Annotated in this window: 57 protein-coding genes (2 of these 57 running past the window's edge); 32 read left to right on the top strand and 25 right to left on the bottom strand. The window is 57.2% G+C overall.

Going from position 1 to position 55,592, the window contains the following annotated elements:
* On the top strand, positions 1-822 hold the final stretch of the coding sequence (locus AAGD24_RS15670) for a DEAD/DEAH box helicase family protein (protein ID WP_379865618.1). 969 nt of this gene lie to the left of the window's left edge; 822 of the gene's 1,791 nt are visible here — the last part of the coding sequence; the start codon falls outside the window, past its left edge; it ends in the stop codon at positions 820-822.
* 106 nt (positions 823-928) lie between these two features.
* On the opposite strand, the gene AAGD24_RS15665 is transcribed toward AAGD24_RS15670, so the two are convergent.
* Positions 929-3,340 (bottom strand): response regulator, encoded by a 2,412-nt coding sequence (locus tag AAGD24_RS15665; RefSeq protein WP_379865616.1) that lies wholly within the window; start codon positions 3,338-3,340, stop codon positions 929-931.
* Between the two features lie 216 nt (positions 3,341-3,556).
* On the opposite strand from AAGD24_RS15665, the gene AAGD24_RS15660 reads away from it, so the two are divergent.
* On the top strand, positions 3,557-4,036 hold the full coding sequence (locus AAGD24_RS15660; RefSeq protein ID WP_085679461.1) for a peptidylprolyl isomerase: 480 nt from the start codon (positions 3,557-3,559) through the stop codon (positions 4,034-4,036).
* A gap of 90 nt (positions 4,037-4,126) precedes the next feature.
* Here the strand turns inward: AAGD24_RS15660 and AAGD24_RS15655 are convergent, their stop codons facing one another.
* The 4 genes from AAGD24_RS15655 to AAGD24_RS15640 all read right to left on the bottom strand — a co-directional run bounded on the left by AAGD24_RS15655 (position 4,127) and on the right by AAGD24_RS15640 (position 9,599).
* The gene (locus tag AAGD24_RS15655) at positions 4,127-5,605 is read right to left on the bottom strand and encodes a flavin-containing monooxygenase (protein ID WP_379865612.1); all 1,479 of its coding nucleotides are present in this window, start codon (positions 5,603-5,605) and stop codon (positions 4,127-4,129) included.
* Between the two features lie 4 nt (positions 5,606-5,609).
* Positions 5,610-6,536, bottom strand: coding sequence for a ferritin-like domain-containing protein (locus AAGD24_RS15650; protein WP_379865610.1), 927 nt, complete (start codon positions 6,534-6,536; stop codon positions 5,610-5,612).
* Entirely contained in the window at positions 6,529-7,401 is an 873-nt protein-coding gene (locus AAGD24_RS15645; protein WP_379865609.1) for an SDR family NAD(P)-dependent oxidoreductase, read from the bottom strand. The genes AAGD24_RS15650 and AAGD24_RS15645 overlap by 8 nt, the downstream gene beginning before the upstream one ends.
* A gap of 206 nt (positions 7,402-7,607) precedes the next feature.
* On the bottom strand, positions 7,608-9,599 hold the full coding sequence (locus AAGD24_RS15640; protein WP_379865607.1) for a hypothetical protein: 1,992 nt from the start codon (positions 9,597-9,599) through the stop codon (positions 7,608-7,610).
* Between the two features lie 221 nt (positions 9,600-9,820).
* Between AAGD24_RS15640 and AAGD24_RS15635 the strand changes: the two genes are divergently transcribed.
* The 12 genes from AAGD24_RS15635 (at position 9,821) to AAGD24_RS15580 (ending at position 17,883) form a co-directional block, all read left to right on the top strand.
* Entirely contained in the window at positions 9,821-10,969 is a 1,149-nt protein-coding gene (locus AAGD24_RS15635; protein WP_075196956.1) for a mechanosensitive ion channel family protein, read from the top strand.
* Positions 10,970-11,158: 189 nt separating this feature from the next.
* On the top strand, positions 11,159-11,443 hold the full coding sequence (locus AAGD24_RS15630) for a hypothetical protein (RefSeq protein WP_075197073.1): 285 nt from the start codon (positions 11,159-11,161) through the stop codon (positions 11,441-11,443).
* Positions 11,444-11,517: 74 nt separating this feature from the next.
* A complete protein-coding gene (locus tag AAGD24_RS15625) occupies positions 11,518-12,414 on the top strand; it encodes a DUF692 domain-containing protein (protein WP_379865605.1) in 897 nt (298 codons plus the stop codon).
* A complete protein-coding gene (locus tag AAGD24_RS15620) occupies positions 12,411-13,214 on the top strand; it encodes a putative DNA-binding domain-containing protein (protein ID WP_379865603.1) in 804 nt (267 codons plus the stop codon). The genes AAGD24_RS15625 and AAGD24_RS15620 overlap by 4 nt, the downstream gene beginning before the upstream one ends.
* 58 nt (positions 13,215-13,272) lie before the next feature.
* Complete coding sequence (locus tag AAGD24_RS15615) at positions 13,273-13,608, top strand: DUF2282 domain-containing protein (RefSeq protein ID WP_051947014.1); 336 nt, start codon at positions 13,273-13,275, stop codon at positions 13,606-13,608.
* A gap of 2 nt (positions 13,609-13,610) precedes the next feature.
* Complete coding sequence (locus AAGD24_RS15610) at positions 13,611-14,450, top strand: DUF692 domain-containing protein (RefSeq protein ID WP_036209222.1); 840 nt, start codon at positions 13,611-13,613, stop codon at positions 14,448-14,450.
* Complete coding sequence (locus tag AAGD24_RS15605; protein WP_379865601.1) at positions 14,443-15,228, top strand: DUF2063 domain-containing protein; 786 nt, start codon at positions 14,443-14,445, stop codon at positions 15,226-15,228. Before AAGD24_RS15610 ends, AAGD24_RS15605 begins: the two co-directional genes overlap by 8 nt.
* On the top strand, positions 15,212-15,739 hold the full coding sequence (locus tag AAGD24_RS15600; protein ID WP_379865599.1) for a DoxX family protein: 528 nt from the start codon (positions 15,212-15,214) through the stop codon (positions 15,737-15,739). The genes AAGD24_RS15605 and AAGD24_RS15600 overlap by 17 nt, the downstream gene beginning before the upstream one ends.
* Positions 15,740-15,823: 84 nt before the next feature.
* The gene (locus AAGD24_RS15595; protein ID WP_007152729.1) at positions 15,824-15,979 is read left to right on the top strand and encodes a hypothetical protein; all 156 of its coding nucleotides are present in this window, start codon (positions 15,824-15,826) and stop codon (positions 15,977-15,979) included.
* Between the two features lie 45 nt (positions 15,980-16,024).
* The gene (locus AAGD24_RS15590; protein WP_075196958.1) at positions 16,025-16,957 is read left to right on the top strand and encodes a DUF4124 domain-containing protein; all 933 of its coding nucleotides are present in this window, start codon (positions 16,025-16,027) and stop codon (positions 16,955-16,957) included.
* A gap of 51 nt (positions 16,958-17,008) precedes the next feature.
* On the top strand, positions 17,009-17,389 hold the full coding sequence (locus AAGD24_RS15585) for a DUF6152 family protein (RefSeq protein WP_007152727.1): 381 nt from the start codon (positions 17,009-17,011) through the stop codon (positions 17,387-17,389).
* A gap of 8 nt (positions 17,390-17,397) precedes the next feature.
* A complete protein-coding gene (locus AAGD24_RS15580; protein ID WP_036209231.1) occupies positions 17,398-17,883 on the top strand; it encodes a hypothetical protein in 486 nt (161 codons plus the stop codon).
* A 46-nt stretch (positions 17,884-17,929) separates the two neighbouring features.
* On the opposite strand, the gene AAGD24_RS15575 is transcribed toward AAGD24_RS15580, so the two are convergent.
* The gene (locus AAGD24_RS15575) at positions 17,930-18,337 is read right to left on the bottom strand and encodes a hypothetical protein (RefSeq protein WP_305936626.1); all 408 of its coding nucleotides are present in this window, start codon (positions 18,335-18,337) and stop codon (positions 17,930-17,932) included.
* A 151-nt stretch (positions 18,338-18,488) separates the two neighbouring features.
* Between AAGD24_RS15575 and AAGD24_RS15570 the strand changes: the two genes are divergently transcribed.
* Positions 18,489-19,271, top strand: coding sequence for a helix-turn-helix domain-containing protein (locus tag AAGD24_RS15570; RefSeq protein ID WP_199447098.1), 783 nt, complete (start codon positions 18,489-18,491; stop codon positions 19,269-19,271).
* A gap of 61 nt (positions 19,272-19,332) precedes the next feature.
* Here AAGD24_RS15570 and AAGD24_RS15565 read toward each other — a convergent pair whose 3' ends face one another.
* From AAGD24_RS15565 to phnD, 6 genes are read right to left on the bottom strand one after another with little or no spacing between them, the layout of a single operon-like run.
* Positions 19,333-20,115 carry a DeoR/GlpR family DNA-binding transcription regulator gene (locus tag AAGD24_RS15565; protein ID WP_228301504.1) on the bottom strand — a complete coding sequence of 261 codons (783 nt, stop codon included), beginning with the start codon at positions 20,113-20,115 and terminating at the stop codon, positions 19,333-19,335.
* Between the two features lie 14 nt (positions 20,116-20,129).
* Complete coding sequence (locus AAGD24_RS15560; RefSeq protein ID WP_305936628.1) at positions 20,130-20,939, bottom strand: HAD-IIB family hydrolase; 810 nt, start codon at positions 20,937-20,939, stop codon at positions 20,130-20,132.
* 17 nt (positions 20,940-20,956) lie between these two features.
* A complete protein-coding gene (gene phnE, locus AAGD24_RS15555; RefSeq protein WP_007152720.1) occupies positions 20,957-21,766 on the bottom strand; it encodes a phosphonate ABC transporter, permease protein PhnE in 810 nt (269 codons plus the stop codon).
* A complete protein-coding gene (gene phnE / locus AAGD24_RS15550; RefSeq protein WP_051947015.1) occupies positions 21,760-22,578 on the bottom strand; it encodes a phosphonate ABC transporter, permease protein PhnE in 819 nt (272 codons plus the stop codon). The genes phnE (AAGD24_RS15555) and phnE (AAGD24_RS15550) overlap by 7 nt, the downstream gene beginning before the upstream one ends.
* Positions 22,575-23,369, bottom strand: a complete 795-nt coding sequence (phnC, locus tag AAGD24_RS15545) for a phosphonate ABC transporter ATP-binding protein (RefSeq protein ID WP_040474321.1) — start codon at positions 23,367-23,369, stop codon at positions 22,575-22,577. Before phnC ends, phnE (AAGD24_RS15550) begins: the two co-directional genes overlap by 4 nt.
* A gap of 52 nt (positions 23,370-23,421) precedes the next feature.
* Positions 23,422-24,414 (bottom strand): phosphate/phosphite/phosphonate ABC transporter substrate-binding protein, encoded by a 993-nt coding sequence (gene phnD, locus AAGD24_RS15540; protein ID WP_007152717.1) that lies wholly within the window; start codon positions 24,412-24,414, stop codon positions 23,422-23,424.
* A gap of 223 nt (positions 24,415-24,637) precedes the next feature.
* Here phnD and AAGD24_RS15535 point away from each other — a divergent pair, with 223 nt between their 5' ends.
* The 7 genes from AAGD24_RS15535 (at position 24,638) to AAGD24_RS15505 (ending at position 32,206) form a co-directional block, all read left to right on the top strand.
* Positions 24,638-25,780 carry an iron-containing alcohol dehydrogenase gene (locus tag AAGD24_RS15535; protein WP_305936629.1) on the top strand — a complete coding sequence of 381 codons (1,143 nt, stop codon included), beginning with the start codon at positions 24,638-24,640 and terminating at the stop codon, positions 25,778-25,780.
* Positions 25,781-25,866: 86 nt separating this feature from the next.
* Positions 25,867-26,919, top strand: a complete 1,053-nt coding sequence (locus AAGD24_RS15530; protein WP_305936852.1) for an AraC family transcriptional regulator — start codon at positions 25,867-25,869, stop codon at positions 26,917-26,919.
* A 259-nt stretch (positions 26,920-27,178) separates the two neighbouring features.
* Positions 27,179-28,729, top strand: coding sequence for a parallel beta-helix domain-containing protein (locus AAGD24_RS15525; RefSeq protein ID WP_305936630.1), 1,551 nt, complete (start codon positions 27,179-27,181; stop codon positions 28,727-28,729).
* 13 nt (positions 28,730-28,742) lie between these two features.
* Complete coding sequence (locus AAGD24_RS15520; RefSeq protein ID WP_007152713.1) at positions 28,743-30,026, top strand: SO2930 family diheme c-type cytochrome; 1,284 nt, start codon at positions 28,743-28,745, stop codon at positions 30,024-30,026.
* Between the two features lie 106 nt (positions 30,027-30,132).
* The gene (locus AAGD24_RS15515; protein ID WP_305936631.1) at positions 30,133-30,588 is read left to right on the top strand and encodes a CopD family protein; all 456 of its coding nucleotides are present in this window, start codon (positions 30,133-30,135) and stop codon (positions 30,586-30,588) included.
* Between the two features lie 137 nt (positions 30,589-30,725).
* On the top strand, positions 30,726-31,679 hold the full coding sequence (locus tag AAGD24_RS15510) for an adenosine deaminase (protein ID WP_379865593.1): 954 nt from the start codon (positions 30,726-30,728) through the stop codon (positions 31,677-31,679).
* Positions 31,680-31,771: 92 nt separating this feature from the next.
* Positions 31,772-32,206, top strand: a complete 435-nt coding sequence (locus AAGD24_RS15505; protein WP_007152710.1) for a DUF4399 domain-containing protein — start codon at positions 31,772-31,774, stop codon at positions 32,204-32,206.
* A 14-nt stretch (positions 32,207-32,220) separates the two neighbouring features.
* On the opposite strand, the gene AAGD24_RS15500 is transcribed toward AAGD24_RS15505, so the two are convergent.
* From AAGD24_RS15500 to AAGD24_RS15490, 3 genes are all read right to left on the bottom strand, one after another.
* Positions 32,221-32,712 carry an MOSC domain-containing protein gene (locus AAGD24_RS15500; RefSeq protein ID WP_213480115.1) on the bottom strand — a complete coding sequence of 164 codons (492 nt, stop codon included), beginning with the start codon at positions 32,710-32,712 and terminating at the stop codon, positions 32,221-32,223.
* Positions 32,713-32,804: 92 nt separating this feature from the next.
* A complete protein-coding gene (locus tag AAGD24_RS15495) occupies positions 32,805-33,488 on the bottom strand; it encodes a DUF6635 family protein (RefSeq protein ID WP_379865591.1) in 684 nt (227 codons plus the stop codon).
* Between the two features lie 50 nt (positions 33,489-33,538).
* Positions 33,539-33,769 (bottom strand): DUF6635 family protein, encoded by a 231-nt coding sequence (locus AAGD24_RS15490; protein ID WP_379865589.1) that lies wholly within the window; start codon positions 33,767-33,769, stop codon positions 33,539-33,541.
* Between the two features lie 186 nt (positions 33,770-33,955).
* On the opposite strand from AAGD24_RS15490, the gene AAGD24_RS15485 reads away from it, so the two are divergent.
* Positions 33,956-35,092 carry a zinc-dependent alcohol dehydrogenase family protein gene (locus AAGD24_RS15485; RefSeq protein ID WP_007152707.1) on the top strand — a complete coding sequence of 379 codons (1,137 nt, stop codon included), beginning with the start codon at positions 33,956-33,958 and terminating at the stop codon, positions 35,090-35,092.
* 15 nt (positions 35,093-35,107) lie between these two features.
* Positions 35,108-35,524: a thioesterase family protein gene (locus AAGD24_RS15480; RefSeq protein ID WP_007152706.1), complete on the top strand. Its 417-nt coding sequence runs from the start codon at positions 35,108-35,110 to the stop codon at positions 35,522-35,524.
* 28 nt (positions 35,525-35,552) lie between these two features.
* Here AAGD24_RS15480 and AAGD24_RS15475 read toward each other — a convergent pair whose 3' ends face one another.
* Both AAGD24_RS15475 and AAGD24_RS15470 read right to left on the bottom strand, forming a co-directional pair.
* Positions 35,553-36,050 (bottom strand): DUF2780 domain-containing protein, encoded by a 498-nt coding sequence (locus tag AAGD24_RS15475; RefSeq protein WP_379865587.1) that lies wholly within the window; start codon positions 36,048-36,050, stop codon positions 35,553-35,555.
* A 160-nt stretch (positions 36,051-36,210) separates the two neighbouring features.
* On the bottom strand, positions 36,211-36,879 hold the full coding sequence (locus tag AAGD24_RS15470; protein WP_379865586.1) for a glutathione S-transferase family protein: 669 nt from the start codon (positions 36,877-36,879) through the stop codon (positions 36,211-36,213).
* A gap of 134 nt (positions 36,880-37,013) precedes the next feature.
* On the opposite strand from AAGD24_RS15470, the gene AAGD24_RS15465 reads away from it, so the two are divergent.
* From AAGD24_RS15465 to AAGD24_RS15455, 3 genes are read left to right on the top strand one after another with little or no spacing between them, the layout of a single operon-like run.
* On the top strand, positions 37,014-37,469 hold the full coding sequence (locus tag AAGD24_RS15465) for a GatB/YqeY domain-containing protein (RefSeq protein ID WP_085679515.1): 456 nt from the start codon (positions 37,014-37,016) through the stop codon (positions 37,467-37,469).
* 46 nt (positions 37,470-37,515) lie between these two features.
* The gene (locus AAGD24_RS15460) at positions 37,516-38,211 is read left to right on the top strand and encodes a hypothetical protein (RefSeq protein WP_085679518.1); all 696 of its coding nucleotides are present in this window, start codon (positions 37,516-37,518) and stop codon (positions 38,209-38,211) included.
* A gap of 58 nt (positions 38,212-38,269) precedes the next feature.
* Positions 38,270-38,992, top strand: coding sequence for a DnaJ domain-containing protein (locus AAGD24_RS15455; protein WP_379865584.1), 723 nt, complete (start codon positions 38,270-38,272; stop codon positions 38,990-38,992).
* Between the two features lie 23 nt (positions 38,993-39,015).
* Here the strand turns inward: AAGD24_RS15455 and AAGD24_RS15450 are convergent, their stop codons facing one another.
* The gene (locus AAGD24_RS15450; protein WP_007152700.1) at positions 39,016-39,339 is read right to left on the bottom strand and encodes a 2OG-Fe(II) oxygenase; all 324 of its coding nucleotides are present in this window, start codon (positions 39,337-39,339) and stop codon (positions 39,016-39,018) included.
* A 190-nt stretch (positions 39,340-39,529) separates the two neighbouring features.
* On the opposite strand from AAGD24_RS15450, the gene AAGD24_RS15445 reads away from it, so the two are divergent.
* Both AAGD24_RS15445 and AAGD24_RS15440 read left to right on the top strand, forming a co-directional pair.
* Positions 39,530-39,955 (top strand): GFA family protein, encoded by a 426-nt coding sequence (locus AAGD24_RS15445; protein WP_036209304.1) that lies wholly within the window; start codon positions 39,530-39,532, stop codon positions 39,953-39,955.
* A 143-nt stretch (positions 39,956-40,098) separates the two neighbouring features.
* Positions 40,099-40,443: a PBPRA1643 family SWIM/SEC-C metal-binding motif protein gene (locus AAGD24_RS15440; protein WP_007152697.1), complete on the top strand. Its 345-nt coding sequence runs from the start codon at positions 40,099-40,101 to the stop codon at positions 40,441-40,443.
* 11 nt (positions 40,444-40,454) lie between these two features.
* Here the strand turns inward: AAGD24_RS15440 and tenA are convergent, their stop codons facing one another.
* The 6 genes from tenA to AAGD24_RS15410 are packed head-to-tail and all read right to left on the bottom strand — an operon-like array spanning position 40,455 to position 49,936.
* A complete protein-coding gene (gene tenA / locus AAGD24_RS15435) occupies positions 40,455-41,123 on the bottom strand; it encodes a thiaminase II (RefSeq protein WP_007152696.1) in 669 nt (222 codons plus the stop codon).
* A gap of 15 nt (positions 41,124-41,138) precedes the next feature.
* Positions 41,139-42,119, bottom strand: coding sequence for a ribonuclease Z (locus AAGD24_RS15430; RefSeq protein ID WP_379865581.1), 981 nt, complete (start codon positions 42,117-42,119; stop codon positions 41,139-41,141).
* Positions 42,120-42,121: 2 nt separating this feature from the next.
* Positions 42,122-43,303: an AAA family ATPase gene (locus tag AAGD24_RS15425; RefSeq protein WP_305936635.1), complete on the bottom strand. Its 1,182-nt coding sequence runs from the start codon at positions 43,301-43,303 to the stop codon at positions 42,122-42,124.
* Positions 43,304-43,344: 41 nt separating this feature from the next.
* A complete protein-coding gene (locus AAGD24_RS15420; protein ID WP_379865579.1) occupies positions 43,345-48,399 on the bottom strand; it encodes a diguanylate cyclase in 5,055 nt (1,684 codons plus the stop codon).
* A 19-nt stretch (positions 48,400-48,418) separates the two neighbouring features.
* The gene (locus tag AAGD24_RS15415; protein ID WP_305936637.1) at positions 48,419-49,144 is read right to left on the bottom strand and encodes a hypothetical protein; all 726 of its coding nucleotides are present in this window, start codon (positions 49,142-49,144) and stop codon (positions 48,419-48,421) included.
* A gap of 9 nt (positions 49,145-49,153) precedes the next feature.
* Positions 49,154-49,936, bottom strand: coding sequence for a gamma-glutamylcyclotransferase family protein (locus tag AAGD24_RS15410; RefSeq protein ID WP_379865577.1), 783 nt, complete (start codon positions 49,934-49,936; stop codon positions 49,154-49,156).
* Positions 49,937-50,226: 290 nt separating this feature from the next.
* On the opposite strand from AAGD24_RS15410, the gene AAGD24_RS15405 reads away from it, so the two are divergent.
* The 3 genes from AAGD24_RS15405 (at position 50,227) to AAGD24_RS15395 (ending at position 53,892) form a co-directional block, all read left to right on the top strand.
* Complete coding sequence (locus AAGD24_RS15405) at positions 50,227-51,108, top strand: AEC family transporter (protein ID WP_007152690.1); 882 nt, start codon at positions 50,227-50,229, stop codon at positions 51,106-51,108.
* A gap of 186 nt (positions 51,109-51,294) precedes the next feature.
* Positions 51,295-52,152, top strand: coding sequence for a DMT family transporter (locus tag AAGD24_RS15400; RefSeq protein ID WP_075196981.1), 858 nt, complete (start codon positions 51,295-51,297; stop codon positions 52,150-52,152).
* A gap of 129 nt (positions 52,153-52,281) precedes the next feature.
* On the top strand, positions 52,282-53,892 hold the full coding sequence (locus AAGD24_RS15395; RefSeq protein ID WP_127401769.1) for a BCCT family transporter: 1,611 nt from the start codon (positions 52,282-52,284) through the stop codon (positions 53,890-53,892).
* Between the two features lie 60 nt (positions 53,893-53,952).
* Here AAGD24_RS15395 and AAGD24_RS15390 read toward each other — a convergent pair whose 3' ends face one another.
* Positions 53,953-55,592, bottom strand: the 3' portion of a protein-coding gene (locus tag AAGD24_RS15390; protein WP_305936639.1) for an NAD(P)/FAD-dependent oxidoreductase. Its footprint extends 163 nt past the window's final position; the window shows 1,640 of its 1,803 coding nt (coding positions 164-1,803); its start codon lies off the right edge, out of view; the stop codon is at positions 53,953-53,955.

Below are 55,592 nucleotides of genomic sequence, written 5' to 3'. Positions count from 1 at the left end.
GATGCGCCCCATGTGGACGTTATTGCCATTCTTCGGCCTACCCAGTCGGTCAGCCTGTATCAGCAGATCGTGGGCCGTGGTCTTCGCCTTGACGAGGGCAAGCAGGATTGCCTGGTGATTGATTACGCGGGCAACCACGTGAATCTGCATCATCCGGAGGTGGGCGAACCGAAACCGAACCCGGACAGTGAGCCGGTGCAGGTATTCTGCCCGGGCTGTGGCTTTGCCAATATCTTCTGGGGCAAAACAGACAGTGAAGGCCGTGTGATCGAGCACTACGGGCGCCGTTGTCAGGGGCTTCTGGAGCCTGTGGATGGAGACGAGCCTGCTTCGCAGAAAGGTCGCCTTGAGCAGTGTGATTACCGTTTTCGCTTCAAGGAGTGTCCCCACTGCGGTGGCGAGAACGATATTGCCGCCCGCAACTGTCACCGATGCCAGAAAGCCATTATCGACCCGGATGATCAGCTGAGAGATGCGCTGAAGCTCAAGGATGCCATGGTGATCCGTTGCGCTGGAATTGCACTCAGTGTTGATGGAAACAAGCTGAGAGTGACCTATCACGGCGAGGACGGGGAGGAACTCAGGGAGTCGTTTGATTTCAGCAAGCCTGGCCAGCGCACCGTTTTCAACAAGCTGTTCGGGCGGCGTTTCGCGAACGGCCGAGCGCCGAAAACATTCAGCAAGGCGGAGGAAGTACTTGAGAGCCAGGCCTTGTTGCCAGCGCCGGATTTTGTTGTTGCCCGCAAGCAGAAGCATTATTGGCAGGTGCAGGAGCGGATTTTTGATTATCGGGGTAGCTATCGTAAGGCGAATGAGGTGTAAAACCGATGGCCAGTAAAGCCCTGACCTTCTATATCGAATTGATTGAAGTGCACGCTGCCGAACCGGGGGGCGTTAGCGCCTGGTTGCGCGCACGAGGTCGTGATGCTCAGAGCTCGAAGGTCATGGCCACTTCCGGCGTCTGGATGAAGTGCCCCTGAAAATGGCGGATGCCACGGTCCCAGAACCACGTCAGAGCCTTGGCGTCTTCGACCCGGGTGGCTACGATTGGCTGGCTCGACCCGAAGACCCCGGTAAGCTGGCGAAGCATGTTTTCCAGTTCAGCCGTCTGCTCGGCGCTGGTGCCATACTTTGGAGCCAGCTTCACGAATTCCACGGTCGGCAACTCTTTCAGCAGTTCAATCGATGCCGGGCCGGTCTCAACGTGCTCGATGATAAGACCACAGTTCATGCCGTGCAGCACGTTTAATACCTGCTTGGCCTTTGCGACGTCTTTGATCACGGTTGGGCTGGACAATGCGAGGTAAATGCGGCGTTTGCCTTTGATGCTCGCGTTGCGCATACCGCTGCTGAGAAAGGGCATCATTCTGGCTACATCCGCCATGGGGGACGCGAGTTTGATCGCCACGGAGTAACCCGCTGCGGCTTTTCCCGAAAGCTCTGAGAGTCCCTCAAGCGCGTGCTCCACGACCCAACGATCGAGATCATGCAAGGTGCCATGATTTCCCTCTGTCAGTTGTGGCAAGAACTGGCCGGGCAGATACAAGGCATCGTCTTCATCCACTAGCCGTACCAGGGCTTCAAAGACAGTATCTCCGGAGTTCATATTCACGATCGGCTGGTAGTGCAGTTTGAAGGCCTGGGCATCTAGCAGTTCCCGAATGCGATCATCCAGTTTGCTATGATCGGAACGCTCCGGCGCCCGCCGCCAGACCACCCGAGCGTTGTCCGCCTGCATGGCCTCACAACAAGCCTGCTCGACTTCCATCAGGGCCTTGTCTTCATTCACCGCTTCTGTAAGAGGCAATACGCCCATACTGACGGTAACGGAATTCGGCGGTTCACCCAGGGACCATGCCGGGCTGTTCAGGCGTTGGTGAAACTGGTCCAGATAGGCACTTGCGTCCTCGGCTACAGGCGCGGTTATTTGAAACAGGAAGCTGCCGCCGCCCAGGCGACAGCCGGAATCCCTGGCACCCAATTGGTCCGCGAAGTGGTGCTCCATGCGGGCAGTTAAACTGGCCAGTGCGCGTGCGCCATGCTGTGCGCGCAGGTACTCCTCGCGGTCGATTCCCACCTGGACCAGAAACCGCGCCTGGTTGTTAGGCGAGGCCTCAAGATAAGCGAGGGAGGAGGCCAGTTCGGTCAGAAAAAAGTCATGGTTCTGCAAGCCCTGACGTTCTTTGCGTTGACTGACCAGGTTGATGCGCGCCGAGATGCGTTGAGCCTGTGCCAGGTGATGATGCAGCGCCGCCAAGAATCGTTGATTGTCGAGTGGTTTCTGGAAGAACTCATTGCCCGCCATGCTGTTCGTCTCGAGGTGTTCGGCTACTGCCTGCGACGCTGACACAAACAGGATGGGGATGGTGAGATATCTTGGGTCCTGGCGCAGCGCGCGGGCAAGTTCCAGACCTTGAACTCCCGGCATTTCGTGGTCCAGCACGATGGCGTCAGGTTGGAACTGTTCGATGCGCTCGAGAATTCTCGCGGGCTGGGAAAGGCCTTCTACTTCGTAACCTTGATTGAACAGTAAGTCTTGATAGTAGGCGAGCAGGTCGCTGTCGTCATCCACCCAAAGTACCCTTTGCCTGACACTGGTGCTGAGTAGCTGATCGATCCGCTCCTCCAGCGCGTCCATATCCAGGGGTTTGGTGATGTAGCCATCTGCGCCGGCCCGCATAGCCCGCATACGTGCGACGAGGTCATTTCGGGCTGACATCATGATCACCGGGCTACAGGCATCCACCTGATGCTTGAGGCGGTCAAGAAGCGTTATTCCCTCCAAAGCGCCGTCGGGGAAGCTGATGTCCAGAAGAATCAAGTGGTAGTAGTCGTTTGCTTGTTGGCTAAAGGCGTTTGGCGTGTCGAACGTGTCAACATCAAAGCCCCGTTGTTCCAACCAACCCTGCAGAAAAACCGCCTGGTTGCGATCATCCTCGATGACGGCGATTCGGTGATGGTTTATGACAGTCACAGCCGCCGGGGCCGTTTCGTTCGGGGTGGCGGTATTGATAGCCTGGTCAATGGCCCGCTCCAGAGCCTGGAGCGAGGCTTCAATCTGGTCACGTTCTATGGGAGTTGCTACCGGTTTATTCAGCACGTGCTGCAACTGGCTCTCGAGGACCTGTGCACTTTCGCTGATGGCAGAAAACTGGAACGTAGTTCCGCTGCCCGACAGCTTGTGGGCGCACCGGTCCATGAGCAATAGTGTTTTCTTGTCCCAATTGACATGTTGCAAATGGCTCCAGGAAGCTCTCAGTTCCTTTGCGCGGCTTGGAAGGTTTTGAGCATACTGCTGTCTGAGCTCCTGATACTTTACTCCCAAGTTGGCGCCTACCATTCATGAACCTCATCTGCTGTTGGAGGAAAATCAGAGTGTGGGTCAGATTTCGAATTAACGGAGAGTGTTGTTACCTGATCATAGCTTGCTGAAAAAAGTTCCGCGACCTGTTATCAGATGGAAGTGAACCGAGGCAGTTTTGATGTGCCTTCACTGAAGTCAAGGCCGCCACTGGGTATAATGGCGGACTTTGAACCGTCGAAGAGAACCTATCCTATGCCAATCGAAAAGAATCAGGTGGTCCTGTTTCACTACAGTGTCCGTGATGAACAGGGCAACGAAGTTGAGAATTCCCGTGGTGGCAAGCCGAACGCCTACCTGCATGGCCACGGCGGTGTTATCCAGGGCCTGGAAGAAGCCCTGGAAGGTCGTGAGGCTGGCGATACGTTCAGCGTTACCGTCACTCCGGAAAAAGCCTACGGTCCGCGCAAGGCCGATGCCGTTCAGCGCGTGCCGGTCAAGCATCTGATGGGGGCCAAACGCTGGAAGCGGGGCATGATCGCCCAGGTGCAAACGGAGCAGGGCCCGCGCCATGTGATCGTCGCCAAGGTCGGCCTCAAATTTGCCGATGTCGACACCAACCACCCGATGGCCGGTAAAACCCTGACCTTCGATATCGAAGTGATCGAAGTACGTGCCGCCGATGCGGAAGAGATAGCGCACGGCCACGCGCATGGGCCGGGTGGGCATCACTGAAGATAAAAGGGGGCGTAGATGCAAATTGGTGTGATCGCAGATACCCACAGTAAAATGCGCCCCGAAGCCCTGGAGATTTTGAAAGACTCTTCAGCTCTGCGGCAGAAGCCGATAGTCTTTCAGAACTACCTCTTTCATTTGCAGCGCATACTGTGTGGCAAATCCCGGATACATCGTCGCGTTAAACCCATCCTCGGTGAGATACCAGCTTTTGCAGCCGGAGTTCCAGTTGGTTCGTGACAGGCGCTTTTGTATCGCACGATTGTGACTTTCCTGTGCGCTCTGGCGCACGTCCAATCCTTTCAGGTCAAGGCTGGTGATGGTGCGCACGGCTTTAACAATATAGTTAATCTGCGACTCCATATACACTAGGGCGGAATTATGACCGGGGCCGGAGTTGGGGCCGAACGTCAGGAAAAGGTTGGGGTAGCCGGCAACATTGATGCTTTTGTAAGCCGATGCGCCCCGTTTCCATTCTTCGTTCAATTGCCGGCCATCCACACCGGTAATCGGAAACGGTGTGCCGGCGTTGCTGACGTTGAAACCGGTGGCAAAAATCAGGCAGTCGAACTGGTGCTCGATGCCCTCAACCGTGCGCACTCCGTTTTCATCGATCCGGGCAATGGGCCAGGTGATCAACTTGCAATTGGGTTGCTGTAGGGCCGGGTAATAGTCGCTGGATACCAATACCCGTTTGCAGCCCAGGCGGTAGTTCGGGGTTAGCTGGCGGCGAAGCCAGCGATCCTTCACTTGATTGCGCAGGTGCCACTTTCCCAGCCGCTCTGCCAGGCGAGTGAGGGGTGAGTTCCAGATCACCCCAAGAGCCATGGATTCGTGGGCGAGGTAGAGCGCCTTGCGCAATGCGTTCTGGCTCAGGGGCAGTTTTCGAAACGCCAGCTTCTGCCAGTCTGGTGTCTCGAAGTCGGGCCGTGGCATGACCCAGGGTGGTGTCCTCTGGAACACGGTCAGCTTATCGACCTTGCCCACGATGCTTGGCACGATCTGGATGGCGCTGGCACCGGTACCGATTACCCCGACACGCTTGCCTTCCAGGTTGTAGCTGTGGTCCCACTGGGCGCTATGGATTTTTTTGCCTTTGAAGTCTTCGATGCCTGCAATATTCGGAAAGCCCGGGTTCGATAACGGCCCCTGGGCCATCACCACGGTTTTTGCGTAGTAGGTTTCTCCGCCCTCGGTGGTGGCCTCCCATACGCCCCTGTCCTGATCCCAGTTCAGGCCGGTGACGTTGGTGCCAAAGCGAATGTATCGGGCCAGGTCAAACTGGTTCACCAGATGGTGGATGTAGCCCAGGATCTCGCGAGCACCGGAGAAGCTTCGGGACCAATCCGGGTTTGGCGCAAACGAATAGGAATACAGGTTTGAGGGGATGTCGCAGGCGGCACCGGGGTATTGGTTATCCCGCCAGGTTCCGCCTACCTGCTCGTCCCGCTCCAGTATGACCATGTCATCGATGCCTTCCTGCTGCAGGCGAATGGCGGAGCCGAGTCCGGCAAAGCCGGCCCCGATGATCAGGGTGGTAACCACAGGCGTCGTCTGTACGTCAGTCATGGTGTCAGGCCGTCGTCTGGTAGGTGATTTCGCGCACCCAGCTGGGTACAGCGGGAAAGGCGCGCCGGGGGATGGCGTCGGTCACTTTGACCAAGGCGTCGATCGGCTTGTGGTAGAACTGGTTACCCCGATCCACCACGAAACGCCCGTGGTATTTGATGATCTGGAACCAGGGGTTGCGCCGGCCGTCTTCTGAGCGGCCACCAATCTTTTCGAATTTCTGCATGGCGGCGTACAGTTTCTCTTCCGGCAGGCCCATTTCGATGATGTTGTCACGCATCTTGTTCAGCAACGGAAAGTAGGAGGCGATACCGAGGATCAGCCGGGGGTCCATCAACTGGGCCACCATACGCGCCAGTTCCCTGTAGGTTTTTCCATGGCCTTGCATTTCCATCACCGTGAAGCCAACGCCAAGGTGCCGGGACTCGTCGTTGTTGATCAGCTCAAAGGCCTGATGGCAGACGGGGTCGTCCACGGTTTCCAGCAGGAACTTGCAGAGGGCACCATCAAGCGCAATCTCCAGCATGGGGACCACGGTGCCCAGCACGTACACGGGCTGGTCGTCGGCAAAGCGGTCCAGCCACTCGATCACCAGGCGCAGGTTGTTGTTGGGCTCGGGCAGCTCGTTTTCTTCCAGCATGCCCCAGCGCTTCATCAGCGCCATTTCGGCGTTGGCGTGGCGCTGTTCTTCTGCGTGGAAATAGGTGTAGATTTCCCGCAGCGTGTCATCCGGTGCTTTCTTGGCCATGGCTGCGAAAGCGCGGGCACCTACATGTTCGATCCACATCAGGTCGGCCATGAAGGCTTTCAGTTTGGGCCACTGTTCGGCGGTTATCAGCTCGGCTCCCGGTGCGTCCCAATCCACGTCGGACAGTGACCACTGGGAGCTCTTGATCTTCTCCAACATCTTGTCCAGGTCGATTTTAGCCATGGAGTCTACCTCTCGTTGTCTCTTCTTCGGTTACGCTCCCGGTCCTACTGACAAAACGGTTCAGCAAGCCTGTGCCGACGGCGTAGCCGCTTGGCAGCAGTCGTTTCAGGCGCCAGATCAGTTTTGCGTCCAGTTGCGGCATCACATACAGCTGGCCCCGGTCCAGGCCATTGAGGGTGATTCTGGCCACCTGTTCGGCTGACATTCCGAAACGGTCCATCAACCGGTTGAACAGGGCACCGGAATCGCCAGTGATCCGGCCATTGGCGACAATGTTGGTTTTCACCAGGGTGGGGCAGAGCGCGGTGACCTGAACGTTGGTTTCGGAGAGCTCCGCGGCCAGTGTTTCCGAAACCGCCAGGGCGGCTGCTTTGGTGGCGTTATAGGGCCCCATCAACGGTGCCGCGGAGAAGGCCGCTGTGGAGGCAACATTGATAATGCCGGCGGCTGGCTGGCCCTTCAAAAGCGGCGTGAACACGTGGCAGCCGTGGATAACGCCCCACAGGTTGATGTTGATGGTCCAGGCCCAATCCGCGATTGGGACGTCGCCGATCTTCTGGCCGCCGATACCGATGCCGGCGTTGTTGATCACCAGGTTCAGGGGTTGCGGCAGTAGCTCCTGAGCTTGCTGGGCCAGTGCCTCAACCTGCGCCAGATCGCTAACGTCGCAGGCGACAGCCCAGGCCTCGCCGCCTTCTGCCCGAACCTCCCGGGCGGTCTGCTCAGCCGCTTGCAGGCTGATGTCCGAACAGACGATGAGCCCCTTGCGACGGGCCAGCTCCAATGCGAGGGCTTTGCCGATGCCGCTTCCAGAGCCTGTGATGACAGCCCGTGACTGATGGGTGAGTCTTTGCTTTTGAAACATTGCCGATTCCGCTTATCAAGTTTCAAACAGGGTCGCACGAGACGGCCGAGCTTTTTGGGCCGTATGTGATTCGAGAGAGGACGATTTACTTGCGGACTGTTACCAGATTGCGAACCTGGCCGGCGTTGGAGAGCGTGGTCCAGAGCCTTGGGAAAGCGTAGGCTGGCGCCTGATGCGGTTCTTGAAAGGTCAGCACATTGCGTTGTCTACCGCCCCGAAGCCCAACTGCCACGGGCCAGGTCCATGGCCCGGTTGACTTCATCGGCAGGGATGTCGCCCGGCTCGCCTTTTTCTATCGGGTCATAGTGGAACACGTACAGTCGGGAGACGAACTCGGCTACCGGTAAGGAGGCTTCGCCGAAGAGTTCACCGTGGCCATGGGTGGAGGTGATGACGCCCTGGCCCCAGTTCTGGCCGCTGTCGTTGTTGGGGTTGAAAAAGTAGACGCGCATGGTCTTGTCGGGGTCCATGGCGAGCCGTTGGATGGTGATGGCGTGCCAGCCGAGAAAGCGCGTGGCGCTGTCGGTCACCGCGATACCGGCCGGCTGTGGATTGATCACGGGAATGTTGCCGTTATAGAACGGGTGATAGGCGGCGTAGAAATCCCGGACAAACCCTTCGAAGTCTTTCAGGCCGCCGGTGAAAACGTCCACGGCGATGCGAAATCCGTGGCCAACGTGGTCGCCGTGAAACTCTGCATTAACCCATTTATGGGGATCCTCTTCGCGGCCAATACTGCGCCGCCCCATTTCAAAATAGATACGGTCCAGATGCGGCACGGTCAGCAGGGATACGGCATCGACATCCACGGGCGGTTCGGTTGCCAGTCCGGCGCCAAGCTCCTTTGAAGAAATGCTGTTGCCTTCGAAGCGCATAACGATCTCATCGTCCCGCGCTGCCCAGGCAAGGATGCGCAGCAGTTCTGCCGGCATGTTGTACGCCCACATGGACAGGGCGCGGGTGGACTGGCAGGTCGGGTAGTTGCCCTGGCCCACGCCCAGTGGCCGCCCCAGCACGTTGAGTACGTCGGCAAGCAAAAAACATTCGGGGGAGTGGCTGCTGCCGAAGACCGTCGCGATCTTCTCGGCTGCGGCGTCACAAAGCGTCATGCGTATCTGGCGCCACAGGGATGGCGCTACCGGTGGCGAGTAAAGAATGCCCCGCTCCAGCATCATGGCCAGGCCGTAAGTGCATTGACTGGTTTCCGGAAACACGGCGTCGTCGATCAGGCGGTGAATCAGTGCAGGGTAGCAGTGGAATGCATCGGCACCGGTGTAGCTCAACCCGAGGGCTGTGGGGATCAGGGCGTTCCAGCGCCCGCGCAGGTAGCGTATGAACACCGGCATGTAGGCCGACACCAGGCCGGTGTTGTGCATGGCCTGGGCAAAGGCGATGGCTTCCTGCATCAGGGCGGCATCGTCCATGTCCGCCAGTCGTTCGGAATAGACTTCAAAACCGGGGTCTTCACGGCAACCTTCAGTGGGGCTGAATACGGCGTTGATCAGTTGCAGGGCGTCGTCGCCGACTTCTCCGCCCAGGGCGTCGGGTTTTTCCAGGCAGACGGCAATCTGGGTCACCATGTGTTTGACGCCCTCAACCTGCACCGGGCGCTGCTCCAGAATCCGCCAGACTTCGGCCACCAGGTGCTCCAGCAGGTTATCGTATCCCAGATGCTGGAGCAGGTAGTGATACAGGTTCTGCACGGCATGGCCGAGCTGATCGGGCCGCAGCCGGTCGCTCTCCTGCAGGTCATCACTGACCACCAGGTCCAGGTTCATCGCCATCACCTGGGCGAGGAAATTATGGGCATGTTCCGCCGAGATAGAAGCGTGGACGTAGTCGCCTTTGGTGACCGCCAACAGGCGAACCTGACTCAGGCATTCGACCAGTGTTGCGGTGGGCTCCCCGTGGCGGACCGTACGCGCAGCCAGGGAAGGCACCAGTGTCTGGGGGTAGTCCCAATCGCTGCCACCAAAGAACCCGGCGGATTCAATGGCCGGAACGCGTTCGTAGATTGCGTCCAGCCCTTCGGGGCTGAGCACCAGGGGCCTTGCCGCATCAATTACTTCGAATACGGGCGAAACGCCCTCGATCGCGTTGATTGCAGCAAGGCGGCTAACGGCATCGTCAAATGCATTTACAAGTTCCGTTGGCGCGCGGCTGTTCTGGTTTTCGGTGTCTTTTTTTTGTCTGGCCATACAACCATCCTTGAGCCAACCTCGGACTGTGTCAACCTGGACTGTCGAAAACATCCGTGCCCACCGGTTGGCTGAAGCCAGGAACCTGTTGGTCCACCATTTCGGATAGGATCAATGGCTGATGATTGGTAAACAGGCTGACGTTAACCTACATATCATTATGAGCAAGAGATCCGATAAAGTGACGCCCGCCCCCACAACAAAAGAAGAGCAGACACCTGATGGCTGAATCCTTTGGTACCGAGCTGGTTGAACAGCTCCAGCGAAATATTGGCGATGCCTTCCTGGCCGTGTCAGGTGAGGATTTGGACTGGGGCGCGCTTGTCGTACAGATGCTTGGCCAGTTGTTGGTCTCTGTAATCTATCTTGGGGTGTTTTTCGGGATCTATCTGGTGGTGACAGGTGCTATCCGGCTGGTCTTGGGCAAGCAGCGGGCCAAAACACCTCTGTTCATTCAGGTGCGAAGCACTCTGCGTTATCTGGCCGGGTTAGGGGCGCTGGTCTTCATTCTTGCACAGTTCGGGACGTCTCCTGAGGTTCTCAAGGCGATGGCGAGGGCGGGCTTTATGGCCCTCGGTTTCTATGTGGCCTGGCTGGTTCTGGCACGCCTGATCAAGGACAGCATGGTGCGCTACAAAATGGATCCTTCGATTCGTCAGCTGGTCGAGAACCTGTTTTCGGTGGTCGTCTCAGCGCTGGCTGTGGTGACGGTGCTCGCCCAGTTCGGTTTCGATGTGATTTCGATTGTGGCGGGGTTGGGGATCGTCGGTATCGCCGTTGGCTTTGCGGCGCAATCAACCCTCTCCAATTTCATTGCCGGTATCACCCTGCTGATTGAGAGGCCGTTCCGCATTGGTGATTGGGTGACCATCAACGGGCAAGACGGCAAAGTGGTCAAGATTGCCTTGCGCACCACCTGGCTGCGCACCCGGGATAATATCTTCGCGATGATTCCAAACGACAGTGTGGCGTCATCCGACATCATCAATTACAGCGCAGAAGGGGTCACCCGCCTGAATATCCCGGTGGGCATTGCTTACAAAGAATCCGCGAAGGCCGCGAGGGATGTGCTGATGCCGGTTCTGCTGACGCACCCTGAAGTTTTACAGGGTGCTGGTATGGAGCCCCGTGTTCTGCTTAAAAGCCTGGGCGATTCTTCAGTGAACCTTGAAGCCAAGGTGTGGATTACTCCCGATAATCTGGATGTGCAGCCCAGAATCATGGCTGATGTTCTGGAACAGATGAAAGAGGCGCTGGATGCCGCCGGCATTGAGATTCCTTTCCCTCATTTGCAACTGTTTATAGATGATGCAAAAGGGCTCAAGCCGGTTCTGGAGCCCCTCTACAGCAAGCGGGAAGCTAACGGATAACTCCTTGCTCCCCCCCCCCTCCTCTCTCCCACGCCGGGTGACGTGAACCCTGTTATGACAATGGTGACACTCTCGTGATCATTCCGTGATGATCTGGTCGGCCCATGCAGCGCACTATTTGTTCAGGCGGGAAACACATGCTGAATGGTTGCCTGCCGCTCCGAACTCATAGATGAAAAGGAAACAGATATGAACACGATGCTAAACGGTGCCCGCATTGCAGCTCTCGCCGCCGCCTTCGCGACTTCAGGAATGGCCTATGCCGCTGAACCACCTGCCGGCTCCAGCGGTGCGGCGGTCTCCGGCAGCGATAAAGTGCATTGCTATGGGGTGAACTCCTGTAAGGGAACGGCCGACTGCAAAACCACCGAAAATGCCTGTAAAGGACAGAACGCGTGCAAGGCCCAAGGCTTCAAGGGGATGTCAGCAAGCGACTGCCTGTCGGAAGGTGGTGTGATTGGCGATCTGGGCTGAGTAGGCCAGATCAAATGTGTTTGTCCGGAGGCGCGTTCCGGCGCGCCCCGGGTTTTCAACGGGAGATTTAACGGATGATGAATCACTCTGCCAAAGCCAAACTGAATGGGCTGAAGAACAGTCTCCGTGAGCCGTTCCAGGGTTTTGGGCTGGGTTTGCGCCCGCGTCATTACAACAGCTTTCTTGCCCAGCCGCAGGCGGTGGATTGGCTCGAGGTCATCTCCGAAAATTACATGGTCCAGGGCGGAAAACCGCTTGCGATGCTCGACAGGATTCGCGCCGACTACCCAATCGCGATGCATGGTGTGTCGATGTCGATTGGTTCTGTTTCTCCCTTAGACCATGGCTATCTGCAGCGCCTGAAAGCGCTTGCGGACCGTATCCAACCGATGTGGGTTTCTGATCACTTATGTTGGACCGGTGTGCACGGCACGAACCTGCACGATCTTTTTCCATTACCTTATACCGAAGAAGCCTTGCGACACGTTGCCGCGCGCGTTCGCGAGGTGCAGGAAACGCTTGGGCGCCGTCTGGTGCTGGAAAACGTTTCAAGCTATATCGATTACGCCAGTTCAGAGATGAGCGAATGGGCGTTTCTGACCGCCCTTGCGGAGGAAGCCGACTGCTTGCTGCTACTTGATGTAAACAACATCTACGTAAGCGGTATGAACCACGGCTTCGACCCGCGTGACTTCATCGACGGCGTACCAGCGCACCGCATCCAGCAGATTCATGTGGCCGGGCACTCAAACCTGGGTGACGTCATCATCGATACCCACGATGCGCCGGTACCCGACGAAGTGTTTGATCTCTACGCCTATGCATGCCGTCGCTTCGGGCCGGTCAGCACGATGATCGAGCGCGACGATTCAATTCCGCCGCTGGAGGACCTGATCGTGGAACTCGACCGGGTGAGGGCCGTGGCAGCTCGTCACACCCCTGTGTGGGATCGAGAGGAGGCATACGCATGACTGATTACGCCCCTCGTTCGTTAGCCGATCTGCAAGCGGGACTGCAAAACTATGTTTTGGGCGATGGTGTTTCGGACGACATTCTTTCCGAGCTGACGGGCGGTGCTTCTGACCAGAGTAAGCGGCGCCTGCATATCTACCATTCTGGCTATCGCTCGCGGATGAACGAGGCGCTCCAGTCTGCTTTTGAGCAGACCTGGGCCTATCTCGGTGACGACGCATTCGACGCAATTTGCACTCGCTACACCGAGACGAGTCCATCGCACTCGCCGAATCTGGGCGACCATGGCCGCAACTTCCCACGCTTTTTGCAGCAAGCTTTGTCTTCCGATCCGGAAATCGCCGAGCTGGCAACCATGGACTGGAGGCTCCACAGCGCCTTCGATGCACCGAATGCCGCCATTCTCACCGGTGAGCAATTGGCAAATGTCGGCGAGGCGCAGTGGGCATCGCTGGGATTCGTCTTCCACCCGTCCGTTTCGCTCGCTCAGTTCGAGTGGAACGCACTGGAAATCTGGCATGCGCTGGATCAGAAACAAACACCGCCCGTCGCCGAAAAGCTGAACGAGCCGGTAGGGCACCTGTTCTGGCGCAGCGACCAGCGAAGCTACTTTCGCACACTTGAGTCGGATGAGTATGCCGCACTTAAGGGCCTGCTTGAGGGGCTCAGTTTTGCACAAGTGTGTGAGCAACTCGCAGAAGGCTATCCGAATACCAGTATTGACGCGTCGATTGGCACCTGGCTGGCGCGTTGGCTGGCGGATGGGCTGTTGTCGGAGGTCAAGCCGGGGCCTGTTTGAGTGACACCGTAACCCTTATCGGCGTGCTTTGGCCGACCGTAAAATTCAGGAGTCTGACATGTCCAAATCCAAAATCTCACAGTCCGAGATCACCGAAACCAACACCACCCGCACCATGACCGCTGCTGCCATGGCACTCGCCCTGGGTTCTGCGATCTCCATCGCTGCCGTTCCGGACGTTGCCCACGCGGAGGGCATGGAAAAGTGCTATGGAGTTTCGCTCGCCGGTAAGAACGACTGCGCCGCCGGGCCGGGCACTACCTGTGCGGGCACGTCCACTATCGATTATCAAGGGAATGCCTGGACGCTGGTTCCGAAAGGCACTTGCGAGGAGACCGCATCCCCGACTTCACCCACAGGCTTCGGACAACTCGAAGCCTTCGAGGAGAAGTAGCAATGCTGCCCTCACGGGCAGGCTTGGGCCTGAAACCAGAGCACTTTCGGAACATTCTGGAATCGGGCCCAGACATTGGTTTCTTTGAGGTTCATGCCGAGAACTACATGGTTTCGGGTGGCCCTATGCACCATTATCTGGGGAAAATTCGTGAGCACTACCCGTTGTCATTGCATGGGGTAGGGCTCTCGATCGGAGCCGACGCTCCCCTGGACAAAACACATCTTGATGCGCTGGCGGTGCTGATTGACCGTTATGCGCCGCAGGTTTTTTCTGAGCACCTGGCCTGGTCGAGTCATGGTGACTTCTTTCTCAATGATCTGTTGCCGCTGCCATACACGGCCACCACCCTGAACCGTGTGTGTGACCACATCGATCAGGTGCAGACGCATCTGGGTTGCCGCATGTTGCTGGAGAACCCGGCGACCTATCTGGAGTTCTCGACCTCGACCCTGTCGGAGACCGACTTCATCAGCGAAGTAATACGCCGCACGGGCTGTGGCCTGCTGCTCGACGTCAACAACGCCTATGTTTCGTGCATCAACCATCACCGCGAGCCCGGGGCTTATATCCGTGCATTACCGCTTGACCGGGCGGAGCAGATTCACCTTGGTGGTTTTGCCTCCCAGGCCGATGCCAACGGCGACCCGCTGCTTATAGACAGCCATAGCGCACCCGTTGCGCAAGACGTGTGGGCACTCTATACCGAAGTACTTGAGCAAATAGGGCCGACTGCCACGCTGATCGAACGCGATAACGACATTCCGCCATTTGACGTTTTGCTGGCCGAGGTCAATCTCGCCGACTCGTACCTTGTTGAAGCAGGAGGCCAACGTGAGTGAGCAGACAGTATTCGCCAGCGCATTGCTTGATCCGGCGCAACCCTGCCCGGACGGGTTACGGGCGTGGAACGGTTCCGATCCGAACCAGCGCTTTGCGGTGTATCGCAACAACATCGTGGTATCACTGATTGATGCACTCGCTGCCACGTTTCCTGTTTGCCAACAACTGGTTGGCGAAGCCTTCTTCCGCGCCATGGCCAGGGTGTTTGTGGTGGCGCAACCACCGCGTTCGCAAATCCTGACCTTCTACGGGCGCGAATTTCCGGCCTTTATCGACACCTTTAGCCCGGCATCATCAGTACCCTATCTGGCCGACGTGGCTCGGCTCGAAAGACTACGACTCGACGCATTCCATTCTGCCGATGTTGAGTCGCTTGGCACGGAGGACATAACCGGAGTGCTGTCTGCTCCCCATCGGCTACCCGGGCTTCGCATGGATATCCATCCCTCGGTGGCGGTGCTGCAATCACGGTTCGCCGTGCTTTCGCTATGGGCCGCGCACCAGCAGGCAACCCCTGAATTGGCCCGTGTCGAGCCCCTGCAACCAGAAACCGTATTGGTGCTGCGTTCCGGGCTGGAAGTCCAGTGCATCGATATCGCAGAGGCCACCGGCGTTTTTATGGATCGACTGATACAGAAGGAAACGTTGTCGCAGGCTGAACAGGACGCCAAGGCATGCGAGCCCGGTTTTGATCTTGTTGCAGCGCTGACCCTTTTGCTGCGCTGGCAGATCATTACCTCCCTTTACCCCGGAGATGAACATGGACAACTCGACTGAAACCGCTGCTCAAACCTCAACCGGCACGGGTGTCCTGCCAGGCCTGATCAAGCAGGCAAACACTCTTTTCGGACGCATTCCGGACACCCTGATCGCTATGATCGCCCGCTTTTCGATTGCCGGCGTGTTCTGGAAGTCAGGCCAGACCAAAATTGAAGGGCTGGCCATCGACATTGTCTCCGGTGAGTTCAGCCTGGGGGTACCACGGTTGTCGGACAGTGCGCTCTTTCTGTTCAAAGAGGAGTACAGTCTGCCGTTGATCGCCCCCGAGCTGGCGGCCTTGATGGCGGCGTTCGCCGAGCATCTGTTTCCGATTCTGCTCTTGTTGGGACTGGCTACGCGTTTCTCGGCGCTGGCCCTGCTGGTGATGACACTGACCATCCAGATATTCGTCTATCCCGGTGCCTGGCCAACGCATGGGGTATGGGCGGCGGTGCTGCTTTATCTGATGGCTTACGGGCCGGGTTGGTGTTCAATGGACCACTTCATCGCGGCACGTTACCGGCGCTGAAGTGCATCCAAACACTTTTTTCCTATTTCATATATCATGGGTGTTTAGTTGTTGGATAAGCCAACAGTTAACGTGGAGAACACCATGAGCAAGAAGCCCGAGAAAGTGACATTAACCTCTGCCACCATTGAAGAGCAGACGGCAGCTTTTTTAAAGGCTGGTGGGGCCGTTGAGTACGTAGGTAAGGGTAAGAGTGGCCAAGAAACCTCAGCGGGCCCGAAGCAGATTAGCGTGAAATAGTCACCGGGGCAGATCTGGTTCTGAAGCGCAGGGATTAAAGCGTTAATGAAAGTCGTAAACCCAGTCCTTGTTTTTCTACTCTCTATGATCTTTGCAGTCTCTGGTCATGCAAAGATTTATAAATGGGTGGATGAAGACGGGAAGATTCATTTCAGCGATCGGGAAGACCATCGCGTTGAGCAGGAAGTTGTCAACGTGAAGCCTGGCGCGTCGAAATGGTCGCGTTTTGATATCAAGATTAAAGCCGTCGATGTGGAGCTGAGTGAAGAGGAAAATCAGCAGATTGTTGATGGTGTGAACAATGTCTACGAGTTCTTTGACCGTGTGATGTCCTTTGATATGTACAGGACGGTTCCGGTCAATATATTGATGTTCAAGGATAAGGCTGAATACCGGAATTACCTTGTTCGCAGGAACAAAGGTCTGGCGGTTGCTTCATACGGCCTGTATATACCTTCCGAACACCAGATAGTCGTCTATGTGCAGGAAAACAGAAGCCGCACCTTTGAAACGATCAAGCATGAGGTGAGCCACGCGGTTGTCGATACCATCGTTCCTTATGCGCCGCTCTGGTTGAATGAGGGGCTTGCCGAGCAGATGGAAATGCTGGAACGTGATGAATCGGGCCTGTACTTTGAACGTCATCAGGAAAACAGTTGGGTGGTTGCTCAGGCCCGTGAACAGGGCCGTTTAACGGGCATTTCACAGTTTCTGAAATTATCCAGTTATAAGTGGCGCCATTCAGAGCTGTCGGGGCATGGGAGTTTGAGGGCTCAGTCCGGTCAATTCCTGAGTTTCCTGCTCTCCAAACCGACCCGCCGCAACTTCGTGGTGCGGCTGATGCACAACTTCAACCGGGGTGACCGCACTCTCGCATACTACCTGGTGGATGATAATTACATCGGCGGAGTCAGTATGTTGGATTTGGACTGGCGGCGTTGGCTGCACGAACAGGGTAACGACATCATCCGGTTTTAACCGTCGGTCGTTGCTCTTCATCTTTGAAAACCCGCAATGAGAGGACTCACTATGCCTCACGTTCGTTTTACCCACCTGCTCGGTTTTGCGTTTCTTGTTGCTGTTCTCGCTGCCTCTGCCGCTCATGCTCATCACGGTTGGGCCTGGGCCACGGACGAGGAATTTGAAATCACCGGTACCATTCAGTCGATGCGCCTTGGTAATCCCCATGGCGAGGTCACGATAGACGTTGATGGCGAGGCATGGGTTGTGGAAGTCGGCCAACCCTGGCGTAACGACCGTGTCGGGCTCAGTAAAGAGATTTTGAGCGTCGGCCGGGAAATGACCGTGCACGGTCACCGTTCCGCCAAAGAGGGCGAACGGTTGGTCAAGGCCGAGCGGATTGTCATCGATGGGACGAACTACGACTTGTATCCCGGTCGTGATTCCTGAGCCTGGGAATGATTGAGCCGGCGCTGGTCTTTGTTGAAAACCTGGCCTTTGTATCGGCGCTGCGCAATTCCACCCTCGCATACCCGCTGATCAACGCCGGGCATATTCTTGGTGTTGCCCTGCTGATTGGTGGAATTGTGCCGCTGGATCTGCGTTTGCTGGGGCTCTGGCGCCGCTACCCTGTGATGGTGTTTGTCGATGTGCTTCGAGTCACCTCCGCGTTTGGTTTGGGGTTAGCGGTGGTCTGTGGTTCGCTTCTATTCGCCACAGCGGCGGTGGACTACGCCGGGTCGATGTTGTTCCGGGTCAAGATGGTGGTTGTCCTGTTGGGAGTGTCGAACGCGTTGCTACTTGCTCGGGTGTTAAAGCGCCGGGATATACGGAGCCTCCCAATGGGTGCTTCCATGCCTTTGCCCTTGAGGGCAGGTGCCTTGATGTCTCTGGTGTTCTGGATGAGTGCGCTGACTCTTGGCAGGCTATTGGGCTACTTCTGAGTAGGCGGGTAGCGACAGGAGTTGCCGCTACCCGGTGTTTCGAAGGCTAGCTGAATGCAGGTTCAAGAGGTTTACTGCCAGCAACCCGTTTCATCCACGCCATGTCCAGTGGAACAAGAATGTTCACTGCGAACAGCACCCAGCCCAACGCCTGCAGGCTCTCCGCAAACCACAGCATCAGGGCGAAAGACAGCAGGGCCCAGCTGACATCCACAACCATCATCAGGTTGAAGTATTTCTCCAGCCACCGTGCGTTCATGGCCATAGCGGCCATATCCACGCACCAGAGCAACATCACTATGCCCACCACTAGATAGAAGGTTGCGCCGGGCCCTCCCGCTAACTGGGCGATCGGCTCTGCGGCCAGGATCAGTGCCAATGCCAGTGGCGTGGAGAGGAAAACATCGCTCAGGACGATCTGTTTTACGCTGAATTGACGGACGAAGCTTTTCATAGGATCACCTCAATCGGGTTTCACAATGTGTTGGACTACGCTACAAAGCATCTACCTGGGCGGTGATGGGCACAATTACCTGTGAGGTAATGGTGCAGCACACCCTTGAGGAAGATAATCGCTGAACACTCGAATATTCACAGGAACTACCATGAGCGCCTTCGGTACGCTTTTTAGAGAAATGCGGCAGGGTAAACGGTTGAGCCAGATGGATTTCGCCCTGGAATGCGAAGTATCGGCGAAGCACATCAGCTTTCTGGAAACGGGCCGAAGCCAGCCCAGTAAGGGCATGGTTCTGCATTTGGCGCAGATGCTTCAGACGGATCTGGCGGCGACCAACCGCCTGCTGTCTGCGGCGGGTTACAGCCAGGTTTACAGCGATCAGGATTTGAACGCGCCAGGCATGGCAATGATCAAAGAAGCGCTTGATCACCTCTTGCAGGCACACCTGCCGTACCCGGCGGTTGTCTTTGATCACGAGTACTATCTGGTGATGGCTAACACAGCCATGCAGGCGATGATGGTAAGAATGGTGGAACTGGGCGCTCACTTTCCCGCAAGGCCGAACTTTCTCCTATCGCTGTTGGACAACGAGGGCATGAAACCCTTTGTGGGAGATTGGGAAAACATTGCATGCCACATGCTGCAGCGGGTCTACCATGAGCATCTAGCCGGCCCCTTCCGGGACCAGCCCAACCGATTGCTGGAGCATGCCTTGACTCTGCCCGGCGTTCCGCAGAACTGGAAAAGCCACGTGGTGGAACATCTCGACTACCCGGCGATTCCTTTTACCCTGAACCTGGGAGATCAGCAGCTTAGAATCTTTTCGACCATTGCAACGATAGGCACGCCTTTGGATGTCACCGCACAGAACTTGCGGATCGAGCATTTTTTCCCAATGGATGAGCGTAGCAAGGCTTTCTGGCAAAGCTGAAGCGGGCTGCTGTCGTCTTGGGTGACCGGGTTCTTCATGGAGATGCGAACGTTCGGACTCGTTAAGCTCCAACACACTCGATGATTTCAAGCGACGCAGGCAGGCCTATCTGTTTTCCGGCACTAATGAAGTCGGTGTAGAAGCGATCCACATACTTGAATGAGGCAACTTTACAATGAGAGCTTTGGGTCCATTTGCTATGGTTGGCCACCAGCAAGCGTGACCGGGTGTTGGAAATGATGGCCCGGCTGACTTCGGCCTCGCGGATATCAAAATCCATCAGGCCATGCTGTGGGTCCATGCTACCGGTGCTGATGATGCCAAAGTCGGTGATGAAGGAGCTGAAAAATCCGGTCACTTCCGGCCCGACCACATCATGGTGGTTGTGCCGGTATTGCCCACCGGAAACGATGACTTCGATGCCGGAATTGCCGGAAAGCGCAGAGGCCACACTAAGGTTGTTGGTCAGGATGCGCAGTGACTGGTGATGAATCAGCGCTTTCGCCACCAGTTCGATGGTGCTGCCGACTCCCAGGCTGACGGTGGCGCCTTCAGGAATATCCATTGCAACCCGCTGAGCCATCTGCTGCTTGGTGGCATGATGATGGATCCGCGCGTTTTCAACGGGAGAAATCGTGGCACTGGCCGGTAGGCTGACGCCGCCATAACGGCGACGTAGCACACCCTGTTCGCACAGTTTGTTGATGTCTCGGCGAATGGTTTGGGTGGTGACTCCAAAGCGTTGGGCAATGTCTTCAACCTCGACATGCTTCTGCTCGTTCACCCAATCCAGAATGCTTTTTTGCCGATCTTTGGCGCCCATCAGATTAGATACTCGGTCCATTACCCCTGGCTTGATCACACAGGATGTGTTTCGGCCTGCGGCAGGTCGGATTCGGTCCGTTGCCTCAGCCAGTTTTCGGCCATTTCCGCGAAGCCCAGCCCGGAACGCTGGCTGACAACGGCGGCCGGCCGATGGGTCATCCCGGGCAGATGCTTGCGAATGTTTGCCACGCCAACACTTAGTGGAAAACATCGAAACATGCTTTCGTCATTGGGTGCGTCACCAATGAAAACTGCGCGCTGTTGCAACGCCTGACGATCCAGTCCCAGCACTTCCTGCCCTACACGCACGGCCATCGTGGACTTGTCAAAATCGCCGAGCCAGACGTTGAGGTGGATTGAGCTTTGCCGAACGTTAAAGCCCCGGCCAACCAGAGCGTTATGAAGAGCCGCTACTTGCTCTGAGCTTAAAGACTGCTGCTGGTTGTAGTCGACCGCTACATCGACATAGCGGAAGGCCTGGTCGCTGGCGAGTTGTGGTTCGAAGTCCAGATCCAGTGCGGCGACTGCAGTCAGTATGGCCTCTTGGTCGCGCTTATGGCCGGCTGCGTCGTTCCAGTAGTGCCAGCGGACCGTCTGGGGGGCGGTCCGCTCGGCGTAGAAGGCGCCGCCTTCACCAATTACGGCAGTGACCGGCCACGTTCTGATGATCTGGTCGCACCAGCCGGCGCAACCCCCGGTCACCGGAATCACGCGAATACCAGCCGCTGCCAGCCGACAAAGGGCCAGATAGGTTTCTGGCAGCAATTGACCATCGGTGGTCAGGGTATCGTCCACGTCGGTGAACAATACGTCCGCTTGGCCAAAGTTAAAGCTGTTTGTCATGGACTGGGTTTTCCGCGTCAGATAACTTTCTTGCGCAAGGCGCTGGTTAGTGCTTCGCCCAGAATCACCAACACCACAATAGCGAGCAGAATCGTGGCCACCGTCTGCCAGGCAAACAGGTCGATAGACCCTTGCAGCAGCACTCCGATGCCACCGGCGCCCACCAAACCAAGCACGGTGGATTCACGGATGTTGATATCCCAGCGCAGGATGATGATGGCAAAAAAGGCTGGCATTACCTGCGGCACGATCGCGTACAGCACTACTTTCATTTTGCTGGCGCCGGTTGCCTGCATAGCTTCGACGGGGCGGCGATCGATCTCCTCGATAGCCTCGCCCATCAGTTTACCAATGAAACCGATTGACCGGAACATAACCGCCAGAATGCCTGCAAGTACCCCAGGGCCGAAAATGGCGACGAACAGCAGGGCCCAGATGATGGTGTTTACTGAGCGGCTGGACACAAGAATAAACCGACCGAGCCACAGGGTGGCCTTGTTCGGCGTGGTGTTCTGCGCCGCGATATAGGACACCGGCAGGGCAATGAATATCGTGAGCATGGTAGACAGGGTGGCAATGTGTACGGTTTCCAGCATGGCCGCGAAGATGGCATTCCAGGTGCTGAACTCCGGTGGCCACATGCGTGCGCCCAGGTTTTGGATCTGGTTGGGGGCGTCCCACACCCAGGGCCAGAAAATGTCGATGTCACGCACCGCCCAGACAATCGCAATCAGGGTTACCAGGTAGATCCCATAGCGGGTCCACTGTTCTTTCCGGTCGTAGCGGGACCAAACACGGTCAGTCAGTTTCGCAGCGTGATCTACCATACTTTTTTCCTCACCCATCCGCTTATGCCTTCGCTGACCAGAATGATGCCAATAATCATCAGCAGAATGGCAAAGGCGAAGTCGTAATCGTAACGTCCGAACGCATTCATCAGTGTGCCGCCAATACCGCCTGCTCCGACAATGCCAACCACCGCGGAAGCGCGCAGGTTGCTGTCGAGCTGGTACATGGATAGCCCAATCTGGCGTGGCATGATCTGCGGAAACACGCCGTAGATCAGCATCTTCAGATATCCTGCGCCGACGGAGCGCATGGCTTCCACCTGGCCCCAGTCGATTTCTTCGATTTCTTCGGCCAACAGTTTGGCCACGAACCCGATGGAATAGAGTGTCAGGGTCAGAATGCCTGCCATGGGGCCAAACCCGACGGCCGCCACAAACAGGATGGCCACGATGACCGGGTGGAAGCTGCGGGAGATAATGATGATAGCGCGCCCCACCAGATAGACTGGCTTCGGAGCCACGTTTTTGGCAGCCATCACCGCAATAGGTATCGACAGAAACACCCCAAGCAGGGTTGCCAGGAATGCAATCTGGAAGCTTTCCTTGAAGCCGGTCCACAAGAGTCCAGCACGCTCAAAGCTGGGAGGAAAGGCTCCACCGAATATTTTGGCGGCTCGGGGCAGGCCCTCGGAAATTCGCGCCCAATCAAAGGGCAGCGTGGAGAAAGCCCAGTAGAGATAAGTCAGGGTAACGGCGATCAAGCCATAGCGGAGCCAGGGGTTGGCTATGAACGGGGGCTTCTTCCAGACCCTGCCCGACGTCATGTCGGTTGCAGTTCTGCTGGTGGTCATACGGTCGCCTCCTGGGTTTGGGCGCCGGCCTCAGCCGCATCCTCGTCCGGGGACTCAATGCCGCCGTAAATGGCATCCAGCGCATCCTGGTTGAAGTCCTTGGGCGAACCGTCAAAAATCATCTGACCGTGCCGCATACCCACAATGCGATCCGTGTACATCCGCGCCTGAGTGACGTTGTGGATGTTGATCAGCACCGGCAGCGACATTTCGCTGGCCAGGGTTTGGAGCAGGCTCATGATCTGCTGAGAGGTTTTGGGGTCCAGCGACGCGGTTGGCTCATCCGCCAGCAGAATCTCCGGCTCCTGCATCAGTGCCCGCACTACGGCTACCCGTTGCCGTTCACCCCCGGACAACTGGTCGGCTCGATTATTGGCGTAGTGGGCGATACCCACGCGCTCCATCAGGTGGAAGGCGCGATCGATATCCGATTGAGGGAAGCGGCGGGTCAGGGCCTGGAACAGTGACACATAGCCCAGACGCCCGGACAGTACGTTCTCCATGACCGTCAAGCGATCAATCAGGTTAAACCCCTGAAAAACCATGCCGATACGCCGGCGGGAATGTCGTAATTCGCTGCCGCGAAGATTGACCAGTTGGTGGCCATTCAACTTGATCGAACCCGATGTGGGCTCAACCAGCCGGTTGATGCAGCGCAGCAGTGTGCTTTTCCCCGCGCCCGAAGCGCCGACGATGGAAACGACGCTGCTGCCGTCAACCTCAAGATCCAGGCCTTTTAGCACCGGCTCATTGTGCCCGTATCGCTTTACCAGGTTGGTAATTTCTAACATGAATTCACTCCGGCCAGAGCTTCCGGCCATTGGCCGGAAGCGCCTGTTGCTCTTATTTCAGATTGTCGGGCGTGTACTGAACGCCGTTGGACGCCTGGATGGTGCGAATTACGCGCCAGTTGTCCTTGTAGTTGATGGGGATGAAGGTCTCGACGCCCTCAAACTCTTCGCCCAGCTCGGTGCCGGAAAACTTGAAGCTGTAAAAGGCTTCACGAATTTTCTCGACCAGCTCGGGATGCAGGTTGTGGGCGTGGTTATAGGAGGTTGTCGGGAACCGGTCGGACTCCCACACCAGACGCACATCTTCCTCGTCGTAAAGCCCACGTGCGGCCATACGCTCAACCACTTCCGAGGCCACAGGGGCCGCGTCGTAATCCTTGGCCACTACGCCGAGCATGGACTGGTCATGGCTGCCGGAGAAGGTGATTTCATAGTCGTCACCTGGTACCACGCCCATTTCCGGGAACAGGGCACGGGGGGCTTGGTTACCGGAGTTCGAGGTAGGGGAGGTGTGTGCGACGCGCTTACCTTTCAGGTCGGTTATTTCATGAATGTCGGAATCGACGTGGGTGTAGACCTGAAGCGAGTAGCCGAACTGCCCGGAGTCTGAGCCCATCAAGGCGAAGGGCACCGCACCGGCGAGATTAACCGCGAAAGGCGTTGGGCCGGTAGAAAAGCCCGCCACATGCAAACGGCCGCTGCGCATGGCTTCCACTTGCGCGGCGTTGGATTGCACGGCGAAGAAGCGAACATCCTTGCCTGTCACTTCAGACAGATGATCGATGAAGGGCTGCCAGATGTCGGAATAGATGGCGGGGTCTTCAACCGGCGTGTAGGCAAAGATCAGAGTGTCGGGATTCACCCACTCTGATTTGTCCGCTGGCAGGTCAGCAACCATATCGCCGTTTTCGTCGCAGTACTTGGCGTCTAGCGAGCCTCGTTCGCAATCCGCAAATGCCTGACCGCTGAAGCCGACCAGCAAGGCGGATGCCGCCAGAGTCACCGACGGGAGAATACCGGGAAACACTTTCTTAGACAGGTTCATTCTTTTTCTCCATGTGGAGCGGTCCATGCCTGAGGTTTCTCTGCCTCGCATTGAACATCCGGGAAGGACCAGCTCACTCAGCTTGTTATTATCAGATGTTCAATTGAACATTAAGCATAACAGTAAATGAGCATTAGACAAGGTGAGAGGCATCGGAACACTTGGATCGACACCGTAATTAGTGTTCAATTGAACATCATCCATATCGAGGACGATCTTCTCTATGCCCGACACTTTTAGCCTGGTAACTCCGACCGACATTGTCTTCGGGAGAGGACAGATAGCCCAGCTGAGCGACCGGGTGACAAGGCTGGGTAAGCGAGTACTGATCGTTCATGGTCGCCATCCTGATCGACTTGCCAGGGTATTCGAGTCACTGAATGCCGTTGATATTGTCCAAACGATGTCTGTGCATAAGGAACCAGATTTACAGACACTGAATGCTGCTATTCGGCAAGGCAAAGCATTGGGTGTCGATCTGGTCATCGGCATTGGTGGTGGTTCTGTCATGGATTCAGCGAAGGTACTGGCTGCGATGCTGTCCAGCCAGACTGAGTTGATGAGCCACCTGGAGGTGGTCGGAGAGGGGCTGCCGTTATCCACCCAGCGCCTGCCCTTGATCCTGATTCCAACCACCTCGGGAACGGGGGCAGAGGCGACCCGAAACGCGGTTATTGATATTCCGGAAGCTCAGCGCAAGGTGAGTCTGCGGGATAACCAGTTGCTCCCTGACCTTGCCCTGATAGATCCTGCGCTGACCGACCATTGTCCCCGGGGTGTTACCTTGCACTCAGGGCTGGATGCCATTACCCAGGTCATCGAGCCGTATCTCTCGTCACGCTCCAATCTGTTCACCGACATGTTGTGCAAAGAGGCGATCCCCAAAGGCCTGGCCGCGTTAAAACAACTGATGGATGGTGAGTCTGAAGAGGCGCGTGACGCCATGGCTCAAGTGAGTCTGTTTGGTGGGCTTGCACTTGCAAACTCGGGACTGGGTGTCGTTCATGGCATTGCCGGTCCGTTGGGAGGATTATCTGGTGCGCCCCATGGTGCTCTCTGTGGTGCCTTGTTGCCGGCAGGTATAGCTGCCAACCGCGATAGCGTGGTTGAGGCGGAGCATAAGGCTCGTATTGATCGGGTAGTTGGCTGGATTGCAGACATATTTGAGGCGTCCGCGGATCAGGCGCTATCACGTTTTCGTGAATGGATCTGTCAAAGTGGCTTGCCCGGGCTGGCATCCATTGGAGTGACGGAAGAGCACATTATTGCCGCCTCACAGTCGGCTGCAAGCTCTTCTTCCATGAAGGCCAACCCCGTTGTGTTGCCAAGGCCAACCATTGAAAACATCATGCGCGAGTCGTTTTGAAAAGTGAGTTGCTATCAAAACGCTCAACACTTCGGCTAACATCCGTTATCAAGCGTTAAGATAACAACAAGAAGGTAAAAACAGTGATGTTGCTAACCGGCTTCGGGCTTGGCTGCCTGTTGCCCCTGTTTGTGATTACGTTGCGAGACTTCCGGCATTTGCTGGTTGGCCAGTTGTTCCTGCTGGTGATTGTTGGGTCTGTGGCGTTCCTGGTTGATCCTTTGATTCCAACCGAATGGCGCTGGATCACTTCCGACCTGCAAACCGCGTTGCCGGCCTTGTTCTGGCTACTGTGTCAGCTGATTTTTGCGCCGCGCCCGCGTTTGAAGTCAGTATGGGGCGCGATGGCGCTATACAGCTTTCTGGCGCCAGCGTTGGCGCGGCCCTTCGTAGAGCCCGGTGACGCGTGGACTCCGGCGGTGTTCTTCGGATGGCGGCTGGGCCAGTTCTTCGAGTACGTGGTGCTGCTGCATGGCCTCAGTTTTGTGATTCGGTACTGGCGAAACGATCTGGTGGAAGCCCGCAGGAAGGCCCGTCTGGCCTTTTTGTTGATTGTCGGCAGCGCCGTAGGCGTGGCGACGGTCAGCCTGAACTTCGGGCTTTATCATGAGTACATCCGCGGGATCATCACGGGGCTGGCGGCTTTCGCAACCCTGATCTGCCTGGTTACGGCGCGGGAGGGAATCATGGATCTGGTGGGCAGCGATCGGCCTGCCGGTTCGCCACAGCCGCAGCCCAGACCAACTCCAGAGGCAGAGCCCCAGGAAACCCACGAGGCACACTTTGCACAACAGGAGCAGGACGCCGCAGTGCTTTGCCGAACCATGGATGCCGGCTTCTATCGAACAGAGAAGCTGACTCTCAAAAAGCTGTCGGAAGCCACTGAGATTCCTGAATACCGTTTGCGCAAGGTGATTAACCAGGCTTTGGGTTATCGAAACTTCAATGACTACATCAACCAGCTCCGGGTAGCCGACGCCGCTGAACGTTTGCGGAACGAACCGGACACACCCGTGCTGAACATCTCTCTGGACGTTGGCTACCGTACCCTGAGCTCGTTCAACCGGGCGTTTCGGGATATCCAGAACGCCACCCCAACAGAGTACCGTCAGCAGTGCCTCGGGGCTGACATCAGCTGATCAAAACCTGCAATTTCCGGAATTGCAGGTTTTGCACAGTGCCCTTCTTTTCTCCTCTCAAACCCCTGGTGCGCGGGCCGTTGCAGAATTTGCACAGGGCGTGAGGCTTTCTGCACATCGGTTGTTCTCGCCAACGTGTCGCATCCTGCTTAGTGTCGTTCTGGACACCGCGTTCTTTTTGGGAACGCCTGAATAACAACAACACGATCAAGCAGAGGTTACGATGCGCCAGGCCAGAACGTTTAAGAAACTATTGTTGGTGACTGCCATTTCAAGTGGGTTCCTACTCGCCGGTTGTGATGGGGACGATGGAGAAGGCGGCAAGGCCGGAGCCGATGGACAGTCCGCCGATGTCGTTGCCCAACTTGCAATGACCACGTCTGGTTTTTCCATTCCTGAAGACGCCATCCTTGTAGCGCCGGATGCTGCAGACGGTGACGACATTACCGAGGCACTGTCCGTGGCGTTGTTCGATTTGCCGGAGGATTCCCTGGTGGTTCTGCCAAAAGGGCGGTTTGTGGTGACCGAGAGCATTGTCATCAACAGTGCCAGTGGGCTGACCCTCACCGGCTACGGCATCAACGAAACTGCGCTGGATTTCAGCACGTCCAATGGCGACGACGCGTTCCGCTTCCAGGGCGGGAACGGTATTACGGTGCGGGACTTCGGTGTGTACGAGGCGCCGAAGAACGGCATCAAGGCCACCAACGTCAACGGCATCCATATGACTTATACCGCCACGGTCTGGGAAGGCGAGTTGGAGTCGGCCAACGGCGCCTACGGGCTGTACCCGCTGAAAAGCCAGAACGTGCTGCTGGAGAACAACTACGCCTTCGGGTCGGCGGATGCGGGCATCTACGTGGGGCAGTCCGAAAACATTGTGGTTCGGAACAATACCGCCAAACAGAACGTGGCCGGCATTGAGATTGAAAACTCCACCATGGCGGATGTGTACAACAACATCGCGCTCGCAAACTCTGGCGGCATCCTGGTGTTCGACTTGCCAGGGCTGGATAAGGCCTACGGCGGCAATGTTCGTGTTTTTAACAACCAGGCCTACAACAACAACGCCGATAACGTAGGCGCTGGCGTGGTTGGCACGGTGCCACCGGGAACCGGCGTCCTGGTGCTGGCCACCAGTGACGTGGAAATGTACAACAACCAGATAACGGACAATGACACCACGGCGGTCGCGATCACCAGCTATCTGCTGGTTGATGATGACCTTGCCAGTTACCCGGCCAACTACGGCGCCACCATGGGCAATGGTTGGAGCCCGACACTGAAGAACGTCTACCTGCATAACAACACCATTGCCCGGAACGGCGATAACCCGCGAGGTGCGCTACTTCAGCCGGTTATTGATGGTTACTCCTCGAACATGAACAGCAAGGGGGCGCCGCAAACCTTTCCTGCGATTCTGTATGACGGAATCGGTGAACTGCTGTCGAATGCCGGAGAGTTGGCTGGCTTCAATGCCCTGGTTGGCGCCGAGGCGCAGGCCGATGGGGTGAACTACGACCCTTACGGCGCAGGCGACCAGATTTGTGCCAACAGCAACATCAATGGCAACCCGGCGCCAGACTATGACGAAGTGAATACCGGACTGGTCTATCCGGATGATCCTGCCGACGTAACCATGGTTGATGGCGATGGCAATCCTCTGCCCCACCTGTTAATCGATCAAATGGTCAACAACACCTACTTGAACTGCGTCCAGCCGCGACTGGCGCCAGCGGTGGTGAACTTCCGCAACAACATCTACGGCTGCACCGGGGATGATCTGGCCGAAGCGGCCTGCGCGCTGTAAGGGAGAGTCTCCAATGAAACACAGTAATAAAACGATTGCGGCGGGTGTGGTGACGTCTTTTCTTATGGCTGCGTGTGGCGGCGGAGGAGGTGGTGATTCGTCGGACGATAGTGGCTCCAACCCGACTGGCAGCGCACTGAATGCCGGTGCTGGTGCGCCGACAGGAGCAGAGGGCAGCTGCAGTGCAACCACGAATGGGGTGAACTGGGACGCCTTGATGACGGAGGTGTGCCCGAAGCTCTCCGACTACAATCTGTTTACCGATGCCAGTGATCCAACGGCCGGGCCGACCCGGGGCGGGGTGCCTTATGATCTCTCCACGGCGTTGTTCTCTGATTACACCAGTAAGTACCGTTTTGTGTTTGTGCCGGAAGGCAAGACCGTGGGTTACAACCCATCAGAGGCGCTGGATTTTCCGGTTGGGACGGTCATTACCAAGACTTTCGCCCTACCGGAAAATACCGCCATGCCTGACGGTGCGGAGCTGGTGATCGAAACCCGCCTGTTGATCCACCGGGTCGATGGCTGGATGGCATTGCCGTATTACTGGTCGTCAGAGTCCGAGGCGACACTCGCCATTGCGGGGAAACGCCTGACCGACCTGACCACCATCAACAACCAGGGACAGACGCTCACCTTTGATTATGCGGTGCCCAAAGCTGCGGACTGCAACTCCTGCCACTCCATTGTGCCGGACCTGGCGGGGCCGGATGACCAGCGTGAGCAGATTTTTCTGCCCATTGGCCCCAAGGCCCGTTATCTGAACAAGGATTTCAGCTACCCGGACGGCACGGTCTACAACCAGCTTCAATACTGGTCGGAAGGCGAACTGCTCACTGGGTTACCGGCGGATTTCAACAGTGTGGAACAGGCACCGGTGTTCAATGACGAAACCCACATCCCGTCACTGAGCGACGCAGAACTGAACGACAAGGCCAGGGCCTACCTGGACATCAACTGCGCCCATTGCCACCGGGCAGACCTCACCCTGCCGGCCGACTATGCCGGCCCCGCAGGCAGTAGCGGCGTGCAGTTGGAGTACAACCGCGTCTACGCTGACTCGCCGGGTAAATTCGGAGTCTGCAAGGACCCGGTGGCCGGCGGCAAAGAGGGCTATCCGTACGACGTGATTCCAGGCAACGCGGATGAGTCCTACCTGCTGTTCCGTATCGAGACGACAGACAGCCGACACAAGATGCCGGAGCTGGGCCGTAGCACAACGCATCAGGAAGGTGCTCAACTGATTCGCAGTTGGATTGACCAATTGCCCAGTGCCAGTTGCTCGCCGATGCCGTAATAGCGTCCCACCCTGGCGGGTTTAGCCGGGAATCCGGTCAAGAGAGTTGGTTTTGTGGCGGGTGAGGCTTATGCTCGTCACACATTTCTTATCCGGGAGTCGCTTTATGGGTCTGGCTATCGCATTACATGTTCTCTCTGCCGTGATTTGGGTTGGCGGTATGTTTTTCGCCTATATGGCCATGCGGCCAGCAGTGGTGGAGGTCATTGATGCATCGCAGCGGGGTACGCTTTGGTGTCACACCCTGTCCCGGTTTTTCCGCTGGGTATGGGTGGCGATCATACTGTTGCTGGTGACCGGTTACTGGATGGTCTTCAGCGTATTCGGTGGCATGGCGGGTGCCGGCTGGCATGTCCATGTGATGCAGGGGCTGGGGATTGTGATGATGCTGCTCTATTGTCACGTCTATTTTGCCCCCTTCCGGCGGTTAAAGCAGGCCGTTGCCAATCAGGACCCACAGGAAGGTGGGCGCCAGGTGGGACAGATCCGCAAGCTGGTGGGCACCAACCTGATTCTCGGGCTGATTGTCGTGGTGATTGGTGCTGGTGGGCGGTATCTGTAGACCTATCTGGTAGCTGATAACGCCTCATGCTGACGCCCTGTCGTCTTTTTTCTTTGCGGACTGCACAGGGATTTGCAAGAACTCATGGCTTTCCGGGATGATTTGTTGATACACGATAAATCATCCTGGAGAGTGTGATGAACGAAGCCTGGCTGAAAGCCCTACCCAAAGCGGAGTTACACCTACACCTGGAAGGGGCGCTTGAGCCTGAACTGATGTTTGCACTGGCTCGGCGCAACGGCATTGAATTGCCGTGGAGCGACGTTGACGTGCTGCGACAGGCCTATTCCTTCAATAACCTGCAGGAATTCCTGGATATGTATTACCAGGGTGCCAATGTGCTGCGCACGGAGCAGGATTTCTACGATCTCACCTGGGCGTACCTGCAGAAGTGTCAGGCGCAGGGGGTTGTCCATGTTGAACCTTTTTATGATCCGCAAACCCATACCGAGCGTGGCATTCCCTTTGAAGCGGCCATCAACGGCATCAGCGGCGCCATGCGGGATGGGCGCGAGCAGCTGGGTATTACCGGTGGGCTGATTCTCAGTTTCCTGCGGCACTTGTCTGAAGATGACGCCTTCCGGACACTTGAGCAGGCGATGCCGTTTCGTGATCAGTTTTTTGCGGTGGGACTGGACAGTGCAGAACAGGGCCATCCACCCAGCAAGTTTGAGCGAGTGTTCGCCAAAGCGAGATCTGAAGGCTTCCTGGCAGTTGCCCATGCCGGTGAAGAGGGGCCGCCTGAGTACATCTGGCAGGCTTTGGACCTGCTCAAGGTAAGCCGTATTGACCATGGGGTCCGTGCCGCGGAAGATCCGAAGTTGTTGGACCGACTGGCGGATGAGCAGATCCCGTTAACGGTTTGCCCGTTGTCGAACATCAAGCTGCGTGTGTTTCAGGACATGACCCACCACAACATTCTGGACCTGTTGGAGCAGGGTTTGAAGGTTACCGTGAACTCGGACGACCCGTCCTATTTCGACGGTTATGTGCTGGAAAACTTCGTGGCTCTGCGTGATGGCCTGGGGATGACCGAAGAGCAGGCCCGCCGGCTGGCGCAGAACAGTATGGACGCTCGGCTAGCTCCGTAGATGCAGCTTATACAAGACAGTATCGATATTCGGCAAGATGCGAAAATCTGTCCTACCATTGAACAGTCAATCCCGCGTTCAAGGAATGAGTCATGAGCATGATCAGCAGCACACAACGTTTATTGCTTGGTTCGGTTCTTGCCTTCTCAATGGTTGCCGGGGTCCATGGAGCGACACCCGCTCCTGAAGGCGCGTCGGTGTATTTTATTACGCCAACTGATGGGCAGACGGTGAGCTCTCCAGTCACCGTGAGATTCGGTCTGGATGGGCTGGGTGTGGCGCCAGCGGGCGTGGAACGTAAGGGCACCGGCCACCATCACCTGCTTGTGGATGTAGACGATATGCCGGCAATGGACCAACCGGTTCCGTCCGATGATCGTCATATTCATTTTGGTGGCGGACAAACCCAGACGTCCCTGGAGCTGTCACCGGGCGAACACACCTTGCAGTTACTGGTGGGGGATCACCTGCACGTACCTCATCAGCCGCCTGTGATGTCCGAGAAGATCACCATCACGGTGGAGTAGTAGCCATAAACGGCTCAGAGGCAGGCCAGAACGCTGTCGCCAAGTGCCACCTCGCCCCCTTCAATCACTCGCGTCGTTATACCGCCATGCCCACGCATGGCGTTATAACCGCCCGGCCCAAGGGCGGTCTCCATCTTGCTGCAGGGGTGACACAGGCCGGTGTATTCCAGCACCACACCCCCGATTCGGAACGCTTTGCCTTTCAGGGCCAGGAGGTTCAGGCCAGAGACCACAATGTTGCGCCGGAAAATGTCTGGGTCAAGAGCATCCCGCCCGAGGCAGGAGGCAATGGCATGCAGGTGCTCTTTCTGGATCAGGGTGACCTGCCGTTTGCTGGTCTCGCGGCCCTCGAATCGATCGCCTTCCAGGCCTTTGCCCGGCGTGATCATCACGTTATCGAGTATTGTCATGGGCTCACCACGGGCAGGGCGGATGCCAATCCATTCAACCCGGCCGCTCTGAGGAAGGGTGTCGAATAAGGTTTGAAGCGGGGTTGGTTGCGCCATGGGTGCCTCATGTGAGTTCTGGTCAGTTTGGCCCTGCAGGTACTGATTGTAGTTCAGGAACAGTCAGTCCTCCCTGCCTGGGAGGCTGTTGCCTAAATCAACCCGGCTCGGATCATGTCGAACGTGTCCAGAATGCGGGCCACATACTGGTCTTTTGGCCGAAAGCTGCTTTGGGTGCTGAGCGATACGTCCCGCTCCAGGTGATCCAGCAGCTTATGCAGGCGACGACGATGAAGGCCGAGTGCCGCCTGCACGGGGTCGGAAATAACGCCAGACAGCGCTGCGAACGCTGCCAGGGCGGCCATGACCGCGAGCATGACGCCGGCGGTCGTTGCCAGCGACGGCTCCGGTGGAAAGACGCTGTAGTACCACGTGCCAATGGTTTCGCCGAGGATAAAGTCCCGTGCGGCCAGGGTCTTTGCAAGCATGGACGCCAGCACCACTCCGAGCCCTATGCCCCCAGGTGTAAACTTCTGGAATGCAAACGCGCCCAGCACGGTGCATGAAATGCTGTTGGTGATATCGGCAGAGGCCGTCCGCGTTACGCGGTACTGACGCAGAGCGTCGGCAATCACGGGCTCTATCAGTTTGATAAAGTGCTGGTGGTCGACTGGCTCAGAGCTGTGGCGCTCGTAAACCTCCTCCAGCGCTTCCACCAGATAGTCCTCCAGCAGGTGGCCCGTTGGTTGGCCATTGTTCAGCAGGTTGGCCTGAATAAGGCTCGAGATGTGCTGTTGTACGCGAGTGGTAAAACCAGCAGGCACACGATCAGCCATTCCGTGCAGCCATTTCAGACCGGCTCGTTTGCGCGTTGGAATTTTACCAGTCAGGCAAGGGCGTAAACCGGCGCCCAAAGCAGATTGATCGGCGCCCGCAACATGTCCCAGCCCAGTGCCATCCGGTTGGTTGCCACAGCGCCGGGATAGTGGAAATGTCGGTCGATAAACGCCGGCACCCGCGACCGGCAGTCGGCGAAATACCGTTCAATGCCCGAGCCTATGGCCAGCTCTATCTCTGCTTCGGAGATGGTCTGCTCGGGTGGTATGGCAATGGGCATAAGTGACAGGTGCAGTTACCGGTAAGTGGGACGGAGTCGTTTACAGGCGCTCACTTTATCAGGAATCGTTACGGTTTCCTGTTAACGCCCTGATCATCCGGTAGAGAAACCCCAGAACTTCCCTAAATCAGAGAAACTTAGTACCTTGCGGACATTCCGAACAAAAACACCAACAGGATCATCGTTATGAAAATCCGTGCCGCTGTATTGGAAACGATAGGTGCGCCACAGCCTTTCGACGAAAACCGACCGCTGACGATTGAAGAGCTGGAACTGGATCCACCGGGCGATCATGAGGTGTTGGTTCAGATACGGGCAGCGGGTTTGTGCCATTCAGACCTGTCTGTGATTGACGGCAACCGGCCAAGGCCCGTGCCTATGGCCCTGGGCCATGAAGCGGCAGGCGTGGTCAAAGCCGTTGGGGCAGGGGTGACAGATCTCAGCCCGGGTGATCACGTGGTCACTGTCTTTGTTCCCAGCTGCGGGCACTGCAGCCCCTGTGCCGAAGGTCGCCCCGCCCTGTGCGAACCGGCGGCCGTCGCGAACAATGCCGGTACGCTTGTTGGTGGCGAACACCGGCTGCATCGGGCGGATGGTACGCCGGTGAATCACCACCTGGGCGTCTCTGCGTTCGCCGATCACGCAGTGGTGTCCCGACATTCACTGGTACGGATTGATCCAGACCTGCCGTTTCATCATGCCGCCCTCTTTGGCTGTGCCGTGCTGACGGGCGTGGGCGCCGCCATCAACTCGGCCGATATCAAAGCCGGCCAGACGGTCGCCGTTATCGGGCTTGGCGGCGTGGGCCTGAACAGTGTGTTGGGTGCGCTGGTGGCCGGGGCAGGACAGGTCATTGCCATTGATCTGGATGAAGACAAGCTTGCGATGGCCAAGAGCCTGGGCGCCAGCGCTGGCATCAACGCGGCGGACGAAGATTGCGTGAGCCAGGTGAAAGCCTTGACCAACGGAGGCGTTGATTGTGCGATCGAAATGGCGGGTTCTGAAAAGGCGCTGGAGTTGGCTTATCAACTGACTCGTCGTGGCGGTACAACCGTAACAGGTGGGTTGGCACACCCTGACAGGAAGGTGTCGATTCAACAGGTGAGCCTGGTGGCAGAGGAACGAACCCTCAAGGGTAGCTATGTGGGAAGCTGTGTGCCGGTGCGAGATGTGGCCCGCTACGTCAGCCTGTTTCGCCAGGGACGGTTGCCGGTTGACAAGCTACTGAGCGACACCCTGACCCTTGATGAGATCAACGAAGGCTTTGAGCGATTGGCAAACGGCAAGGCCATTCGCCAGGTCATTCTTTTTGACGACCACTGACGCCAGGCTGCCTCCATGGAACGATCTGACTTCCCCGTGTTTTACCCCATCATCACCCGATGGATGGATAACGACATCTACGGTCACGTCAACAACGTGACCTACTATTCCTACTTCGATTCGGTCATCAACCGCTATCTCATTGAAGAAGGCGGTCTTGATATACACAACGCACCGGTAGTGGGTTTTATGGTGAGTTCCAGCTGCCAGTTCAAGAAGCCGGTTGCCTACCCTGATGCCCTTGAAGCCGGCGTTCGGGTTGCCAGAATTGGCACCCGTTCTGTGACCTACGAGGTGGGGATTTTCATGGAGAACGACACCCAGGCAGCCGCACATGGCGAGCTTGTCCATGTGTTCGTGGATCGTGCCACCCAGTCCTCGACACCGATTCCCCCAGGGATTCGGGAGGCCCTGGAGCGAATTACGGTGTAAACGTCGCTCTCGGGGAAGGGCGACCGCTTCAGTCGTCCGGTGTCCAGAGGCCCTGCAGTTGCCCCAGCAACGAAGAGCCAATCCCCTGGTTCCCCAGGAAGCTCATGATAACCGGGACAAACTGCTGGATCATTCCGCTGTCCATACCCAGAGCTGTAAAGGCCGACCGCACGCCGTCCATCGACGATATATTGGAGAGCAGGCTTTCGCTCAGGCTGCTACCACCGCCCAACAGGCTGGACAGGCCCGAGGCTTTGCTGGTGAGGGTGCTCATGGAGTCGTTGGCCAGCTGGTTTTTTGCGAGTTGTAACAGGGCGCCAGTACCACCTGTTGCCTGGGCCTGCGTGACGCCGAGCTGGCTTTGGAGTTGGCCGACCAGTTGCTGGGCTTCACCGCTGACCTCTGATGCCGAGGTCATTGCTTCGGTGCCGCTGGAAAGCGCGTCGTTAAGGTCGAAGGCGTTAACGGTTGGGGCGAGTAGGTAGATGCTTGAAACCAGGAGGAATTGCTTGATGGTCGCGTTCATGGAGTGATCCTGAGGGATGTGTGGTCGAAGTCTGTCTCCTTTAGATGGTGGCGAACGGTGTTTAATAAAAGTGTGGGAAACCGAGACATATCTGCATGTCGGTTTGGTGTTGCCTTCTCGCTTCTAAAAAAGGGAGGGCAGTGAGCCCTCCTCCGTGCGTTCAGGCAAAGTCGTATTCACCGCCCTTCTCGAGCGCCTTTTGGTAAGCCGGCCTGGCGTGAGCTCTCTCAACCCACGCATTGATATGGGGCCGGTCTTTGCCAACGATACCCCGTGCTACTGAGGCTTCCAGTGGAAAGCTCATCTGAATGTCCGCCGCGCTGAGGTTATCCCCCAGAAACCAGGTGTTTTTTGCCAGGTGAGCTTCGACAAAATCCAGGTGTGTTTTGATCATCGGGCCGATGAAGGTAGCAGTGGTTTTATCGGCAATGCCTTTGGCCACCGGCTTGATAAAAAACGGCATCGGGCTGTTTTTTACCTTCTGGAACACCAGGCGCATTACCAGCGGTGGCATCAGGGAGCCTTCGGCGTAATGCAGCCAGTAGGTATAATCCAGCCACGCCTGGCCGCCGGTTTCCGGCAACATGGTGTCTTTGCCGTAGGTGTGGGCCAGATACTCGATAATAGCGCCTGACTCCGCTACCACCAGGTCGCCATCGGTAATCACCGGTGATTTACCCAGCGGGTGCACTTTTTTTAGGCTGGTCGGTGCCAGCATGGTTTTAGGGTCACGCTCGTAACGCTGGATTTCGTAGGGCACTCCCAATTCTTCCAGCATCCAGAGAACGCGTTGTGAACGGGAATTGTTGAGGTGGTGAACGGTAATCATGCAGTGACTCCACTGGTGTCAAAAGAATGAGCAGGTTAGCAGTGTAGTCTGCAAATAGCTTTTTGGTTCACTCCCATCGTGCTATGAATCACTATTTGGGAAAGTTGATTTAACTCATCTGAAGGAGGCCGGCAATGGCAGAAGCAACACTGAAGGAACAACTGAACACCGCGGTGAAAGACGCGATGCGGAACAAGGATAAGACCCGGCTTGTCACCCTGCGTATGGCGCAGGCGGCAGTCAAACAGATTGAGATTGATGAGCGCCGTGATTTGAGCGACGAGGATGTCCTCAAGGTGTTGGACAAGATGCTCAAACAGCGCCGTGACGCCGCCAGTCAGTACGATGAGGCGGGGCGCGAGGAGTTGGGTGACAAGGAAAGAGCGGAAATGGTAATCATTGAGGAATTCATGCCTGCGGCCCTGAATGAGGATGATCTGGACGGCCTGATTCGAATGACCATCAGCGCTACCGATGCACAGGGAATGCAGGATATGGGCAAAGTGATGAACGAGCTAAAGCCCCAGGTGCTTGGCCGGGTTGATATGGGCCACCTGAGCAAGAAGGTGCGGGCAGCACTGGCGGGCTGATGGTAACCCAGTTGCGTGACGCACTGGTAAACGAGAAAGGACCACCATGGCCGACAAAGAACTGCGCCCCAAATCCGATAAACAGGCCATCGACCAGTTTATCAACGAGGTTCGCACGCTGCCTAAACAGGGTGGCGGGCAGGGCAGGCTGATATTCGCGCTGGATGCCACCGCCAGCCGGGAGGCAACCTGGGATGAGGCCTGCCACTTGCAGAGTGAACTGTTCATGGCGACCCGGGATTTGGGTGGTTTGGCTATCCAACTTTGTTACTACCGCGGCTTTGGCGAGTTCAAGGCCACAGGGTTTGTGACGGAGACCGGTCAGTTGTTGAACCTGATGAACGGCGTTTCCTGCCTGGGTGGGCGCACCCAGATCAGCCGGGTGTTGGCTCATGCCGTGAAAGAAACCCGGGAAAAGGCCGTAAGGGCGGTGGTGTTTATTGGCGACTGTTGCGAGGAACCGGTGGACGAACTGTGCCATACCGCGGGGGAGCTGGGGATGCTGCGAACGCCGGTGTTCATGTTCCACGAGGGCGCCGACGCTCATGCCAGAGCAGTGTTCCAGCAGGTGAGCAAGTTGTCTGGTGGCGCCTATGCCCCCTTCGATCGCAACAGTCCGCAGGTTCTCAAGGATCTTATGGCTGCGGTGGCGGTCTATGCTTCCGGGGGAGCCAAGGCCCTGCAGGATTTTTCCAGCCGCAGCTCTCCAGAGGTCAAGCGCTTGACCCAGCAGATCAAGTAGCGCTTGTTTCAATCCACGTTCAAGCCATCGATGGACCGATGAGTTCCGGGGTATCTGAGTGCCACTAACGCTTCTGGTCATAGCACTGTCGGTTGTTGCGTGGGTCTGGCTGCGCAACCAGCCGGCCAGCCAACGTAAGCCGGCGATGATAAAGCTGGCCTTGATGGCTGCTATCGGGATAGTGGTTCTGATGGCCGTTACCGGCCGCTTGCACGCCTTATTCGCGTTGTTGGCGTTTCTCTATCCACTGCTACGCCGGGTGCTGCCATCATTGTTGATGGGGCGCATGGCGGGGGCCGGAACGGGAGATGCAAACGCAAGTTCGGGCAACCAATCCCATGTCTCCGGCGACATTCTGGAAATGAGCCTGGATCATGACTCCGGCACCATGAGTGGCAAGGTCCTGAAAGGCCCCATGGCCGGGCGAGAGCTGGCGGACCTGGGCGAAAGTGAATTTCTTGAGCTGTTGCGATACTGCCGGGCGCACGACGAGGACTCCGCCCGGCTGCTGGAAAGTTATCTTGACCGCCGGTTTGGTGACTCATGGCGTGCTGACGATGAGGCCAGCGCTGGAGGCGAAGAATCCGAAGAACAAGCCAATGCTGGCGGTCCACTTACCGAGAGCGAAGCACTGGACATCTTGGGGCTGAAGCCCGGTGCAACACAGGACGAGATCATTCGGGCTCACCGCAGGATGATGCAGAAAGTACACCCGGACCGCGGTGGGAGTAACTACTTGGCTGCCCGTATTAATGAGGCCAAGGCGTGCTTGTTGGGCTGACGGCTTCTGTCGGATCTAGGCGATCATTGTGCCAGGGGAACGTTACCCGATGTGTTAAGTGCAAAGCTGAGCAACCAACGATTCCCACGTTCAATCTTCGAAACCCGGTGTTGGTAGAGATCTGGTCGAAACAGGTATACCCGGCCAAACAAGTTGAAAATGTTCTTTTCGCAGATGAACTCACCGCCGGCTTTGGGCTTTACCAGAACACAATTGAGTTTGTACAGCCGGCCTTCGGAAGTCATGTCCAGGTGCGGTCCCACCTTGTGACCTTCCGGGTAGCGGACGAGGTACAGGTTCAGTCGTTTGGAGCGGAACAAAATCCGGGTTTTGACGTTTGCGGGCATTGAATGTGCGTTCTATCTTGGGAGGGTTGAGCTGTTAGTTTGTGCGGTTTGTCGGGTAGCCGTCAACCGTCGCTCCGAATCGTAACTTTCCTGCTACCAAAGTCCTGGCAGTTTCGTGATTTCGTATCATGTACAGCAAACGGGTGGCTCTGGGAAGGTGGTGTTTAACCAACGAACGGGGGAGATCGTTATGACTCAGTACCAGGGCAGTTGTTTTTGTGGCGCTGTTAAGTTTCAGGTATCTGGCGCACCCGAAGCGATGGGATATTGTCACTGTGATTCCTGTCGTCGCTGGTCGGCCGGGCCGGTGAATGCGTTTTCTCTGTGGCCATACGACAGCTTCGAGGTGTTAGCGGGTGCCGATCACATTGGCGAATTCCATCTCACGGAACAAAGCTATCGCAAGTGGTGTAAAAAGTGCGGTGGTCATGTGTTTACCGATCATCCGGCGTTAAGTCTTATGGACGTCTATGTTGCCAACCTTCCGGACCTGGCGTTTGAGCCCGCGGTCCATGTGCATTACCAGGAATCGGTACTGCCGATTCGCGACGGGCTACCAAAGATGAAGGATGTTCCGGCCGAGATGGGCGGGTCAGGCGACACTTTGCCAGAGTGATTTGATGAGAGCGGGGCGGGTGGCGCATCGAATTTCCACTTATGCCTATATATCCAATTCAATAAGCATGCTAAAACGTCTCGCCCGGTGCTCGCTCGCTTTTTTCGGGCGCCGGGTACTCTTCCATTCATCGAGATTTCAGCATGTCAGACAAGTTCTTCTACAAAGGCCGGCAGGACGCGCGCCAGCACCACACCGCCCATGGTGGCTTCCAGACCAAGGCCAGTCAGAAGAGTGGCAGCAAGAAGTTTCCGCTAACACTGGTGGTTACCAGTGAGGCGCGCAGGCAGGAGGTCGAAGCTCAGGTGGCGGAAGCCAATCTGCATGCCAACATTACAGTGGATGCCCGCGAGGGTGCGGTTGAATTCATCACCGAACTGACGGCACTCCTGAACAAAGGGGCGACGGTGACCACGGCGAAACTGCCTTCCCGCAATGATCCTTGCCATTGCGGGAGTGGTGCCAAGTTCAAGAAGTGCTGTGGTTGACCACGCGTTTCTCAATCGCTCTGTTTCAGACCCATTTCCCAGAAATCGATTTCCAGCCGGGTGGCGTCGCTGAATATCCGGGTAAGCTGCTCGAACCTGGCGGGGGATACATCCGCCAGTCGTTCATCCAGCCACTGGATTTCCGCGTGCATGGCCTGCTGGAACTCGTCGCTTTCATACATGGCGATCCAGGCGTCATACGGGTTTTTGTCTCCCCGAATGGTTTCTGCCCGTTTGTTCAGCCAATTGGCGATTTCCCCGTAGCCCACCATGCAGGGTGAGAGCGCAACATGCAGGTCGAGCAAATCGCCGCGGTTGCCCGTGTCGAGCACATAGCGTGTGTAGGCAAGGGTGGCGCGCGCTTCCGGCAGGTTGGCAAGTTCTGCTTCTGAAATGCCCCATTCCTTGCAGTAGCTGATGTGTAGGTCCAGCTCTACATCCACGATGGCCTGCAAGCCTTCCTTTGCCTGGCGGAGATCCAGCAAGGTTGGGCTTTTGTAGGCCGCCAGGGCGAAGGCGCGGGCAAACTGGATCAGGAACAGGTAATCCTGCTTGAGGTAGTGCTGAAACGCTTCGGGAGCGAGCGACGCATCGCCTAACTGCTTTACGAAACTGTGTTCAATGTAGTCGCGCCATTCTGTCCGGCAAGCCTTCCTTAGGTCTTCGAACTGATACGTCATTGTGAATATCCTTCGTCAGATTGAATGTGTTTGGGTCAGGCAACTCAACGACAAATCCTTTTCCAGCCGATAGGTATCAAAATCCCGCGCCAGAAACAGCTGGCCCTTGTAGTGCTGCATGGCTTCGGCCGCCAGTTGGTTGATATGGGGCGTACCTCCCGGCCCGGACTGGTAACGTGAGCTGAAATGGGTCAGCACCAGGTTGGGCAAGTGAGCCTGTTGGGCGAAGCGGGCCACCTGTTCAGCGGAGCTGTGTTGTTGCCAGGGGCCGACCCGGTCGGCCACGTCCTGGGTATAGGTGGCTTCGTGGATCAGCACATGGGTGCCGTTGCAGGCATCGGCCAGCAGGTCCGGGGTGTCGTTGTCGCCAGCGACGATAAGGCGGCGGGCCGCGCGGGGAATGTGCGTGTATTCGTCACTTCTGAGCAGGCGGCCATCCTCCAGCGTTATATCGTTGCCTTTCTGCAATTCGCCCCAGCCGGGACCGGGCTCGATGCCTTCCGCCCTTAATTTGTCCTGAAGTAGTTGTCGCTCCAGGCTTTGCTCGGTGAACACATAGGCGCGGCAGGCGACACGATGGGACAGTGCCACATTGGTAACCCTGACGTGCTCATCCTGCCACTGGAAATCCGATGCTTCGGAATCGATGAAGTTTAGCGAGTAGCTGAGACTGGAGTCGCTGTTTGCGAGCACTGCGCTGATGAAACGTTGTACCTGGATGGGGGCAACGATGTCCAGCGGTTCCGTGCGGCCAAGCATGGAGGCGCTGGTGAGCAGCCCTGGAAGGCCAAACGTGTGGTCGCCGTGGATATGGGTGATGAAGATGGCGCGTAATTGCACTACCGAGTAGCGGGTGCGAAGCAACTGGTGTTGCGTGCCTTCACCGCAGTCGATCAAATACCAGGGTTTGGGACCGGAGTGACACAGGGCCAGCCCGCTCACATTTCGTGACCGTGTCGGGGTGCCGGCGGATGTGCCCAGGAAAGTGAATTCCATTATTAATCCGCCCATTGCCAGGGTGGCGCATCCAACAAACCCTGCCCCAGGACTATGGTTTCGCCAAGGTCTTTGTTCAGGGCGATGGAGTTGCAGTCGCCATCCTGTTCCAGAGTTGCCACCAAACGTGGTGCGTGGGAAACGACCCACACCTGGGTTTCACGTGATGCTCGATTGATCAGGCGCCCCAAGGCAGGCAGCAAATCCGGGTGCAGGCTGGTTTCCGGTTCATTAAGCACCAATAGTGACGGTGGTCTTGGCGTGAGTAGTGCGGCTACCAGCAACAGGTAGCGAAGCGTGCCGTCCGACAGCTCCGCCTGGTTTAAGGGGCGCAGCAACCCCTCCTGCAAAAACTGCAGTATGAAACGGTTGCCGGAGTCTGCCTCAAAGTTGATGGTTGCCCCGGGAAAGGCATCCTCAATGGCATCGTACAACGCCGCCCGGTCGCCAACCTCGTGGATGGTCCGCAGAGCCGCGACCAGGCTATGGCCGTCGTGATCAAGCACCGGCGTTCGCGTACCGATTTGGGGAGTGCGGATGATGGACTGGGGATCGGTTCGGAACTGGTCGTAGAAGCGCCAGTTGCGGATGGTTTGCCGGACAGCATGAACCTCGGGCACAGCCACCGGATCGCTGATTTCGTTGAGGATGCTTTCGTAGGTGTTGAGGTGGGCGTTGTAGACTTCCCATTTACGACCGTTGCGCACTTTCACCACAGGCCCGACCCGGTCAATCAGGCAACTGCTGGGACGGCAGACGTCTCCCGCCCAAATGCACTCGCGCTTGATTTCCGGGTCAAACTGAAACATGGACGGGGCCTGGTAGCCCGCAAATCCCTGAGGGGCGGGCATACCCAGTGAGATGGCGTAGCCGAAGTCTTCACCCACGAAGCCGAGTCTAAGCCGGCTGTTCTGTTTTTTGGCAGAGCCCTGTACGGGATCGACACCGTCTTTCATGCCTTTGGTAAAGGTCTCCGGCCCTGCCCAGAACGTGTAATCCAGCCCGCCTTCCTGCGCGATCGACGAGATTAAGTTGCCCTTTGCGGTTTCAGCCAGTAACCGCAGAGACTTGTAAAGGTTGGATTTGCCGCAGCCGTTGGGCCCGGTTACCACATTGAGGCCGGTCAGGGGCGCGACGATACTCTTGAGGCTGCGGTAGTTGGATACGGCAAATGCGTTGATCATAATCTCAAGATCACTGAGTTTGGTAAAAAAGTCTCGTTATCTCAAGCGCTCTCAGCCGCTTGAATTCGGTTTCGGCCGCTCTCTTTGGCTTTGTAGAGCGCCGCATCGGCGGCAAAGACCAATTCTTCGAGACTGCTCTTGTCATCGGGAACGATGGTGGCGCAGCCCACGCTGACGGTGATGCAATCTCGCGCCGTTGAATGGTCGTGCCTGATGTCCAATGCTTCGATGGCAACGCGGGCATTTTCAGCGACCTGTATCGCACCATTTTCGTCAGTATTGGGGAGTATCAGAATGAACTCTTCTCCCCCGTAGCGCGCCACCATGTCGGTTGAGCGCTGCAGTTGCGCCTGCAGTGTCTCGGCAACCCGGATCAGGCATTCGTCACCCATCTGGTGGCCGTAATTGTCGTTGAAGTGCTTGAAGTGATCCACATCGAGCATAACCACAGATAAGGGCTGGGGCTGCCTTCTCAGGCGCAGCCAGGTGTCTTTGAGGTAGGCGTCACCGGAACGCCTGTTGGCGACGCCGGTCAGGCCATCGCGGTCGGCCAGGCGTTGCAGTTCTTCATTGAGTTCTTCCAGCTCTGCCGTGCGTTCAACCACCTTCTCTTCCAGGAGCCGGGAATGGTCCTGTACCTGGGTGTAGAGCCGGGCGTTTTCGATGGCGACAGCCGCCTGGGCGGAGAGCAGTTGAATCAATTCCACCCGGTCGTCGGTGAAGACGGCGTCGGTCAGGTTGTTCTCCATGTAGACCGCCGCCTCAAAACGTTCCCGCACGATGATAGGGACACACAGTACTGATCGTGGATGCAGGTGAATAGTGTAGGGGTCGTTCACAAACGGGCCGTCCGCCATGGCATCGTGCAGGACCACGGCTTCGCCTCTTTGAAACACCTGGCTGATCACGCTCATTGGCAGGGCGAGGGCCTTGCCCTGACGATCACTGAGTGTTGAGTGGGTGGGGATTTCAACCTGTGGTGACGGCTGCTCTGGCCGGATTATGGCCTCAACACTGAATGTGCCACCGGCCCGGACAATCAGGCAGCCCCATTGCCCACCGGCATTTTCCAGCAGAATCGCCAGGGTTTTCTGCAACAGCTGGTCCAGCACCATCTCGCCGGAGATCTCACGGGAGGCTTTCATAACCGATGCGAGGTCGAGACTGGCCAAATGGCTTCCTGGTGGGCTGAGGTGGGCCTGAACCCACTGACGAAGCACCGGGAACTCGTCCTCCAGCTGTTCTACCTTGCGTTGTGCGCCCCAGCGGTTGTATACCCCGTGGGCACCACGGAGATAACCCTCGGCTGAGCGCCCTTTACCCAGTGCCAGCAGGTGCCGTGCGGCGCGCTCAAAGGCAGTGGCCTCATCGCGCAGGAAACCGTTTGCCCGTGCCATGTCGATGGCCGTGTCATAGAGCTCCAGTGCGGTGTCGTGCCTGCCATCCAGGCGGGCGAGTTCTGCGGTCATCAGAAATTGAAGGTGGCGGAAATTCGCTTCGCAATTGTCCGCCCAACGGGTCATGCGCGCCAGGTCCCGTTCCAGGCGTTCTCGTGTGGCCTGTTGGTCAGCCCTGTTCATGGTGGGGAATAGAGTCGTGAGGGTGAGGTTGGCAACAATGTAGAAACGCACGAGCTGGGGCAGGGACATCGCGGACTTGATTAGCTTGTCCTGCTTTCTGACAAAGTGCAGTGCCTGTTCGTAGTTCCCGTAGAGCAGGTTGATCTCGGCACTGTAGATCTGATGATTGGCAATGCCGGTCATGAACCGGCGCGTACTCATTGCCTCGAGACACGCCTGGTCATCAAAATCATCGGCGCTCAGACTGGCCGGTGAGTGGGTGGTGCCAAGAAAATTGCGCTGCATCTGCAGGAAGAGGGAACCGGAGTCCAGCGAATCCTGGTAGGCGCACTCGCGAACGATGTCGAGGTTTTCCTGATGCAACTGGCTTGCGGTTTCCAGGTCCATGCCCGGGTCCCAGATCACGCAGTCCTGGGCACTGTAGGCCAGATAGAGCAGGTCGCCGGATTGATAGCCGGCTTCGATGCCCTTGCGGAACCAGGGCGTGAGCGTTGCCCAGTGGTTGCTCCAGTGATGAACGAACATGGCGTATACATAGATAACGCGCGCCCTCAGGCTGAGGTCATCAAGCCGTTCATTGATGGCCAGGCCAACCTTGGCGTACTGATAGCCCAGGGCGGGCTCGTCCAGCTCACCACACAAAAGCATGCCGTAGGCGGCATAGGCAAACGCCGATTCCGGGCAGTTGCCCCGATGCAAAGCCAGGTTAACCGCTTTTAGCACCAGGTAGCTGAACAGCTTGCTGCCGGAGAGAAACGCGGCAGCAAAGATTTCCATCAGCAGACGCATGGCGGTCAATGTGGCTGGGTCTTCGATGACAGGAGCATCAACCAGGTCGGTGATTTCGCGGCCAGCCAGGTTCGTCAGTACCCGTTGGCGTTCGACATCGATATCGTGCTGGCTGGGGTGTTCGGTGAAATTGACACCCAGTAGTGCCAGCCCCTCAATGGCAGCGTGAATAGACGCCTCCATTCTACCCAGCGTGGCATTCTGCCGGGTACGTATGGCGAGAATGTCGGCGCGATGCAGCCGGGAGTCCGCATGGTCCAGCATCTGCTCCAACCAATGGTCGGCCTCTTCGGTACGTCCGGTGAGGTAGAGGCAAAGCTGTATCTCTGACGCCAATGTGGCCATCAGTGAGGGCATCTGTGACCAGGCGTCGTCTGGCAGCAATTCCTCGGCGACCTGCAAGTAGTCGAGTGCCTGTTGATAGGCCGAGGTTTGTCGGGCGCGACTGCCGGCACGAAGGTTGAACTCGGCCAGTTGAAGGCGTTCTGACCCGGACTGGATCAGCGCACGCCCCTGATTGAGATGATTCACGATATCAATCAATTGGTCATCGGCGACCTGCCCGCCGCCGTGTTGTAGCATCAGGCGCCCGACCGTTAGGTGTACCCGGGGGAGCTCGCCGGTTGCGATGAGGTTGTAGGCAGCCTGCTGCACCCGGTCATGCTGAAAACGATAGCTGGGGTTGAGCACCCGCTCTTCGTCCTGGTGTCTCGCCAGGCGATAATCACTGTGTAGCGGCAGCACGGTGTACTGTTTCAACGCCGGCAGAAGGGCCCGGGCGGTTTCAGCAACGGTATGCTCGTAGATGGTGGCGAGCGTTTGCAGGGTAAAGGTATTCCCGATGCTGGCGGCCAGTTGAAGTACGTTCTGCGTTTCGTCCGGGAGCTGTCGCAGGTTATCCAGCATGAACTCAACCACGTCATGGCTGGTTTCATCCCAACTGGCCCTGTCGAGCTGCCAGTGCCATTGGCCACTGCCCGAATCTGACCAGATTGCCCCCTGGGCATGGAACTGTCGCAGCAACTCGTTGGTAAAGAAGGGGTTGCCCTGGGCGCGGTGAAACAGCATCTCGCTCAGTGTGCGGCTCGTTTCCGGCTCGCAACGCAGGGCATCGGCCACCATTTGGTCCACCGACGATTCATCAAGCGGCCCCACAGGGATCTGATGAATTCGCCGATGGTTGTTGAGGTCATCCAGGAGCAATCTGAGCGGGTGCCCAGGGCCGACTTCATTGCTGCGATAGGCGCCAATCAACAGCAGGTGGCTCTGGTCCCTGGAGGTGACTATACGGCGTATCAGGTCGAGGGTTGGGGTGTCGCTCCACTGCAGATCGTCCAGGAACAGCACGACCGGATGGCCTTCGCCGGCAAACACTCGCAGGAATGCGGTCAGTACCAGCTGCAACCGGTTACGGCTCTCTGAGGGTGGCAGCTCGGTCACAGGGGGTTGTTCGCCGATAATCAGCGCCAGCTCCGGTACCAGGTCGATCACCAGGGCGCCGTTGGGCCCCAGCGCACCAAGCAGTTCGGTGCGCCAGCAGTCAAGCTGGTTGTCGGGCTCTAGCATGATTTGCTGCACGAGGGCACGAAAGGTGGCTGCCAGCGCTGAGTAGGCTTCGCTTTGCTGGAACTGGTCGAACTTGCTCTGGACCAGGAAGCCGCGTTCGCGGATCTGGTAGCGATCAATTTCGTTGACCAGTGCCGACTTGCCAACGCCGGAGTAGCCGTGAACCAGGCAGAAACGGGATCGTCCCTCCACCGCCTGCTCGAACAGGCCCAGCAGCTCCTGCAGCTCGCGCTCGCGGCCGTAAAGTGCCTGGGGAATCAGAAACTTCTGCAGATGATCCTTTTCACCCAGTGTGAAGGGCAGCAGTGGCAGATCCTGTTCTATCGACGTGGCGCAACGGGATAGGTCGTGCAGCAGGCCCAGGCTGCTTTGATAACGTTCTTCCGGGGATTTGGCCAGAAGCTTCAGCACAATGTCTGAAAGGGCCTCGGGTATGTCCTCAAACACGGTGTGAGGCGCCGGAGGCAGACGACTTATGTGGCTGTGTACCCACTCCAGGGTATTGTTGGCTGTAAACGGAGGTTGGCCGGTCAGAAGTTCAAACAGCAGCAAGCCGAGGGAATAGTAGTCCGAGCGGTAGTCGAGGCTCCGATTCATGCGCCCGGTCTGTTCCGGCGACATGTAGGCCAATGCCGCCTCGGGCTGATTGGGCAGCTGTTTGGCCTGCCGCTCCTGCCCCAGCTCCGATGCTATATTGAACCCCGACAGCACCAGTGCGCCACTTCTTGAGTCAAACAGGACGTTATGGGGTGTCAGCGACTTGTGCACGATGTCCTGTGCGTGGATGTCGCTCAGAATCTGTACCAGGGTCTGGGCTATTTTCAGCGCCTGGGGCAGGGGCAAGCGTCTGTTACGGCTCTCGGCCATTACCGAGGCAAGCGAACGCTCACAGGGATCGGTGATGAGCGCCAGGTTCCCACTACCGTGTGGCAATATGTCATGAACCCTGCGTACGCCTTTCACGCCGTCGAGCCGTGAAGCAATGCTGGCTTCGTGATTGAGCGTGGCCACCTGCCTGCGGTCGGGATATTCGGTATCAAGGGTTTCAATGCAGACGTCTGCACCGTCCGAGAGTCGCCGTGCGCGATAGGCCGCCCGGCCTGCTTTTCTCCAGAGGCAGAAGGAGATTGTGTATCCGGGCAGCTGTAATTCGCTCTGCATCAGGTGCCGCTCCTGGGGATCACGCCTGGCAATGGAACACTCGATCGAAGGTGGCGCTGAAGTCCTCTTTGGCGTTGTCCAGTAGGGGTTGGCCATGGCCACAGAGAACGTGTTTGAAATTCAGTGTTTTGAGGCGGTTAAAATCCTCGGCAGCAGGTTCCGCCGCCTGCAGCCAGACTGGGCCAATGTTGGCGGGTGTGAAGAAGCCCATCTGCTCCATTCGCTGTCGCGAGGCGTCGCAGAAGTGCTCGTCGGGTTTCAGCCAGTTCTGCAGGGCGTCACAGGCTACCAGGATGCCGCCATCCCGCTGGAGATGGAGTACGCCTTCAGGAAGTTTGGTAGTTTGGAACTGAAATAGCGATGCGTCACTCAGGGGCAGCGCCTGGCCGAGGACGTTTGCCTTTCTTTCAGACTCGCTTTGGTCCTCCGGTTCCAGACCTGGCATCACCCAGTACTGCGCCTGGTAACGGTCAACATAGAACGCATCGTCACGTCCATGCAGAGCGCCAAGCCGAATCACGTCGGTTACTTTTCCCAGTCGGTCCAGTTCCGCCAGGCCGTCATCATCAAGGCGGACCGTATTGATGAGGATCAGCCGTTCACCGTCACGGACGATGGTCATGTTGCGGCTGAATTGCCAATCCAGGTCCATAAGGACGGTTTCCATGGCACCACTGACAAAAAACAGATCCGGCAGGATCTCTTCGATGGCATTGTGTGCCAGGGCTGGCGGGAAAGACGGCATGAGAGCTCCTCAGTCTTTATCATAGTTATAGCGGCCGACGTAGCGATACTCTCTGGCGTATTCGTTCAGATAGGCGTTGAGGTATCGCTTCTGGGCCTTGTTGAGGCGTCCGTTCCGGATATCGTCCATGGTTTCATCAACGTTGCTGCTGTCCAGCCGTCTGAGGTGAAAAAGCGTCATGTCCCTGCCTCCAAAAAAGCCTTTGAGGAAGTGGTGCAGAGGCCTCGCCTCGGACATATCAAACACGGCCCCGTAGAGGGCCGTGTACAGCGGCTGTTTTGCCAGCAACGCCCGGTCAAATGTTGGGTAGTCTCCGGGTGGTGCCGCGAACGTTGGGTGCTCATCAAGTTGATGAATGGGCTGATTGGCCAGTGACTCCAGGTATTTGCCATCCAGTCCGGCCTGGCGGCCTCCCTCCAGAACGATGTTCAGGTAACGACGGCTTGGTCGGCAGTCGTTGTCGATAAATTGGGGCATGCCCACATAGGTGAGAGCAAAGACCTTCGGGGCCATTGCCGCGCTAGGGTTATCCGGCTCTACCTCGATCTCTATGCGGTTATAGCCATGCCCGTAAGCTTCGGCCTGATCCAACAGAGAAAGCGCCTCGTCGGGGCATTCATGGAGCACGCCGAGAACCCGGTCGTCCGGGTGGCCGGTGTTTTCGATGTTGCCAACACCACCCTCATGGCGGAAGAAGTGCTGCACGTTGAAGCGTAACCGCCATCCGCGCAGCACCGCTTTCGTAGATGCCCGAGGCTCGACACCCTTCGCTCTCAGCGAGAGCATGCTCATGTTGGAGCCAAAGCCAAAGTAGTAAAACATAGATTCAATAGGTTACAGGTTAACCTGCCCTCAGGTACTTTTCTATAACCTGCCACGGCAAAGGCGGTGGCAGATTGGCTTATCAGCAATACGGCCAGGTATCGGTTTTCGCGGAGTTACCTTTACCCCGGGATATTGGGGCTTAATGGTAGTCTATATGGCATCATTATTTATGATCTCGCGTTGAAGTTATACCCGAGTATTGAAAGTGCCAAACCCCGTTCCCTTTAGCCTGAAACCATGACCTCTCTTTATTCACTATGATTCAGCATCTCACAGAAGCCCTTGTCCCTCTGCTGTCTTTGATACTCCTCGGGGCCATTCTTGGCCGAAAAACCGATTTTTTTGACGGCAAGGCATTGGCTGGCCTGGTTACCACCGTTGGAATCCCCGCGTTGCTGCTCCACTCCGTATTGAGCATGGATATGGACATTTTCGGAATGGGTGCCCTTGTAGGCATTACCGTGGCCTGGCTGGTCGTCATGGCGATGGTCACTGCACTGTTGCTTACGCTAGCTGGCCTGCCGGTGAGGTCCTATCTTCCGGCGTTGGTGCACCCGAATACGGGCAATATGGGGATTCCGGTGTGCTTTGCGCTGTTTGGTCCGCAGTCGCTTGGGCTGGCGGTGGTGATTTCCTCGGTGATTCAGGTCAGTCATTTTACGTTGGGAATCGGCTGCCTGTCCGGGCGGTTTTCCATCAGGGCAATGCTGAAGAACGGGCCCGTCCTGGCATTGATCGCAGGTGCTTTTCTGTTGGCGACAAACATTCGCCCGCCTGGACCGGTGATGATAACGCTGGATATGCTGGGCTCGATTACCGTACCGATAATGCTAATGCAATTGGGCAGCTCTATTGCCAACCTGCGGCTGTCAGGCGCGCGGGATATGCTAAGGCCTCTCGTGTTCAGTCTGTATCGGCCATTGGGTGGTCTAGCCCTTGCGTGGGTGCTGTTGCTGATTTGGCCGTTGAGCGCCATGGAAGCGCAGGTTTTCCTGATTCAGTGTGCGATGCCGGTGGCGGTAATGAGCTACGTACTGTCGGTGCGCTATCAAGGGCCGTCGCAGGAGATCGCTTTGACTATTCCAATGTCGTTGCTGGTTTCTTTGGGGATTGCCGTAATTTTTGCCCTGTTTGCGTAGGGGGCAGCGCCCGGGATTACTGCGGCGAACATCAGGTCGGCTTGCGGCTCCAACGTATTGACGGTGCCCAGTTTCCGCAGTCACCCTGAATGAACCGTGTCTACCAGCAATCGTTTGGCCGGGCGGGAGAGTATTCTGACTGATCACACGCCAGAACAATCCGGTGACCGCGCGCTAAGAAGTGCAATGCTTGTAGCGCTTGCAGCCCTTTTCTGGGGGCTTTCGGGTGGTATCGGCGCCATCCTGCTCGCAGAAGGGTGGGGCTCGTTCGTAGTCTCGTTCTACCGGGGGATTGTCGGCCTGCTGTTTGTACTTGTCTGGCTGATTCTACGTCCTGGGAACAGCGGATTGGCCAAGCCGCGGCTCTGGTTCTGGGCGGCGGTGGCCGGCCTTGGCGTGGCGGGCAACTTCTCCTTCTATTTCCTCAGTATCTCCGAGGGCAGCGTTGCCGTCGCGGCGACCCTCATGTATTGCGCCCCGGTGTTCGTGTTTCTGGTTTCCTTTGCCATCGGGCTGGAGCAGCCAACGCCGTTCAAATGCGTGGCCATTGTCATCGTTATTGTCGGCATCGCTCTACTCACGGGTATCTATGACGTTGGCGGTAGCAGTATTACGTGGGTTGGCGTGGTTGCCGGCCTGCTTTCGGGGTTGTCCTATGCATTGTTTATTTTCGGCTTCAAGTTTGCTGCCAGGAACGGCAGCCCTCAGGCTGCTCTGGTGATCGCGTTTGCCGTGCTCGGTATTGTTCTGATCTGGCCAGCCAGCCTTGTGCAGGTCATTGCTGTGCTGGGTGCACCGGAATGGCCGATGTTCATTGCGCTGGGGGTGCTCGGTGGTGGCGTGTCTTTTATAAGCTATATCGTGGGTCTCAAGCACACCGTACCAACCGTCGCTGCCGTTGTAGCGATGGTCGAACCTGTTACCGCTACGCTCTTCGGCATCGTATTGCTCAATGAGAGCTTGGGCAGCGTCCAGTTCCTCGGCATGGGGCTCATCCTGGTCACAGTGACGGCCTTGAGCGTCTATTCGAGCAAGTCCCAGTAGTAATCAACCGGGATTCCAGCGTTCTCTGGCGATAGCCATTTGCCTTCAGAAACATGAAATCTCGCCCACAATTTGGCGTGCCGTTCGATTAGCTCCTATGTTGTCGGAAAGACTCGGGGAGAAATCGCCATGGAAGCTCTCGCAAGAAAGTTGGGTCTCAGGACCAACCCGACCATCTTTTTCACGTCCGCTGGGATCATGATCCTGTTTCTGGTTGTGCTCCTGATTGCGCCAGGCCCAATCGGAGAGGCCTTCGGAGCGGGGCGCGAATGGATCGTTACCAACCTGGGTTGGTTTTTCATTTTCGGGGTGACGAGTTGGGTAGCGTTCCTCTTGTGGGTTGCGCTCAGCCGATTCGGCGCCATCCGGCTGGGCGGCAACGACGCGAAACCGGCCTACAGTAATATCTCCTGGTTCACCATGCTGTTCGCCGGTGGCATCGGCACCGTGCTGATGTTCTGGGGCGTGGCCGAGCCCATCTCGCACTTTTCTTCCCCGCCGAGGCCGAATGTCGAGCCCTATTCGGTCGAAGCCGCCGACGATGCCATGAGCTTCGCTATCTACCACCTGGGGCTGCACACCTGGGCGATCTTCACCATGCCGGGGCTTGCCTTTGCGTATTTTATCTATCGTTACGACCTGCCGATGCGCTTCAGTTCGGTGTTCTATCCGTTGATCGGCGACCGCATATACGGGCCTCTCGGCAAGACTCTCGATGTGTTTGCGATCCTCGGCACGCTGTTCGGTGTGGCGGTGTCAATCGGGCTGGGCACGCAGCAGATCAACGCCGGGCTGACTGAGTTGTTTGGCATTCCGGATGCGGTAATCACCAAGGTGTTGATCATTGCCATCCTGACGGCCGTCGCTGTGGGGTCGATCGTCGCCGGGCTGGACTCTGGTGTGAAGCGGTTGTCCAACATCAATATCGGTATGGCCGTTGGCCTGATGGTATTCGTGCTCTTCACCGGTTCGACGGTTTTCCTTCTGCGAGCCGTGGTTGAGACGTTTGGCCTCTACATATCGAACCTGCTGCCCATGGCCTTCTGGAACGACACACTTGCAAGCTATACCGGCGACGATGGCGGCTGGGGATGGCAGGGCAGCTGGACGGTATTCTACTGGGCCTGGACGGTGACCTGGTCGCCCTTTATCGGCATCTTCGTGGCGCGGATTTCACGGGGGCGGACCATCCGTGAATTCGTGCTCGGGGTCCTGTTCGCGCCATCAATCTTCACCCTGATCTGGTTCGCCATTTTCGGCTGGTCAGCAATGCAGATCGATGGCATTGGGCCGGAGGCCAGGGAGGCGCTGGGCGAACAGGCGGGGGTGTTGTCACAAGCCGTAGGGGAGAGTGTTCCCCTGGCCATGTTCGCGTTCTTCGAAAACTTTCCGGGGGCTACGTTGATCCAGGGGCTGGCGGTTGTGATTGTCGCCATCTTCTTCGCGACCTCATCGGACTCCGCTTCCCTGGTGGTCGATATGTTATGCACGGGCTCGCCGGACCCGGGCCCCTGGCATCAACGCGTTTTCTGGGGTGTGTCTGAAGGCATGCTGGCAGCGATGCTGATCGTACTTGCCGGTGACGCCGGGCTGACCGCGTTGCAGGAAGTGATCACCGTGGTTGGCCTGCCGATGTTCATCCTCGTATTCGCCATGATGTTTGCCCTGTTCCGCGGCCTGGCCCAGGAGAAACTCAGCGAAGTGAGGGTGGGCAGTCCACCGCGGCCGGAGCAGTTGTGAACTGACCTGAATTGGTTGCTGATCACTGTTGATGGCTGGCCGAGGCCAGCCATCCTGGAGTCAGGAAAGGTGATGAACGTTTTCCATACCGTACACCGGCGTGTCGATGCCCTCCTTTCGGGCTTTCAGTTGAAGTGCGAGATACAGCGAGTAGTGGCGTGACTGGTGCAGGTTGCCCCCGTGGAACCAGAGCGCTTCCTGTTGCGTTGGCTTCCACATATTGCGCAGCTCGCCTTCCCATGGGCCAGGGTCCTTGGTGGTGTCTGATCCCATACCCCAGCACTTTCCGACTTTATCGGCGACCTCTTGGGATATGATTCGAGCCGCCCAGCCATTCATTGAGCCGAAGCCGGTGGCATAAACAATCAGGTCGGCCGGCAGTTCGGTGCCATCCGTCAGGGTGACAGAGCGGGGGGTGATGCGTTCAATGCCGACCCCGCTTTTGAGCTTGATTTCGCCCTGGGCGACAAGTTCGGATGCACCGACATCGATGTAATAGCCTGAGCCACGGCGCAGGTATTTCATGAACAGCCCTGAGCCATCATCGCCGAAGTCCAGCAGGAACCCTGCTCGCTCCAGCCGACTGTAGAAGTCCGCATCCTGTTCGGCGACCTGCTCGTAAACCGGGATGTGCATATCGGGCATGATTTTGAAGGGCACCGACGCAAATGTGAGATCGGCCTTTTCTGTGGTCATGCCGTTCTGTACCGCCTCTTCGGAGTAGAGTGGGCCTAGCACCAGCTCCATCAGAGTGTCGGACTTGATGATGTGGGTTGATGAACGCTGAACCATGGTGACGTCGGCGTCGTTCTCCCATAACGCAGCGCAGATATCGTGTGCGGAGTTATTTCCACCCAGGACTACGCACTTCATGCCTTTATAGGCAGCGCCACCGGGGTGTTTGCTGGAGTGGTGTTGCTCGCCTTCAAAACTGTCCATTCCGGGAATGTCGGGTATGTTGGGGATGCCCGACATGCCGGTAGCCAGGACGAGCTGCTTGGGGCGAAGGGTGACTTGCTCTCCGTCCCGAACCACTTCCACGACCCATTCCTGACTGGCCTCATCGTATCGCGCACCCGTGCACTCCGTTGAGCTCCAGTAGTTGAGCTCCATAATCTTGGTGTACATTTCGAGCCAGTCGCCGATTTTGTCTTTCGGCGCGAAAACGGGCCAGTGGTCCGGAAATGGCAGGTAAGGCATGTGGTCGTACCAGACCGGGTCATGCAGGCAAAGAGACTTGTAGCGGTTGCGCCAGGAATCGCCTGGATTCGGGTTTCGCTCGATCACAATCGTTGGCACGTCCAGTTGCCGCAGACGGGCAGCCAAGCCAATGCCCCCTTGTCCACCGCCGATGATCACGCAGTAGGGCTGGCGGCTGTATCCCAGCTCCTGTTCTTCGTCCTGCTTTGCCTCAAGCCACGTTTTCCGTGACTTGGTCGCTCCATGCTGAGCGCCTTTGGGTCGAAGGAAGTTTTTCTTCTCGGGGAATTCCTTTAATTCCTGCATGGTGGTCAGCAGGGTCCAGGCAGTGCCATCGCGAAGCCGGATGTGCCCTTTACCCAGAGCATCTCTGGTTTCGAAGGTAATCCAGGCTTCGGTCACGCCGTCCTGTTCTGTCGCGTCTTCGGCGACCTTCCAATTGCTGGGGCGGACATGTTCCGAGGTCTGTTCCAGCATGTCGCGGATATGGTCCCGGCCTT

This window comes from Marinobacter sp. M5B (assembly GCF_042604615.1).
GTDB classification, from domain to species: Bacteria; Pseudomonadota; Gammaproteobacteria; order Pseudomonadales; family Oleiphilaceae; genus Marinobacter; species Marinobacter salarius.
The sequence above is the reverse complement of the archived record's forward strand: the minus strand, read 5'-3'. Positions and strand labels throughout refer to the sequence as shown.

Bases quoted from the DNA above. Each gene is read 5' to 3' on its own strand.
- AAGD24_RS15630 (WP_075197073.1), top strand. From the start codon at position 11,159: ATGAACACGATGCTAAACGGTGCCCGCATTGCAGCTCTCGCCGCCGCC.
- AAGD24_RS15530 (WP_305936852.1), top strand. From the start codon at position 25,867: ATGTTGCTAACCGGCTTCGGGCTTGGCTGCCTGTTGCCCCTGTTTGTG.
- AAGD24_RS15640 (WP_379865607.1), bottom strand. From the start codon at position 9,599: ATGGCCAGACAAAAAAAAGACACCGAAAACCAGAACAGCCGCGCGCCA.
- AAGD24_RS15610 (WP_036209222.1), top strand. From the start codon at position 13,611: ATGCTGCCCTCACGGGCAGGCTTGGGCCTGAAACCAGAGCACTTTCGG.
- AAGD24_RS15590 (WP_075196958.1), top strand. From the start codon at position 16,025: ATGAAAGTCGTAAACCCAGTCCTTGTTTTTCTACTCTCTATGATCTTT.
- AAGD24_RS15460 (WP_085679518.1), top strand. From the start codon at position 37,516: ATGGCCGACAAAGAACTGCGCCCCAAATCCGATAAACAGGCCATCGAC.
- AAGD24_RS15440 (WP_007152697.1), top strand. From the start codon at position 40,099: ATGTCAGACAAGTTCTTCTACAAAGGCCGGCAGGACGCGCGCCAGCAC.
- AAGD24_RS15485 (WP_007152707.1), top strand. From the start codon at position 33,956: ATGAAAATCCGTGCCGCTGTATTGGAAACGATAGGTGCGCCACAGCCT.
- AAGD24_RS15490 (WP_379865589.1), bottom strand. From the start codon at position 33,769: ATGCCCATTGCCATACCACCCGAGCAGACCATCTCCGAAGCAGAGATA.
- AAGD24_RS15410 (WP_379865577.1), bottom strand. From the start codon at position 49,936: ATGAGCATGCTCTCGCTGAGAGCGAAGGGTGTCGAGCCTCGGGCATCT.
- phnC (WP_040474321.1), bottom strand. From the start codon at position 23,369: ATGTTAGAAATTACCAACCTGGTAAAGCGATACGGGCACAATGAGCCG.
- AAGD24_RS15665 (WP_379865616.1), bottom strand. From the start codon at position 3,340: ATGGTAGGCGCCAACTTGGGAGTAAAGTATCAGGAGCTCAGACAGCAG.
- AAGD24_RS15405 (WP_007152690.1), top strand. From the start codon at position 50,227: ATGATTCAGCATCTCACAGAAGCCCTTGTCCCTCTGCTGTCTTTGATA.
- AAGD24_RS15415 (WP_305936637.1), bottom strand. From the start codon at position 49,144: ATGCCGTCTTTCCCGCCAGCCCTGGCACACAATGCCATCGAAGAGATC.
- AAGD24_RS15615 (WP_051947014.1), top strand. From the start codon at position 13,273: ATGTCCAAATCCAAAATCTCACAGTCCGAGATCACCGAAACCAACACC.
- tenA (WP_007152696.1), bottom strand. From the start codon at position 41,123: ATGACGTATCAGTTCGAAGACCTAAGGAAGGCTTGCCGGACAGAATGG.
- AAGD24_RS15505 (WP_007152710.1), top strand. From the start codon at position 31,772: ATGAGCATGATCAGCAGCACACAACGTTTATTGCTTGGTTCGGTTCTT.
- AAGD24_RS15570 (WP_199447098.1), top strand. From the start codon at position 18,489: ATGAGCGCCTTCGGTACGCTTTTTAGAGAAATGCGGCAGGGTAAACGG.
- AAGD24_RS15620 (WP_379865603.1), top strand. From the start codon at position 12,411: ATGACTGATTACGCCCCTCGTTCGTTAGCCGATCTGCAAGCGGGACTG.
- AAGD24_RS15625 (WP_379865605.1), top strand. From the start codon at position 11,518: ATGATGAATCACTCTGCCAAAGCCAAACTGAATGGGCTGAAGAACAGT.
- phnE (WP_007152720.1), bottom strand. From the start codon at position 21,766: ATGGTAGATCACGCTGCGAAACTGACTGACCGTGTTTGGTCCCGCTAC.
- AAGD24_RS15475 (WP_379865587.1), bottom strand. From the start codon at position 36,050: ATGAACGCGACCATCAAGCAATTCCTCCTGGTTTCAAGCATCTACCTA.
- AAGD24_RS15575 (WP_305936626.1), bottom strand. From the start codon at position 18,337: ATGAAAAGCTTCGTCCGTCAATTCAGCGTAAAACAGATCGTCCTGAGC.
- AAGD24_RS15660 (WP_085679461.1), top strand. From the start codon at position 3,557: ATGCCAATCGAAAAGAATCAGGTGGTCCTGTTTCACTACAGTGTCCGT.
- AAGD24_RS15395 (WP_127401769.1), top strand. From the start codon at position 52,282: ATGGAAGCTCTCGCAAGAAAGTTGGGTCTCAGGACCAACCCGACCATC.
- AAGD24_RS15645 (WP_379865609.1), bottom strand. From the start codon at position 7,401: ATGTTTCAAAAGCAAAGACTCACCCATCAGTCACGGGCTGTCATCACA.
- AAGD24_RS15480 (WP_007152706.1), top strand. From the start codon at position 35,108: ATGGAACGATCTGACTTCCCCGTGTTTTACCCCATCATCACCCGATGG.
- AAGD24_RS15425 (WP_305936635.1), bottom strand. From the start codon at position 43,303: ATGATCAACGCATTTGCCGTATCCAACTACCGCAGCCTCAAGAGTATC.
- AAGD24_RS15535 (WP_305936629.1), top strand. From the start codon at position 24,638: ATGCCCGACACTTTTAGCCTGGTAACTCCGACCGACATTGTCTTCGGG.
- AAGD24_RS15445 (WP_036209304.1), top strand. From the start codon at position 39,530: ATGACTCAGTACCAGGGCAGTTGTTTTTGTGGCGCTGTTAAGTTTCAG.
- AAGD24_RS15495 (WP_379865591.1), bottom strand. From the start codon at position 33,488: ATGGCTGATCGTGTGCCTGCTGGTTTTACCACTCGCGTACAACAGCAC.
- AAGD24_RS15650 (WP_379865610.1), bottom strand. From the start codon at position 6,536: ATGGCTAAAATCGACCTGGACAAGATGTTGGAGAAGATCAAGAGCTCC.
- AAGD24_RS15520 (WP_007152713.1), top strand. From the start codon at position 28,743: ATGAAACACAGTAATAAAACGATTGCGGCGGGTGTGGTGACGTCTTTT.
- AAGD24_RS15560 (WP_305936628.1), bottom strand. From the start codon at position 20,939: ATGACAAACAGCTTTAACTTTGGCCAAGCGGACGTATTGTTCACCGAC.
- phnE (WP_051947015.1), bottom strand. From the start codon at position 22,578: ATGACCACCAGCAGAACTGCAACCGACATGACGTCGGGCAGGGTCTGG.
- AAGD24_RS15420 (WP_379865579.1), bottom strand. From the start codon at position 48,399: ATGCAGAGCGAATTACAGCTGCCCGGATACACAATCTCCTTCTGCCTC.
- AAGD24_RS15400 (WP_075196981.1), top strand. From the start codon at position 51,295: ATGCTTGTAGCGCTTGCAGCCCTTTTCTGGGGGCTTTCGGGTGGTATC.
- AAGD24_RS15635 (WP_075196956.1), top strand. From the start codon at position 9,821: ATGGCTGAATCCTTTGGTACCGAGCTGGTTGAACAGCTCCAGCGAAAT.
- AAGD24_RS15580 (WP_036209231.1), top strand. From the start codon at position 17,398: ATGATTGAGCCGGCGCTGGTCTTTGTTGAAAACCTGGCCTTTGTATCG.
- AAGD24_RS15585 (WP_007152727.1), top strand. From the start codon at position 17,009: ATGCCTCACGTTCGTTTTACCCACCTGCTCGGTTTTGCGTTTCTTGTT.
- AAGD24_RS15450 (WP_007152700.1), bottom strand. From the start codon at position 39,339: ATGCCCGCAAACGTCAAAACCCGGATTTTGTTCCGCTCCAAACGACTG.
- AAGD24_RS15500 (WP_213480115.1), bottom strand. From the start codon at position 32,712: ATGGCGCAACCAACCCCGCTTCAAACCTTATTCGACACCCTTCCTCAG.
- AAGD24_RS15655 (WP_379865612.1), bottom strand. From the start codon at position 5,605: ATGACTGACGTACAGACGACGCCTGTGGTTACCACCCTGATCATCGGG.
- AAGD24_RS15510 (WP_379865593.1), top strand. From the start codon at position 30,726: ATGAACGAAGCCTGGCTGAAAGCCCTACCCAAAGCGGAGTTACACCTA.
- AAGD24_RS15470 (WP_379865586.1), bottom strand. From the start codon at position 36,879: ATGATTACCGTTCACCACCTCAACAATTCCCGTTCACAACGCGTTCTC.
- phnD (WP_007152717.1), bottom strand. From the start codon at position 24,414: ATGAACCTGTCTAAGAAAGTGTTTCCCGGTATTCTCCCGTCGGTGACT.
- AAGD24_RS15600 (WP_379865599.1), top strand. From the start codon at position 15,212: ATGGACAACTCGACTGAAACCGCTGCTCAAACCTCAACCGGCACGGGT.
- AAGD24_RS15515 (WP_305936631.1), top strand. From the start codon at position 30,133: ATGGGTCTGGCTATCGCATTACATGTTCTCTCTGCCGTGATTTGGGTT.
- AAGD24_RS15595 (WP_007152729.1), top strand. From the start codon at position 15,824: ATGAGCAAGAAGCCCGAGAAAGTGACATTAACCTCTGCCACCATTGAA.
- AAGD24_RS15430 (WP_379865581.1), bottom strand. From the start codon at position 42,119: ATGGAATTCACTTTCCTGGGCACATCCGCCGGCACCCCGACACGGTCA.
- AAGD24_RS15565 (WP_228301504.1), bottom strand. From the start codon at position 20,115: ATGGACCGAGTATCTAATCTGATGGGCGCCAAAGATCGGCAAAAAAGC.
- AAGD24_RS15465 (WP_085679515.1), top strand. From the start codon at position 37,014: ATGGCAGAAGCAACACTGAAGGAACAACTGAACACCGCGGTGAAAGAC.